The organism is Enterococcus mundtii (genome assembly GCF_002813755.1).
Taxonomy (GTDB): Bacteria; Bacillota; Bacilli; order Lactobacillales; family Enterococcaceae; genus Enterococcus_B; species Enterococcus_B mundtii.
The window spans coordinates 2,650,144-2,707,814 of the sequence record NZ_CP018061.1 but is presented as its reverse complement, the minus strand read 5'-3'; the positions used below and the strand labels follow the sequence as shown (position 1 = coordinate 2,707,814).

At 38.1% G+C, this 57,671-nt stretch carries 53 protein-coding genes, 1 other RNA gene, 1 pseudogene and 1 other annotated feature (2 of these 56 only partly in view); of the genes and pseudogenes, 41 read left to right on the top strand and 14 right to left on the bottom strand.

Annotated features, from left to right (window positions below; genetic code table 11):
* A protein-coding gene (locus EM4838_RS12690) for a 3'-5' exoribonuclease YhaM family protein (protein ID WP_071867704.1) crosses the window boundary here: on the top strand, positions 1–890 show its 3' portion. It extends 55 nt beyond the left edge of the window; the window shows 890 of its 945 coding nt (coding positions 56–945); the start codon falls outside the window, past its left edge; the stop codon is at positions 888–890.
* 388 nt (positions 891–1,278) lie between these two features.
* Here EM4838_RS12690 and EM4838_RS12685 read toward each other — a convergent pair whose 3' ends face one another.
* The 3 genes from EM4838_RS12685 to EM4838_RS12675 all read right to left on the bottom strand — a co-directional run bounded on the left by EM4838_RS12685 (position 1,279) and on the right by EM4838_RS12675 (position 3,263).
* Positions 1,279–2,307: a peptidylprolyl isomerase gene (locus EM4838_RS12685; protein ID WP_071867705.1), complete on the bottom strand. Its 1,029-nt coding sequence runs from the start codon at positions 2,305–2,307 to the stop codon at positions 1,279–1,281.
* 181 nt (positions 2,308–2,488) lie between these two features.
* The gene (locus EM4838_RS12680; protein ID WP_071867706.1) at positions 2,489–2,836 is read right to left on the bottom strand and encodes a YtxH domain-containing protein; all 348 of its coding nucleotides are present in this window, start codon (positions 2,834–2,836) and stop codon (positions 2,489–2,491) included.
* Complete coding sequence (locus EM4838_RS12675; RefSeq protein WP_071867707.1) at positions 2,829–3,263, bottom strand: HIT family protein; 435 nt, start codon at positions 3,261–3,263, stop codon at positions 2,829–2,831. Before EM4838_RS12675 ends, EM4838_RS12680 begins: the two co-directional genes overlap by 8 nt.
* 135 nt (positions 3,264–3,398) lie before the next feature.
* On the opposite strand from EM4838_RS12675, the gene EM4838_RS12670 reads away from it, so the two are divergent.
* The 4 genes from EM4838_RS12670 (at position 3,399) to trmB (ending at position 7,248) form a co-directional block, all read left to right on the top strand.
* Positions 3,399–4,136 carry an ABC transporter ATP-binding protein gene (locus EM4838_RS12670; protein ID WP_010734191.1) on the top strand — a complete coding sequence of 246 codons (738 nt, stop codon included), beginning with the start codon at positions 3,399–3,401 and terminating at the stop codon, positions 4,134–4,136.
* Positions 4,129–5,340: an ABC transporter permease gene (locus tag EM4838_RS12665; RefSeq protein WP_071867708.1), complete on the top strand. Its 1,212-nt coding sequence runs from the start codon at positions 4,129–4,131 to the stop codon at positions 5,338–5,340. The genes EM4838_RS12670 and EM4838_RS12665 overlap by 8 nt, the downstream gene beginning before the upstream one ends.
* A gap of 363 nt (positions 5,341–5,703) precedes the next feature.
* Entirely contained in the window at positions 5,704–6,483 is a 780-nt protein-coding gene (locus EM4838_RS12660; protein ID WP_071867709.1) for a phosphotransferase family protein, read from the top strand.
* A gap of 114 nt (positions 6,484–6,597) precedes the next feature.
* Positions 6,598–7,248 (top strand): tRNA (guanosine(46)-N7)-methyltransferase TrmB, encoded by a 651-nt coding sequence (gene trmB / locus EM4838_RS12655; RefSeq protein ID WP_071867710.1) that lies wholly within the window; start codon positions 6,598–6,600, stop codon positions 7,246–7,248.
* 51 nt (positions 7,249–7,299) lie between these two features.
* On the opposite strand, the gene ade is transcribed toward trmB, so the two are convergent.
* Positions 7,300–9,039: an adenine deaminase gene (gene ade / locus EM4838_RS12650; protein WP_071867711.1), complete on the bottom strand. Its 1,740-nt coding sequence runs from the start codon at positions 9,037–9,039 to the stop codon at positions 7,300–7,302.
* A 130-nt stretch (positions 9,040–9,169) separates the two neighbouring features.
* Between ade and comGA the strand changes: the two genes are divergently transcribed.
* The 9 genes from comGA (at position 9,170) to EM4838_RS12605 (ending at position 15,239) form a co-directional block, all read left to right on the top strand.
* Positions 9,170–10,096, top strand: coding sequence for a competence type IV pilus ATPase ComGA (gene comGA / locus EM4838_RS12645; protein ID WP_071867712.1), 927 nt, complete (start codon positions 9,170–9,172; stop codon positions 10,094–10,096).
* A complete protein-coding gene (gene comGB, locus EM4838_RS12640) occupies positions 10,053–11,102 on the top strand; it encodes a competence type IV pilus assembly protein ComGB (protein ID WP_071867713.1) in 1,050 nt (349 codons plus the stop codon). Before comGA ends, comGB begins: the two co-directional genes overlap by 44 nt.
* The gene (gene comGC / locus EM4838_RS12635; RefSeq protein ID WP_010734198.1) at positions 11,099–11,380 is read left to right on the top strand and encodes a competence type IV pilus major pilin ComGC; all 282 of its coding nucleotides are present in this window, start codon (positions 11,099–11,101) and stop codon (positions 11,378–11,380) included. The genes comGB and comGC overlap by 4 nt, the downstream gene beginning before the upstream one ends.
* The gene (gene comGD / locus EM4838_RS12630) at positions 11,361–11,828 is read left to right on the top strand and encodes a competence type IV pilus minor pilin ComGD (protein ID WP_081367463.1); all 468 of its coding nucleotides are present in this window, start codon (positions 11,361–11,363) and stop codon (positions 11,826–11,828) included. The genes comGC and comGD overlap by 20 nt, the downstream gene beginning before the upstream one ends.
* Before the next feature lie 58 nt (positions 11,829–11,886).
* Positions 11,887–12,120, top strand: coding sequence for a hypothetical protein (locus EM4838_RS12625; protein WP_071867715.1), 234 nt, complete (start codon positions 11,887–11,889; stop codon positions 12,118–12,120).
* Positions 12,104–12,529, top strand: a complete 426-nt coding sequence (comGF, locus tag EM4838_RS12620) for a competence type IV pilus minor pilin ComGF (protein ID WP_254905439.1) — start codon at positions 12,104–12,106, stop codon at positions 12,527–12,529. Before EM4838_RS12625 ends, comGF begins: the two co-directional genes overlap by 17 nt.
* The gene (comGG, locus tag EM4838_RS12615) at positions 12,501–12,854 is read left to right on the top strand and encodes a competence type IV pilus minor pilin ComGG (protein ID WP_019722632.1); all 354 of its coding nucleotides are present in this window, start codon (positions 12,501–12,503) and stop codon (positions 12,852–12,854) included. The genes comGF and comGG overlap by 29 nt, the downstream gene beginning before the upstream one ends.
* Positions 12,855–13,025: 171 nt before the next feature.
* The gene (locus tag EM4838_RS12610; RefSeq protein ID WP_071867716.1) at positions 13,026–14,033 is read left to right on the top strand and encodes a class I SAM-dependent methyltransferase; all 1,008 of its coding nucleotides are present in this window, start codon (positions 13,026–13,028) and stop codon (positions 14,031–14,033) included.
* Between the two features lie 24 nt (positions 14,034–14,057).
* Positions 14,058–15,239, top strand: coding sequence for an acetate/propionate family kinase (locus EM4838_RS12605; RefSeq protein WP_062806107.1), 1,182 nt, complete (start codon positions 14,058–14,060; stop codon positions 15,237–15,239).
* 235 nt (positions 15,240–15,474) lie between these two features.
* Here EM4838_RS12605 and EM4838_RS12600 read toward each other — a convergent pair whose 3' ends face one another.
* Together EM4838_RS12600 and EM4838_RS12595 are read right to left on the bottom strand one after the other, a co-directional pair.
* Positions 15,475–16,458, bottom strand: a complete 984-nt coding sequence (locus EM4838_RS12600) for a LacI family DNA-binding transcriptional regulator (RefSeq protein ID WP_071867717.1) — start codon at positions 16,456–16,458, stop codon at positions 15,475–15,477.
* 12 nt (positions 16,459–16,470) lie between these two features.
* Positions 16,471–17,949 carry a sucrose-6-phosphate hydrolase gene (locus tag EM4838_RS12595; RefSeq protein WP_071867718.1) on the bottom strand — a complete coding sequence of 493 codons (1,479 nt, stop codon included), beginning with the start codon at positions 17,947–17,949 and terminating at the stop codon, positions 16,471–16,473.
* 228 nt (positions 17,950–18,177) lie between these two features.
* Between EM4838_RS12595 and EM4838_RS12590 the strand changes: the two genes are divergently transcribed.
* A complete protein-coding gene (locus EM4838_RS12590) occupies positions 18,178–20,127 on the top strand; it encodes a sucrose-specific PTS transporter subunit IIBC (RefSeq protein WP_071867719.1) in 1,950 nt (649 codons plus the stop codon).
* Positions 20,128–20,175: 48 nt separating this feature from the next.
* Here the strand turns inward: EM4838_RS12590 and EM4838_RS12585 are convergent, their stop codons facing one another.
* From EM4838_RS12585 to EM4838_RS12570, 4 genes are all read right to left on the bottom strand, one after another.
* Positions 20,176–20,649 carry a universal stress protein gene (locus tag EM4838_RS12585; RefSeq protein WP_010734215.1) on the bottom strand — a complete coding sequence of 158 codons (474 nt, stop codon included), beginning with the start codon at positions 20,647–20,649 and terminating at the stop codon, positions 20,176–20,178.
* A gap of 71 nt (positions 20,650–20,720) precedes the next feature.
* Positions 20,721–21,008 carry a hypothetical protein gene (locus EM4838_RS12580; RefSeq protein WP_071867720.1) on the bottom strand — a complete coding sequence of 96 codons (288 nt, stop codon included), beginning with the start codon at positions 21,006–21,008 and terminating at the stop codon, positions 20,721–20,723.
* A 91-nt stretch (positions 21,009–21,099) separates the two neighbouring features.
* Positions 21,100–21,294: non-coding RNA, 6S RNA (ssrS, locus tag EM4838_RS12575), on the bottom strand.
* A 77-nt stretch (positions 21,295–21,371) separates the two neighbouring features.
* Positions 21,372–22,652 (bottom strand): replication-associated recombination protein A, encoded by a 1,281-nt coding sequence (locus EM4838_RS12570; protein ID WP_010734217.1) that lies wholly within the window; start codon positions 22,650–22,652, stop codon positions 21,372–21,374.
* Positions 22,653–22,858: 206 nt separating this feature from the next.
* Here EM4838_RS12570 and EM4838_RS12565 point away from each other — a divergent pair, with 206 nt between their 5' ends.
* The 9 genes from EM4838_RS12565 to EM4838_RS16900 all read left to right on the top strand — a co-directional run bounded on the left by EM4838_RS12565 (position 22,859) and on the right by EM4838_RS16900 (position 31,369).
* On the top strand, positions 22,859–23,527 hold the full coding sequence (locus EM4838_RS12565; RefSeq protein WP_071867721.1) for a DNA-3-methyladenine glycosylase: 669 nt from the start codon (positions 22,859–22,861) through the stop codon (positions 23,525–23,527).
* Positions 23,496–23,984 carry a DUF3013 family protein gene (locus EM4838_RS12560; RefSeq protein WP_019723447.1) on the top strand — a complete coding sequence of 163 codons (489 nt, stop codon included), beginning with the start codon at positions 23,496–23,498 and terminating at the stop codon, positions 23,982–23,984. Before EM4838_RS12565 ends, EM4838_RS12560 begins: the two co-directional genes overlap by 32 nt.
* Before the next feature lie 12 nt (positions 23,985–23,996).
* Positions 23,997–24,944 (top strand): 50S ribosomal protein L11 methyltransferase, encoded by a 948-nt coding sequence (prmA, locus tag EM4838_RS12555; protein ID WP_071867722.1) that lies wholly within the window; start codon positions 23,997–23,999, stop codon positions 24,942–24,944.
* The gene (locus tag EM4838_RS12550) at positions 24,945–25,706 is read left to right on the top strand and encodes a 16S rRNA (uracil(1498)-N(3))-methyltransferase (RefSeq protein WP_071867723.1); all 762 of its coding nucleotides are present in this window, start codon (positions 24,945–24,947) and stop codon (positions 25,704–25,706) included.
* Between the two features lie 232 nt (positions 25,707–25,938).
* Positions 25,939–28,152: a RelA/SpoT family protein gene (locus EM4838_RS12545; RefSeq protein ID WP_071867724.1), complete on the top strand. Its 2,214-nt coding sequence runs from the start codon at positions 25,939–25,941 to the stop codon at positions 28,150–28,152.
* Positions 28,153–28,163: 11 nt separating this feature from the next.
* The gene (gene dtd / locus EM4838_RS12540; RefSeq protein ID WP_071867725.1) at positions 28,164–28,610 is read left to right on the top strand and encodes a D-aminoacyl-tRNA deacylase; all 447 of its coding nucleotides are present in this window, start codon (positions 28,164–28,166) and stop codon (positions 28,608–28,610) included.
* 149 nt (positions 28,611–28,759) lie between these two features.
* On the top strand, positions 28,760–29,590 hold the full coding sequence (locus tag EM4838_RS12535) for a prenyltransferase/squalene oxidase repeat-containing protein (RefSeq protein WP_071867726.1): 831 nt from the start codon (positions 28,760–28,762) through the stop codon (positions 29,588–29,590).
* Between the two features lie 139 nt (positions 29,591–29,729).
* The gene (locus tag EM4838_RS12530) at positions 29,730–30,989 is read left to right on the top strand and encodes a cytochrome P450 (RefSeq protein WP_071867727.1); all 1,260 of its coding nucleotides are present in this window, start codon (positions 29,730–29,732) and stop codon (positions 30,987–30,989) included.
* A gap of 266 nt (positions 30,990–31,255) precedes the next feature.
* Positions 31,256–31,369: a hypothetical protein gene (locus EM4838_RS16900; RefSeq protein WP_307725290.1), complete on the top strand. Its 114-nt coding sequence runs from the start codon at positions 31,256–31,258 to the stop codon at positions 31,367–31,369.
* A gap of 73 nt (positions 31,370–31,442) precedes the next feature.
* Here EM4838_RS16900 and EM4838_RS12520 read toward each other — a convergent pair whose 3' ends face one another.
* Positions 31,443–32,393 carry an aldo/keto reductase gene (locus EM4838_RS12520; RefSeq protein ID WP_071867728.1) on the bottom strand — a complete coding sequence of 317 codons (951 nt, stop codon included), beginning with the start codon at positions 32,391–32,393 and terminating at the stop codon, positions 31,443–31,445.
* Positions 32,394–32,523: 130 nt separating this feature from the next.
* Positions 32,524–32,735, top strand: a binding site (T-box leader).
* Between the two features lie 65 nt (positions 32,736–32,800).
* On the opposite strand from EM4838_RS12520, the gene hisS reads away from it, so the two are divergent.
* The 9 genes and pseudogenes from hisS (at position 32,801) to tnpA (ending at position 42,833) form a co-directional block, all read left to right on the top strand.
* Positions 32,801–34,108: a histidine--tRNA ligase gene (gene hisS / locus EM4838_RS12510; RefSeq protein WP_071867729.1), complete on the top strand. Its 1,308-nt coding sequence runs from the start codon at positions 32,801–32,803 to the stop codon at positions 34,106–34,108.
* Positions 34,108–35,874 carry an aspartate--tRNA ligase gene (aspS, locus tag EM4838_RS12505; RefSeq protein WP_071867730.1) on the top strand — a complete coding sequence of 589 codons (1,767 nt, stop codon included), beginning with the start codon at positions 34,108–34,110 and terminating at the stop codon, positions 35,872–35,874. The genes hisS and aspS overlap by 1 nt, the downstream gene beginning before the upstream one ends.
* Before the next feature lie 206 nt (positions 35,875–36,080).
* The gene (locus EM4838_RS12500; protein ID WP_010734230.1) at positions 36,081–36,956 is read left to right on the top strand and encodes a YitT family protein; all 876 of its coding nucleotides are present in this window, start codon (positions 36,081–36,083) and stop codon (positions 36,954–36,956) included.
* 982 nt (positions 36,957–37,938) lie between these two features.
* On the top strand, positions 37,939–38,778 hold the full coding sequence (locus tag EM4838_RS12495) for a LysM peptidoglycan-binding domain-containing protein (protein ID WP_071867731.1): 840 nt from the start codon (positions 37,939–37,941) through the stop codon (positions 38,776–38,778).
* A 28-nt stretch (positions 38,779–38,806) separates the two neighbouring features.
* On the top strand, positions 38,807–39,178 hold the full coding sequence (locus EM4838_RS12490; protein WP_071867732.1) for a phage holin family protein: 372 nt from the start codon (positions 38,807–38,809) through the stop codon (positions 39,176–39,178).
* A 104-nt stretch (positions 39,179–39,282) separates the two neighbouring features.
* Positions 39,283–39,549 (top strand): hypothetical protein, encoded by a 267-nt coding sequence (locus EM4838_RS16895; protein ID WP_233433739.1) that lies wholly within the window; start codon positions 39,283–39,285, stop codon positions 39,547–39,549.
* A 156-nt stretch (positions 39,550–39,705) separates the two neighbouring features.
* Complete coding sequence (locus EM4838_RS16890) at positions 39,706–39,945, top strand: hypothetical protein (RefSeq protein ID WP_233433738.1); 240 nt, start codon at positions 39,706–39,708, stop codon at positions 39,943–39,945.
* Positions 39,946–39,985: 40 nt separating this feature from the next.
* A complete protein-coding gene (locus EM4838_RS12480; protein ID WP_071867733.1) occupies positions 39,986–42,169 on the top strand; it encodes a glycoside hydrolase domain-containing protein in 2,184 nt (727 codons plus the stop codon).
* Between the two features lie 212 nt (positions 42,170–42,381).
* Positions 42,382–42,833 (top strand): annotated as a pseudogene (gene tnpA / locus EM4838_RS12475) (IS200/IS605 family transposase).
* Between the two features lie 141 nt (positions 42,834–42,974).
* On the opposite strand, the gene EM4838_RS12470 reads toward tnpA, so the two are convergent.
* Positions 42,975–43,442, bottom strand: a complete 468-nt coding sequence (locus tag EM4838_RS12470; protein ID WP_233433737.1) for a hypothetical protein — start codon at positions 43,440–43,442, stop codon at positions 42,975–42,977.
* Between the two features lie 557 nt (positions 43,443–43,999).
* On the opposite strand from EM4838_RS12470, the gene EM4838_RS12465 reads away from it, so the two are divergent.
* The 4 genes from EM4838_RS12465 to EM4838_RS12450 all read left to right on the top strand — a co-directional run bounded on the left by EM4838_RS12465 (position 44,000) and on the right by EM4838_RS12450 (position 48,218).
* The gene (locus EM4838_RS12465; RefSeq protein WP_071866490.1) at positions 44,000–44,482 is read left to right on the top strand and encodes a hypothetical protein; all 483 of its coding nucleotides are present in this window, start codon (positions 44,000–44,002) and stop codon (positions 44,480–44,482) included.
* Between the two features lie 73 nt (positions 44,483–44,555).
* A complete protein-coding gene (locus tag EM4838_RS12460) occupies positions 44,556–44,735 on the top strand; it encodes a hypothetical protein (RefSeq protein WP_071866489.1) in 180 nt (59 codons plus the stop codon).
* A gap of 740 nt (positions 44,736–45,475) precedes the next feature.
* A complete protein-coding gene (locus EM4838_RS17170) occupies positions 45,476–45,646 on the top strand; it encodes a helix-turn-helix domain-containing protein (RefSeq protein WP_081355946.1) in 171 nt (56 codons plus the stop codon).
* A gap of 640 nt (positions 45,647–46,286) precedes the next feature.
* Complete coding sequence (locus EM4838_RS12450; RefSeq protein WP_071866488.1) at positions 46,287–48,218, top strand: acyltransferase family protein; 1,932 nt, start codon at positions 46,287–46,289, stop codon at positions 48,216–48,218.
* A 122-nt stretch (positions 48,219–48,340) separates the two neighbouring features.
* Here the strand turns inward: EM4838_RS12450 and EM4838_RS12445 are convergent, their stop codons facing one another.
* A complete protein-coding gene (locus EM4838_RS12445) occupies positions 48,341–48,628 on the bottom strand; it encodes a GIY-YIG nuclease family protein (protein WP_065096641.1) in 288 nt (95 codons plus the stop codon).
* Positions 48,618–49,352, bottom strand: coding sequence for a tRNA1(Val) (adenine(37)-N6)-methyltransferase (locus tag EM4838_RS12440; RefSeq protein WP_071866487.1), 735 nt, complete (start codon positions 49,350–49,352; stop codon positions 48,618–48,620). Before EM4838_RS12440 ends, EM4838_RS12445 begins: the two co-directional genes overlap by 11 nt.
* A gap of 131 nt (positions 49,353–49,483) precedes the next feature.
* Here EM4838_RS12440 and EM4838_RS12435 point away from each other — a divergent pair, with 131 nt between their 5' ends.
* The 4 genes from EM4838_RS12435 to EM4838_RS12420 form a co-directional block, all read left to right on the top strand.
* Positions 49,484–50,119, top strand: a complete 636-nt coding sequence (locus EM4838_RS12435; RefSeq protein WP_071866486.1) for a lysophospholipid acyltransferase family protein — start codon at positions 49,484–49,486, stop codon at positions 50,117–50,119.
* 163 nt (positions 50,120–50,282) lie between these two features.
* Complete coding sequence (locus tag EM4838_RS12430; RefSeq protein WP_071866485.1) at positions 50,283–51,401, top strand: exonuclease SbcCD subunit D; 1,119 nt, start codon at positions 50,283–50,285, stop codon at positions 51,399–51,401.
* Between the two features lie 6 nt (positions 51,402–51,407).
* On the top strand, positions 51,408–54,539 hold the full coding sequence (locus EM4838_RS12425) for an AAA family ATPase (protein WP_071866484.1): 3,132 nt from the start codon (positions 51,408–51,410) through the stop codon (positions 54,537–54,539).
* Between the two features lie 18 nt (positions 54,540–54,557).
* Positions 54,558–57,671, top strand: partial view of a DEAD/DEAH box helicase gene (locus EM4838_RS12420; protein ID WP_071866483.1) — the 5' portion only. Its footprint extends 81 nt past the window's final position; the window shows 3,114 of its 3,195 coding nt (coding positions 1–3,114); it begins with the start codon at positions 54,558–54,560; its stop codon lies off the right edge, out of view.

Sequence of the window (57,671 nt, the reverse complement as noted above, 5' to 3'; positions counted from 1 at the left end):
TCAAAAATGCAGATGTAAGAATCGCTAAGAACGGTAAGAAATTTATCGCTTTTACATTTCAAGATACATCAGGAACAATTGATGGCAAATATTGGGATGCATCAGAGGACGAGATCAAAAAATTTACGCCTGGAACAGTTGTTTTTTTAAATGGTAAACGCGAGGTCTATCAAGGGAATCCTCAAGTTAAAATCTTGCATATGCGTTTAACAAAAGTTGATGAACCGAGTGATCCAAGTTTGTACATGGAAAGAGCACCATTAAGAAAAGAAGAAATGGAAGAAGAAATCAACCAATTGCTATTTGAGATTACAAATGCACATTGGAATCGAATCGTGCGTTATTTACTCAATAAATACCAAAAACAATTTTTTGAATATCCAGCAGCAAAACGAAATCATCACGCATTTGCTAGTGGATTGGCTTATCATACAGTATCGATGTTACACTTAGGTAAAGCGATTGCTGATGAATACCCTGAATTGAATCGCCCACTACTTTATGCGGGGATTATCTTACATGATTTAGGAAAAGTGATCGAGTTGTCCGGCTCAATGGCAACAGAATACACATTAGCGGGTAATTTAGTAGGGCATTTAGTTTTAATTGACGAAGAAATCACAAAAGCTTGTTTAGCGTTGAAAATCAGTGAGGAAGAAGAAGATGTGCTGATCTTACGTCATATGGTTCTATCACATCATGGATTGTTAGAATATGGTTCGCCTGTTCGACCTCGAATCATGGAAGCTGAAGTCTTACACCAGATCGACACGATCGATGCTTCGATGCAAATGATGTCTACTGCAATTCGTCAAACAGAGCCAGGGAAATATACAGATCGAATATTTGGTCTTGATAATCGTAGTTTTTATGTACCAAAACAGAAATGATGGTAATTGTTCGATAGATAATGAAAGATACGTAACAATTTATTGATATCATCTCATTAGTTTTAAAGAGGTCGAGACAGAAGTATTTAGCCTCGATAAATAAGACGACATCCATGAAAGTTGTTTTTCACCTTTTGTGGATGTCGCTTTATTTCCGAAGAGAGGATTTTTGTTCCCGTCGTTTATTCGCTTTTAGGTGGTTCTAAAGGACTATTTCCCCAAACATTTTTTTATGAACCCAAAGAATTTTTTACTTTCCGTTAGCAGAGATGGATAATGAGAACTGATCGTATTCAAAAAAGTGGTTTAGGAAGACTTCTCTCTTCCTAAACCACTTTTTTTATATTTTCTCTAGCGTGTATTTTTAATGTCTAGAAGCGTATAGTGCTTATTCGTTTGTTGATTCAGTCGTGCTTTGCTCTGTTTCAGATGCTTCAGTAGAATCAGTTGATTTTGTTTCAGAACTCTTTGTTGCTGAGCTTTCTGTTGCTGAGTCTTCAGTTGAAGATGTACTTGTCGTAGCTGAAGTAAATGGTGTCAAGATGTTTTGGAATGCGTCATCTTTGATTTTTACATTCGCTTCTTTTAGTTCTTCACCGATTACTTTTGTTGTAAATTCGCTGTCATTTACTTTTGCTTGAGTCGCAATTTCTTCTAATTGATCTTTGAATTTATCCATGTCGTTTCCTTTATCTTGGTTTTTCACCATTTTAACGACATAGTATTCTGTTGCGTAAGTAGAAGGATTTGTTGCAGTGATCACATCTGAGATCTCACCGTCTTTAAGTTTGAAGGCAGCTTCTTTTACTTCAGATGGAACAGTTTGTGTTTCTGAGTCAAACTTGATATTACCACCATCGTCTTTAGTTGTATCTGTTGATTTTTCTTTCGCTAGTTCTTCGAAATCTTTGCCGTCATCAGCTGATTTCTTAACTTCTTTTGCTTCGTCTTCACTAGCAACTTTGATGATTTGTGCTTCTACTTCTGGATGGAATGTTTCCCACGTTTTCTTCAAGTCTTCATCTGTCAATTTCACATGAGATTCGATCCCAGCTTTAAAGACAAGCTTATTACGAAGGAATTCTTTATAGCTTTCTTCTGTAAATCCTGCAGATTCTAATTGTGTCTCGAAGCTGTCACCATAAGTTTCTTTTGTTTTATTATATTCAGCATCTACTTCTTTATCTGAAACTTTGTCATTGTATTTGCTATTGAATACATCATAGATCACCATTTGTTGAAGTAATTGTTGGTTAGCGGATTCAGATTTTGCTTTTTCATAAAAATCAGCGACGGTGATTGTGCCGCCTTTCATGGTTACGATATCCTTGTTTGTATCCCCGCCACCAGAACAAGCTGCTAGTGTTAGAATAGCTAACGCACTTGTCGCAGCTAAAATTATTTTTTTCTTTTTCATTTAAGTTTTGCACTCCTGTAATTTATTATTGGTTTTCACAAATATTACTATACCATATCTATTAGCGAATAAAAACGTTCTGACTGATAGTTTCAAACAAAATTCAAATTTTTGTCACATTCCATACATCTAGGTACATGAAAAAGACATATAGTTATCAAAAGTGCTTGATTTTTGATCATTATTGCACGTCTGTCAAGCTTTCAGGTAAATGTGCCGAAAGTTTTTCTACTTGTTCTTGGATTTGTGTAACTCGTGGTTCTGCTTGGAATTTGAAATTTTCAAGGTCTTTTTCGATTGATTCTTGAAAAGGTGGAATAATAGTTTCAGCTGTTTTTTTTGTTTCAGATAACGCGTGTTTAAAATTATTTAAACTGTTATTTAATTCGTTGGTTAATTCAGTTGCTTCATCTAATTCTGCAATCAATTTCTCTCTGGTCTCATTTCCACTACGTGGTGCAAATAATAATCCTGCTGCTGCACCGGTAACAGCACCGAATACTAATCCTTTTAGAAAATTTTTAACCATGAAACGTCACCTGCTCTTTGATTTTTTCTTGGATAGCAGTCATTTCTTCCGTTGTATAATCTGCTTGATGGTTTCCAAAGTGAATGGAGAAGTCATCTTGTTTACTATAACGCGGAATTAAATGGATATGGGAATGAAAAACGGTTTGATAGGCTAGTTCTCGATTATTATTGATAATATTTAAACCTTCCATTTCCGGGAATGCTTTTTCGATGGAACGAGCAATTTTTGGGATACGGGCAAAGACATCACTGGCTAATTCCTCGTTGTAATCAAAGATATCAGTTACGTGTTCTTTAGGAATGATCAATGTGTGTCCTTTAGTTGATTGAGAGATATCTAAGAACGCATAGATTTTCTCGTCTTCATAGATTTTATAGCTAGGGATTTCTTGATTGATGATTTTACAAAAAATACAATTGTCCATATAAAAACACCTTTCTTTTATTCAAGTTTCGTTACCTCAACTTTAACATAAGTTCATGAGAATGCACGTAAAAAATAATTGGACGTGATTTGCTTCGTGGTATAATGAAGACAATATATTAACGGAGGAAGAAATATGAGTTTAAAAATCGAACATGTTACAGGTGGCTATGGTCATTTACCTGTTTTGAAAGATATCAGTTTTAACGTACAACCTGGAGAAATGGTTGGGTTGATTGGTTTGAATGGAGCAGGAAAAAGTACAACGATCAAGCATATTATCGGTTTGCTTGAACCAACGAAAGGTAAAATTGAAATCAATCAGTTATCTCTTAAAAAGGATGTAGAAAATTATCGTAAACAAATTGGTTATATTCCAGAAACTCCTTCATTATATGAAGAACTTACTTTAAAAGAACACATTGAGGTAACGGCGATGGCTTATAACATTCCAATGGATATCGCGATGAAACGGGCAGAAAAATTGTTACACACGTTTCGTTTGTCTAATCGTTTAGAGTGGTTTCCAGCGAATTTTTCAAAAGGGATGAAACAAAAAGTCATGATTTTGTGTGCTTTTTTGATTGAGCCATCTTTGTATATCATCGACGAGCCTTTTTTGGGTCTTGATCCATTAGCCATCAATGCTTTGTTGGAATTAATGGTTGAGATGAAAAATGAGGGGTCTGGTATTTTGATGTCTACGCATATTTTAGCCACTGCTGAAAAATATTGTGACCGTTTTGTTGTTCTTCATGAAGGAGAAATCAGAGCAGATGGCACGTTAGCAGAGTTGCAAACTGCTTTTAGAATGCCGGAAGCATCCCTAGATGAAATCTACATCGCATTGACGAAGGAGCAAGGTTATGAATGATTTTTTTCAAAAAAGACTAGCAAAACATCATAAAAAAATGATGAAATATTTACGCTATGTATTCAACGACCATTTTGTACTAGTCTGTTTATTTTTGATTGGGGGTCTAGGCCTTTATTATTCTAACTGGCTAAAAACACTCGAGGCTCCTTTTTCGATTGGAGGTATCATCGTCTCATTGATTTGGATGATTTGCTTGATCGTTGGAAAAATCGCGACTTTTGCGGAGCCAGCAGATTTAGTTTTTCTTTTACCGAAAGAAAAAGAAATGAAAGGCTATTTGCAACGAGCTTTTCGTTATTCTTGTATTTTTCCTATGGTTTTTCTAGGATTAGTGTGTGGATTTGCGATGCCGTTAGTTGTGGTTTCAACGCAACAACCATTTTCGCTGTTTTTTGTTTATCTACTTATACTATGGAGTTTGAAGTCTAGTCATTTACAAGTGAAGCGAGCAGATTTTTATCGTATGGAAGAAACGCGTAAAAACTTGTTTAAGTATGGTTGGTGGGTCTCGTCATTTGGTATCTTACTCCTCTCTTTTTATGGGAATATTTGGTTGGGCTTGATTCTTTCATCTATTCAAGCTGGGATCTATTATGTGTTCTTATGGAAAAAAATGTCCGCTCATTTAGACTGGGAAAAAATGATCCAATTAGAAAAACAACGTTTGCACCAAATCTATCAGTTCATTAATTTGTTTACAGATGTGCCAGAGATCACCGCAAAAGTCAAAAGGCGCCGTTATCTTGATCCGGTGTTACAAGGAATCAAGAAAGAAACGAAAAACACGTATCTTTATTTATTTGCTCGTCGCTTTGCTAGAGGATCAGACTTTATTGGCTTGTACGTACGTTTAACAGTGATTGGCTCGATCATTATCGCCGGAATCAACGATCTATACTTTACTTTAGGCATTGGATCATTATTTCTATATTTGATTGGCTTTCAATTATTACCTTTATATAGTCAGTTTCGCTATATGATCTTGGTCCAATTGTATCCTATCCAAGAGAGTCAAAAAAGTGGAGCACTCCAACGTCTTTTGACTTGGTTATTGACTTTTGTTGCTGTTTTATTTGGAGTGATCGCTGCTGTTGTTCTGGATGGGAATGAAAGATGGCTACCTATCTTGGTCTATCTTGTTGTCAACGGACTCTTAATCAAATGGTACGTGCCATCTCGGATCAAGAAGATTGCGGAGTAGCATTTGAAAAGTAAGTGGCTTGACTAGAAAAAGGAATCTTCTTGGCTCGGAATTCAGAAGTAACGTTTGAAGTGAGCTGAGAACCCTCACTTTTTTATGAGAAATAAATAGGAATTCTTGTAGGAAAGTTCGAAATCACTTTATGTTTTTTCGAACTTTCCTCTTTTTTTCCATGGACAAAAAAGAGTGTGCTAAACCTTATGAATAAGAAGAAATCACTAGGGACTTTTTTTATTTTGATAAAAGTTGGTTTTTTAGAGGGTAAAACATAGAAAAAGAACGTATATGTGCTTGACGTTCAAGACTTGGGCGACTAGAATAATAGATACTGCAAACATATAGTAGAGGACGGGAGAATGCGCGATGGAGTTTCAGTTAGACCAAGAGTGGCGGTTACGCCCCATCAAAGGTGACACAGGAAAAACATACATAGGCATGCGTGATAAAGACAAAGTTTTTATCAAGAGGAACACAACGCCAATGCTCGCTGCACTCTCTCGTGAAGGCATTACGCCGAAATTAGTGTGGACTAAGCGAACAGGAGATGGCGATACCTTGACCGCACAAGAATGGCTGGAAGGTCGCTTGTTGACGCCTAGTGAGATTGGCCAAAGAAATGATGTCATTGATGTACTGTACCATCTACATCATTCGACGTCTTTAAAAACAATGCTTTCTCGAATTGGTGGGAGGGTATTGACACCCCAGAAAATGCTGCAATATTATGAACAAGATTTGCCTGATAGCCTAAAAAACAATCAATTTTTACAACTCGTTTATCGCTATTTGTGCCAACAAATTCCTTCGGTGGACAAGGAAAAACTAGCGGTCGTGCATGGAGATGTCAATCATCGGAATTGGTTAGTCTGTAAAAATTATTTATATTTAGTTGATTGGGATTCAATCATGTTCGCTGATCCAGCGGTAGATATTGCGACTATTTTAGGGAATTACGTGCCATTGTCTAGTTGGAATAAGTGGTTGATCAGCTACGGTATCCGACCAACAGATGAAATTTTAGAAAAATTACATTGGTATGCGGTGATGAACCTATTACAAGAAATCACACGCTACTGCAAACGTGAAGATTATCGACGAATGAATGAAGAGATTTTACAACTTAAACGAATTTTTAGTGGTTAAGCTCGGCTATTCAGTTGATTTTTTTATTTTTAGGGGTAATACCAATAGCAATTTATAATAAATTCAGTGAAATACAAGGAACAATCTTTTGTAGGAATAGAGAGGAAGAAAAAGATGCGTGTTCGCAACCGACCAAATGCAGCAGAGATGTTAGCTGCTCATCCAGAAATCGTCATCAACGAGCCAACAAAATGGCGCGGAAAATGGAAAGAATTATTTGGTAATGATCAACCAATCCATATTGAGATCGGCATGGGAAAAGGACAGTTTATTACTGGGATGGCCAAAGCTCATCCAGAAATCAATTATATCGGGATTGAAATGCAAGTAAGTGTCGTGTCCATTGCTTTAGACAAAGTATTGGAGGAACCATTACCTAATTTAAGATTATTGCACGTGGACGGTTCCGCTTTGACTGAGTACTTTTCAGAGAATGAGATCGATCAGATTTATTTGAATTTTTCAGATCCATGGCCTAAAAAGAGACATGAGAAACGACGATTGACGTATCGTACATTTTTAGCTGTCGATGAAGAGATCTTAAAACCAAATGGTGAAATTCATTTCAAAACAGATAATCAAGGATTATTTGAATATTCGTTGGCTAGTTTTTCACAATACGGAATGCGGTTAAAAAAAGTCTGGCTTGATCTACATCAAAGTGACTTTGAGGACAATATCATGACAGAATATGAAGAGAAGTTTTCTTCTCGAGGACAACGGATCTATCGTGTAGAAGCGCAGTTTGTGGACAAAACCGAATAGAAAAAAGAAGAGAGTAGGAACTGTAAGTTCTTGTCTCTTCTTTTTTGTTTTTTAGTCTTTTTGGTCACAGACGGGAATCAAGGCAAATTTTGAAAAAGAGAAGAGTCCCATATCGGTGATTTTCAATTCAGGAATAACTGATAATGTTAAAAATGAAAGTGTCAAGAAAGGATCGAATGCTTCACTTGCGCCTAACTGATGCGCTTGGTCAGTCAAGTTCAGTAATTGCTGATTAACTGTTTCATAAGATTCGAGTGACATCAAACCGCCAATAGGTAATGGTAAACAAGCTAATTCAGTTTGTTGATCTACAACAATCATCCCACCGCCTTTTTTGATTAATTGTTCAGCAGCGTAGCACATATCTTCATCATTTGTTCCTACAACGACGATATTATGTGAATCGTGAGCCACAGTAGTAGCTAAGGCACCCCTTTTTAGTTGGAACCCTTTGACAATTCCTAGACCAATATTTCCTGTAGCATGATGTCGTTCGATGACAGCAATCTTTAGTTGATCATCTGCCACTGAAGGAGTGAAAGAACCATTATCGACTTGAACTTGCTCCAATAAATCGTTTGTCAACAAACTATTTGGAATGATCTCGATGACATGAGCGGTTGTTGAATCTAAAGCCAATGTCAATGAGTTTGGATCAAATGGTGCAACTGCCATTTTGGGTAACGCGTCAATCGCTGGCTGATTTTTTATTTCTGTAAGATCAGGAGCCAACTGTCCATCTGCCACAACCGTTTCTCCTTGATGGAACACGGTATTGATCGGCAACTTGTTCAAGTCATCTGTTAAGAAAAAGTCTGCCTGATAGCCTGGCGCAACTGCCCCTAAATGTTGTAAACCAAAACATTCTGCCGCATTCAATGAAGCCATCTGGATGGCTTGTAGTGGATCCATTCCCGCCAAGATTGCTTGACGAACGATATGATCAATTGAACCCTCTGCTACAAGATCATCGATCAATTTATCATCGGTCACGAATAAACAGCGACGTGAATTGTCAGGTGTGATAGCAGGTAAGAGTGCCTGTAGATCTTTTGCGACGGTTCCTTCTCGAACCATCAAATACATTCCTAGCGCTAAACGCTCCTCCGCTTCTTGGGCGGTCGTTGCTTCGTGGTCTGTACGAATGCCAGCAGTTAAATAAACGTTTAAGTCGTCCCCGTTGATTCCTGCGGCGTGGCCATCGATTTTTTTGTTCTTTTGATGCATCAGCTGTAATTTATCGATAATCGTTTGCTCATTTGAAGCGACTGCCTGATAGTTCATTACTTCAGCTAGACCAAGTACTTCAGGATACTCAAGAAAAGGAGCAAGTGCTTTTGCATCTAAGACAGCGCCACTTGTTTCAAATGGTGTGACAGGCACACAAGAAGGTAGCATGATGAATATATTCATCGGCGTCTCTTTTGCATCTGCCAGCATAAATTCAAGGCCCAAATTTCCGGCGACATTTCCGATTTCGTGAGGATCAGTTACTACTGTCGTCACACCATGTAATAGAGAGATTTTCGCAAACTCTTTAGGTGCTAACAGAGAACTTTCGATATGCACATGACCATCGATCAGACCAGGAACTAAATACTGTCCTTTTGCATCATAGATCGTCGTACCTTCGTATTCCGCAATACCTACGATTCTTCCGTCGCAGACAGCGACATCACCCTCCATGATTGTTTTCGTAAAGACGTTGACAATTTTTGCATGTTTGATAACTAAATCAGCGGGTTGTTTTTTTCCTGCAACTGCAATGTGTTTGTTTAAGTGCGAATCCACTCTGAAACCTCCCCAAATAAATTTTTACTAGTATAACATAAATTCGGATTTAACCCATGATTTTCATTAAATTTTGTAAAAATAAACGATTCATCTTAAAAAGACGTATATTTTCTTGGAGGGCAGAGAAATGAAGATAAAAGATTTAGCTAATGAGATCATTTGTGGAGGAGCTAAAAATAAAGTGCAAGATATCTATATTTTGCCATATGTAGAAGATTTTAAGGTTTATTTTCGTAAAGGTAAAAAACGAACATTCCAAAAATCGCTCTCCCTTGAGATTGGCCAACAATTGATCGCTAGTTTTAAGTACCTAGGACAAATGGATATCGGTGAAAGAAGAAAAGCACAACTAGGCTCACTGACTTATTTAGTGGATCAACGAAAGATAAGGCTAAGACTCTCATCAGTAGGTGATTATTTACAAAGAGAGAGCTTGGTTATCCGGATACTCTATGCGTTGAGGGAGAAAAGTTTTCGCTGTTTTGTCCCCAAAGACTTGCAAGTTATTGAGCGGAGTACGAACAACCGTGGATTATTTTTGTTTAGTGGGCCGGTCGGCTCTGGTAAAACGTCATTGATGTATCACCTTGCTCGTAGGAATGAAGAACAAGTAATTACGATCGAAGACCCAGTAGAAATTGAGGAGCCATTGTTTTTACAGTTACAAGTCAATGAAAAAATTGACCAGACTTATGATCAGCTATTAAAACTAGCCTTACGTCATCGTCCTGATTTATTGATTGTCGGTGAAATCAGAGATAAAAAGACAGCAGATGCAGCAATTCGAGCAGCATTGACGGGCCATCGTGTATTTGCTACGGTCCATGCACGAGATCTCAAGGGAACCTTGGCAAGGATGAAGGAACTAACGAACAACGATGGATTTGACGAATGTTTGTCCGGCATTGTCTATCAAGAGTTGCTGCCTGATTTCAATGAACAACCAACGGCATTGTGGTCTTATTGTTTTTCTGACAATGAAATCGAAAGAAAAGAATGGAGAGCTAGCTATGAAGAGGCACAAAAAAATGTTTGGCAATCCTATCCATTTTAAACCTATGGATCATACGCAACAAGCTCGTTTTATCCAAACGATCGGTGAATTACTCTTGAATGGCTTTAGTTTACAGCAAGCGATTGATTTATTGGAATTGCTTCGACTGATACCACAAGTTTATGTCCATTTCGCCAAAAGAAATCTTCAAGCTGGCGAATCTTTTCATTTTGTTCTTCAGCAATTGGGGTTTAAGCAAGAGCAACTCGTACAGGTGGAACTGGCAGAAGTCCATGGAAATTTAGTCGAAACTTTAAAGGGCATCGCTGAACAATTTCGATTGATTGAACAATTTCGGAAAGAATTAAAAAAGGTCATCAGCTATCCACTGGTATTGCTGGTCTTTTTAGTCGGCATTTTAGTTAGTCTACGTGAGTTCGTCTTGCCTCAATTGATTCAGTCCGATATGGTCACCACGACACATTGGGGGATTCGACTGCTTCAATCAAGTCATTGGCTATTCTTAGGTGCCTTTGGTAGTAGTATTTTTTGTGGTTCAGTGATTTTTTTCCGCTTGAAAAAGTGGGAAGTTGTCAAAAGAAGTGAGTGGATCAGTAAGCAATGGATGATTGGAAAGATCTATCGTTCCTATCAATCAGCTTATCTAGCGTTAGAAATAGGCAAACTATTTTATGAAGGCCTCGACTTGAAACAAATTATTCGCTGTTTGAAAGAAACTAAAGAAGGAAGTTTGGTCCAGTCTTTAGCGTATCAATTAATGGAAGGGCTCGAACTAGGTATTCCTTTAGCGCAACAATTTGAGCAATACCGTTTTTTGACGACCGAGTTTAGTCAAATCGTACTACAAGGAGAAGCTAAAGGGAATTTAGGCAAAGAATTGTTGTTTTACAGTGATCTGACACGTAAAGAATTTTTTCAAAAGATCCATCGTTGGTTGCACTGGGTCCAACCAGTCCTTTTCTTAGGGATTGCTGTATTGATTTTACTGATTTATGCGGCTATCTTGTTGCCAGTATATGGAAATATTGAGGAGGTCCTAATATGAAGAATAGAAAAAGAATGGCTCGTCTAAAAGGTTTTACACTGATTGAAATGTTGATTGTCTTACTCGTCATTAGTGCGTTGGTTTTACTATTTATCCCAAATATTTCTCGTTATCGTGATCATGTCAATAAGGAAGGTCGTGAAGCAGTCATGCAACTGATTGATGCTCAAAGTGAACTTTACGCATTACAAAACGACGGGAAAATTCCAAGTATTGATGAGCTGTTACGAGAAGGATACATCAAACAGGAACATGCCGATGCGTATCGCAAGAACTAACAAATACCTCACCGAAGCTTACACTTTAGCAGAAACAATCATGGTCTTGATTGTCTCCCTTGCTTTTTTTATCTTTCCTGTTCTCTCATTCCATTCTTTAGAAAAAGAACAATCGATCCATCGTTTTTTTGATCAGTTGGAAAAAAGGATCGATCTCGTACAACAAAGTGCGATTATCCATCAACAAGCTACTCGTTTTTATTATGAACCAAAGCGCCATAGTCTTTTATTTGAGGTGCCTCCTTACTCATCAATGGAGTGGCAAGAGTTGCCGATCCCTGAAGCTTTGACCATCCAACGTCATGCACCGATTACTTATGCAGCGAAGACAGGGAACGAAAGCTCGTTGAAGGCATATGAATTTTATTGGCCAGAAAAGAAACAAAGAATCATTTACCAATTCCAACTAGGAGGTGGTCGTTATATCAAAAGAATCCAATCAAGCTAGCTTTGTATTGCTTGAATCGCTAACCGCGCTAATGATCACAGCCATGAGTATTTATATTATGAGTTCTGGTAATTTATTCTTGGTCCAACAAGAACAAACCAAAGACCGAGAAATTCTTCTGTTGAGGACATTGTACGAAGACGTGAGAAACTATCGTAGGTATGGAGAGTTGCCGACAAGACCAGCGGAGTGGGAGCAGGGAACTACAGTAATCGATACGCAAAGTCAGCAAATAAAGAAAGTTTCAATCAGTGATGGAAATGAAGTGATCGTCATTGAACGGAAAAAATAAAGTATCTGCTTTTACAATGATTGAATGTTTGATTGCGTTACTTATTCTAAATACGATTCTTTTATCATTTGGTCTCTTCATTCGACAAAGCGAAAAGATGAATACATTTTTTCAAAAAGACGAACAAACAGAATGGTTGATTTTCTTAGCTCAATTCGAAAACGAACTTGCTTCAAGTCAACGTATTTCGATCATTGAGAATCGCTTATATTATCAAAACGAGAAAACGTTCGTCATAGAAGGCTATCAGCAAATGATCAGAAAACGTGGAACTACTGGTGGTCATCAGCCTATGCTGACAGGTGTTACGCGTGTCCAATTCAAAGAAGAAGATCAAGTGATTTTACTGCATGTCGAATTTATGAATGGAGATAACAAGTATGGTATTTGGACAAAGCAAAAAACATAAGCGTTTAAAAGGGAATGTGTTGTTTTCGACCTTGGCACTTTTTCTATTGTGTATATTCTTCATGCAAGGCTTACTTGAAAGTTATCGTCTGAAAATAGACAGTTATTTACGCATCAAAAAATATTACCAAGCAAAGATCATCAAGCAAATGTTTATGATGGAATCCAATCAGTTGGAAGAGCAAGGCAAAGGGGAGTATGATTACAATGTAGGCACGGTCCAGTATACAGTCAAACAGGACCTAGTGGAGTTAGTAATAACTGTTTCACCTTTCCGATTTGAATTTACAGAGCGAGTCATTGATACAGATAATACTACAGATTAAGAGGTTCCAAAGCAATAACCGTTCTTTTCTGTAATACAGCTGTTTTGAAGGTGTTGAATGTTCGCTATTTCACAAAGAAAAAGGATGAAAACGATTGAAATTTTAGCGATTGTTCGTTAGAATTAAACAGGTAAAATAATTGTTATAATATATCTAGAAATGAGGCGCACGATGTTACCAGAAAAAATGGAACAAGGGTTTGAGCAAAACCTGGAAGCTATTCAGCTTTTACAAAACGCATTGGGAACTTCTTTTTTAGAAGCTTATGTTGAAAATGCCGAAAATTTAAGAGACAACTATCAAGTACGTGTAGTAGATGGTGTACCAAATGAAAAGACAACCCAACAGATCTCAGAGCTTTATCAAAAACTGAGTGAATTATCATTTGAACCGGAAGAGTGGCGTCGTTTATCGCAGTTGCTTTTGTTAAAGGGAAGTCAAACCGAGCACTTACAAGCAAACCATCAATTGACACCAGATAGTATTGGTTTCTTGTTTGTTTTCTTGATTGAACAACTATTTCCTGATCATAAAGAAAAAATCGGTGTCTTGGATATTTCAGCAGGAATGGGCAATTTGTTATTAACAGTTCTTTTAAACCTAAACATTGCTGGATACCATACAGAAGGTTTTGGTGTGGATATCGATGATACACTACTGTCTGTTGCGGCTTCTACAAGTGAGTTGACGCAAGCGAGTGTTCAATACTTTCACCAAGATGGATTACAAGACTTATTGATCGAACCAGTTGATGTCGCGATCAGTGACTTGCCAATCGGATTTTATCCGAATGATCAAAAAGCGCAAGACTTTTTGACAAGCGCGACAGAAGGTCACAGTTATGCTCATCATCTTTTATTGGAACAGGCAATGAAATACGTCAAGCCAGATGGTTTCGGTTTGTTCTTGATGCCAAGCAATTTCTTGGAGACAGAGCAAAGCGAGTACATTAAAAAATGGTTTAAAGAAGAAGGCTATCTTCAAGGTATGATCCAATTGCCGGATGAGTTGTTCCGAAATAAGCAATCACAAAAAAGTATTTTGATTATACAGAAAAAAGGCGAACAAGCAAAACAAACCAAAGAAGTACTGCTTGTTAAACTTGATTCACTAAAAGAACCAGAGAAGGTGACGAAGTTTTTTAACGAATTTAAAAACTGGAAATCAGCTTCCTTATAACTATTTACCAAAAAGGAGAGTAACATGTCAAAAACAATTGCAATCAATGCTGGAAGTTCAAGTTTAAAATGGCAGTTATACCAAATGCCAGAAGAAACTGTAGTTGCTAAAGGAATCGTTGAAAGAATTGGATTAAATGATTCAATTTTTACAATCAAGTATGGTGAAGGCCAAAAATTTGAACAAATCTTAGATATTGATGATCATGAAGTTGCTGTAAAAATGTTATTGGATCAATTGATCGAATTAAATATTTTAGGCGCATATGATGAAATCACAGGTGTCGGACATCGTGTCGTTCACGGTGGAGAAACTTATGGTGACTCTGTAGTCATCGATGAAGAAGTAATGGCACGCATCCAAGAATTAGCAGAATTTGCACCATTGCATAATCCTGCCAACTTAATGGGAATCAAAGCATTTAAGAAAATTTTGCCAGATATCCAAAGTGTAGCTGTCTTTGATACGTCTTTCCATGCGACTATGCCGAAACACAATTACTTGTACAGCTTACCAATCGCTTACTACGAAGATTTTAAAGTGAGAAAATATGGGTTCCACGGAACAAGTCACCGTTATGTTTCTGAACGTGCGGCAGACATGTTAGGTAAGCCGATCGAAGACTTAAAAATCATTACTTGTCATTTAGGAAATGGTGCTTCGATTACTGCTGTTGACGGTGGTAAATCTGTTGATACATCAATGGGCTTCACGCCATTAGCTGGTGTAACGATGGGTACTCGTTCTGGTGATATCGATCCAGCGATCTTACCTTATCTAATGGAAAAATTATCGATCGATATCAATGAAATGGTTGATATCTTAAACAAAAAATCTGGTCTTTTAGGGTTAACAAATCTATCTAGTGATATGCGTGACCTTGAAAACAATTACGATAAAGAAGAGATCCGTTTGGCTTATGATGTATTTGTTGACCGTATCCGTAAATATATCGGTGGCTATGTAACAACAATGAACGGCGTTGACGCAATCGTATTTACTGCGGGTATCGGAGAAAACGATGGTCATGTGCGTAACGAAGTGATCAAAGGTATGACATGGTTTGGTTGTGAGATCGATCCAGAATTGAACAAATTACGTGGTGAAGAGTTAGACATCTCAACAAAAGACTCAAAAGTCAAAGTATTAGTCATCCCAACAGATGAAGAATTAATGATTGCACGTGATGTAGAACGCTTGCGTTAAGTTGCTTCAAATAAAGAAGTAATGGATGTTTGTCCGCGTGATTTGGATGACGCTAAGAAATTAGCCGGATTAATATAAAGTTTCTATAAAAAGAGAGTTGGACATTGTCCAGCTCTTTTTGGTTTTTTGCCTGACTTAAATCAGCTGAACGAAGCTAGAAGCAACGCCTAAGAAAAGTATATCTTCTAGTAATAGGAAAATAGAAGATATACTTTCATTCAAATCGCTGATTGTTTCATGTCGTGCTTCCTTGAATCAATTTCACTGGTAACACATAGTTGGATTCAAGTGGTTTCTCTGGATCCTGGATCCGTTGGAGCATTAGGTCGACTAAGATGTCAGCAATATCTGTAATTGGTTGTGCGATGGTCGAGAGCTGTGGGAAATAATTTTGAATCATTTTTGTTCCATCATACCCGATGATTTTTATTTCTTCAGGAATTTTAATATGCAACTCTTGACAGAGATTATAGGCTAAAATAGCAGTTAAATCGTCTGTACAAAATAAAGCATCAATTGTTTCCATTTCTAAAATCCGTTTGATCTCTAAATTTTTTAAAGCAGTTGAGCGGGCAGTAGAATGAAAATGAAACACGTGCGGCTCTAACTGGAATTCTTCCATAAATGCCAAATATCCATTCAATCGTTGATTGGTCGGTGAATTTGATTCTTGGGAGCCAGTTAAGATGGCAATGTTTCTGGCACCTTTTAAATAAAGGTTTTCGGTAGCTAAGTATCCACCACGTAAATTGTCACTACTGATAATTGGAATGCCTTCGGCTAAATAGCGGTCGAAGGAGACAATGGGTAGTTCAATATTTTCGTATTCTTGGATACCCAGATTATGTGCTCCAGCAAGGATACCATCTACTTTGTTTGCAGCTAGCATGTTGAGGTAGTTTCGTTCTTTTTCTTTATTGTTTGCACTATCGCATAATATTGAACGGTATCCTAAATCAAATAGTTTACTTTCTAATTGTTCGACTAATTCACCAAAGAAAGGGTTGGCAACTGTAGGAAAAATCAAGCCAATCAATTGGGTGTTTTTTCCTTGAAGAGAACGAGCCAATGAATTGGGTTGATAATTTAATTCTTTCATTGCTTGATTTACTTTATCGATTGTTTTTTGGCTCAATGAGCCGTAGTTATTGATGACACGTGATACAGTGGTTGGTGAGACTCCAGCCTTTTTGGCTACATCGGTTAATTTAACAACCATTTAACTTACCCTCTATTCATTCATTTTACGTAACTTCCAAAGCGTTCCTGAGAAGGCATGGTCACATTCGATCAAGAGTGTGGTCTGTTCGCTTGAAGGGAAAATTCGGGCAGTAGCCGTTTGTTTACCGTCATTGATAAAGATTTCGACTACAGAAATATCAACAAAGATTTGTAAAGACAAAGGTTCTTGTGAAATTGTAAATTCTCTTGTGACACCATAATCTTCTGCAAATACTTCTCCTGATAAGCTACGATCTATTTTCATTTTACCATGCCTGCGATCGAAAGAGAGGATCAATCCGTTATTTCCCATGGGATCACTACATAAATGAATTTTTCCACTTTGATTTTCTTTAAACTCTAAGTTGATTTCGTAGCGATTTTGCTCGGTATTTATCTGTGAGACTGATTGATTCAAAGAACATGGCGGATCAATCCGTAATTGACTCATTTCTTTTACAGGACGTTGATGGAGTGTCCCATTTTCGATCGTCAACTCTTTGACGATACTTAGACAATGAGCCCAGCCAAATGGATCAGTCGGATAACTGATTTCAGGCAACCCGATCCAACTAACTGCTAAGGCACGACCATCAGGAGCGTTGAATGCTTGAGTAGCATAAAGATCAAAGCCTTCGTCAAGATTTCTAAGGGTTGAAGGTTGGGTAAGTTGATTCGTTTCGATGTTATAGGCTTCTCCGATGATGTAAGCATTCGGGTATATATTTTGATACTCCAGATTAGACTGTTCTAAGCCTTGTGGACAAAAAAGCAATAGCGCTTTTCCGTCGATGAATACTAAGTTAGGACACTCGATCATAAATCCCATCGATTGTTGCGTAAATTGTAAAGGACCTGCGTAAGACCAAGTGTCTAGATCAGGACTGCGGTAAACTAAAATTTCTCCTTGTTTATTTTGATTTTGTGCACCCAACAATAAAAAATATTCGTCTTTATAAAAAATCACTTGAGGATCTCGAAATTCTTGTGTATAGCCGTAAGGTGGCTTAGAAATCAGTGGGGTGGTTAATTTTGATAGTTCGCCATTAGGTTGCATCCATGCACCCAACTGATACGAAGTGCGTGTCCAATTTTCATCACGGACATTGCCTGTATAGGCCAAAAATAATTTGTCATTAACCGGAAGTGCTGAACCGGAATAGACGCCATGACTATCATATGATGTGCTGGGCAGAAGTTTCAATCCTTCCTCTTGCCAATCGACTAAATTCTTAGAAGTCAAGTGGTACCAAGATTTTAACCCATGAACAGTGCCCATCGGATAAGCTTGGTAAAATAAGTGCCATTTGCCGTTGAAAAAAGAAAAACCATTTGGGTCGTTCAACAAACCAGAAGGTGGTTGAATGTGGTAATCCAAACGCCAAGGAGAATGAGCTACTTGTTCCTTTAACAGTGTTTGATACTCTTGAGGCCACGCCTGATAAGCTTGATAACGTAGTTGACGTGTCCATTTAAAATTATTATTCATAAGTACGACTCCTTGTAAACGTATTCTATTATAGAATAGCTCGAACCAACATTAATGTCAAACGTATATCATTATTGTTATTTGTATTATTTTATTACTGGTTATTTAATTTAAAAGATAAGCTTTATTTTTGATAAACGTTTGACAATTGTGAAGTGTCGTGGCATACTCAAGCTAGGATAACGGTTACAAAAAATTGATGTTTAGATTATATAGGGGGGACAAAAAGTGGATTATAAAAAAGTGGCAAAAGAAATCAATGACGCACTAGGGGAAAATAATATCCAAGCTGCCGCACATTGTGCAACTCGTTTGCGTTTAGTATTAAAAGATCAAGCGAAAGTGAATCAAAAGGCACTAGATGCCATTGATGAAGTAAAAGGAACCTTTGAAGCAAACCATCAATTCCAAATCATTATAGGCGCAGGTGATGTGAATAACGTTTACGACGAACTTATACAGCTGACCGGTACAAAAGAAGCATCGACTGACGATTTGAAAGCGGTAGCACAATCAGGGAAGAAACAGAATCCTTTTATGTCCTTGATCAAAGTACTGTCTGATATATTCGTACCAATTGTTCCTGCTTTAGTCGCAGGTGGGTTATTGATGGCAATCAATAATGTTTTGACCGCACAAGATCTATTCGGACCACAATCAGTGATTGAGATGTATCCTAATTTAAAAGATGTGACTAGCATTATTAATTTACTGGCTTCTGCTCCATTTGCATTTCTCCCGATCCTAGTAGGTTTTTCAGCAACGCGAAGATTTGGTGGCAATCCTTATCTAGGAGCAGCAATGGCAATGGCGATGGTGATGCCGGAGCTGGTCAATGGGTACAGCGTAGCAAATGCTGTGGCAGAAGGAACAATGCCTTATTGGAATATTTTTGGGTTAAACATTGCTCAAGCAGGTTACCAAGGATCGGTCTTACCAGTTTTAGCTGTTTCATGGATTTTGGCGAATTTAGAGAAATTCTTCCATAAACGTTTACTTAATGCATTTGATTATACATTTACACCGATGTTAGCCATTATCATTACAGGTTTTTTGACATTCGTTGTGGTTGGTCCAGTGATGCAAGCAGTCGGAGACAGCTTAACAGCAGGGTTGAGTTGGTTGTATCAAACAACTGGAGCAATCGGATTAGGGATTTTTGGTTTGTTCTATTCACCAATCGTGATCACTGGTCTTCATCAAAGTTTTCCAGCAATTGAAACATCTTTATTGGCTGATGTGGCTCGAACGGGAGGAACATTTATTTTCCCAGTTGCTTCAATGGCAAACGTTGGACAGGGTGCAGCAACACTTGCCATCATGTTATTGACTAAAAATACAAAGCAAAAAAGTTTAGCAACTTCTGCTAGCATCTCTGCTTTACTAGGAATTACAGAGCCAGCAATTTTTGGTGTCAATCTAAAATTAAAGTTTCCATTTATTTGTGGAATGATTGCTGCCGGGATCTCCTCCATGTTCATCGGTTTTTTCCATGTACTTGCTATTGCTTTAGGTCCCGCCAGCGTCATCGGCTTTATTTCAATTACGCCTAATCAGATTCCTTTTTTCATGATAGGTATCCTGATCAGTTTACTCGTTGGTTTCACTACAACATATCTTTATGGAAAAAAACACGCATACCTACTTGCTAGTGAAGAACCGGAAACAGCAGATGTACCGAGTGTTGCAAAAGAGGAGGAACGTGTGATAGAAGAAGTGATCGTCGCTCCTGTTTCTGGTAAACTGATATCACTTCAGACAGTGGAAGATCCTGTATTTTCTAAAGAGATGATGGGGAAAGGAATAGCAATCAGACCAACGGAAGGACTTTTATTTGCTCCAGCCGATGGTGAACTGACTGTTGTTTATGAATCGAAACATGCCTATGGGTTGAAAACAGATGCTGGTGGAGAAATTTTGATCCATATAGGTATTGATACAGTTGAATTAAATGGTCAAGGGTTTTCGACAGAATTTCAGGTAGGAGATAAGGTAAAGAAAGGCCAGCTGTTGGGAAGATTTGATCAGCAAAAGCTCAAGCAGGCCGGTTATGATGATACGGTAATGGTGATTATTACCAATTCTTTGTCGTATGAATCAATTACTCCTGTTACAGAAGGCACAGTAGATAGCAAAGAAAGATTGCTCATGCTACGTTCAAAGACAGAATCTAACTAATAAAAAGCATTGAGAAATAAAAATTTCTCAATGCTTTTTATGAAATAATCACTTATCTTCTTTTTTTGGTAATTGATTTTCTAAGTTTGTACGTACGACTAGAACATCACATGCTGCATTGCGAATAACGTATTCTGAAACAGAACCGATAAATAGACGTTCGACTGCGTTGAGTCCAGTTGCACCTAAAAGGATCAAGTCCACTTCATGGTCTTCAGGGATTTCTTTAGCAATGATATGCTTTGGAGAACCGTATTCTACCACAGTTGTCACTTGATGTAATCCAGCTTTTTTAGCTTTCATCTCATAATCGGCTAGTGTTTGCTTGGCCATTTCTGTTGCTTGTTCTGCCAACATGCCATCAAAGGATGAAACAGTTTGGAAAGATCGTGTGTCAATGACATGAGCTAATAAAAGCTCGCTGTTATTTCTTAAAGCAACGTTTACTGCTTTTTTAAACGCTAATTCGGCTTCTTCAGAACCGTCGACCGCAACCATGATTTTTCTATATTGTTGTAACATCAGCATTCACTCCTTCAAAAAAGATACTTGGTTTACAATTCTATTGTAAAGCAAATTCAAAGAAATGAGAATTATTTACTGTCAGGTTTCGTCATTTTTTTGGCAAAACCGATGCTGAAGACAGAGGCAACAACGATTACGATGACTAAATAAAGTAATGCAAAAAACCGATGATTGATGGCTACGACAACGAGTCCTAGAAGTCCTAAAAACGCGTAGATCGAACCGAAAATACTTAGAAAATCTTGATTCTTTTTATTCTGTTCGATAAGAACGAAAAAAATCGTTTGTTTTTTAAATAAGTAATAACTGACAAATAATAGTAATAAGGCGGCAATCGCCATCAATAAACGAATCATTGTATCCACTCCTACTTTTTCTAAAACCAATCATACCATAAAAGAGGCAGTACCGATAAATCGGTACTGCCTCTTAATAGGTAAAAAAATGGTAATCTCCGTTAATGCCGTTGTTTGTCCTGTAGTATTGATCCCGCGAATTCAAGCAGGTGGGTCCCATGGTCGTCGCATCGAACTACCAAATGATAAGGCATGTTACCAGCTGTGACACAAGACAGGTCCCAAGATATCAATAAAAATGTTCGGTCAACACACAAAGAGGACAATTCGAACATCACAGATTTCCCACTTCTATAGTAGCACATGGATTTAAAAAGAGCAATGTGGGCGCTCAATAATTTTGAACGCTTTCAATGACGGTGGTTATTGTGTTTTTTTCTGCCATTCTTTAATGCGCTGATATTGCTGTCCTAAGGCTTGTTCGTACTTCCCAGTATTTTTAGGTTGATAATACTGTGTATGTTTCAGTTTATCAGGTAGATATTGTTGATCGACCCAAGCATTTTCGTAGCTATGAGGATATTGATAGTCTACACCTCGATTCAATGACTTGGCACCTTGATAATGGCTATCTTTTAAGTGATCAGGAACTTCGCCCGCTTTTCCTGCTCTTATGTCTGCAATGGCTGTATCTAATGCGGTATAGGCAGAATTGGATTTGGGTGAAAGGCAAAGATCGACGACTGCATCAGCTAAAGGGATACGTCCTTCTGGTAAACCTAAACGTTCGGCAGCTAGCACAGCGTTGACTGTTCGAGCCGCAGCAGCAGGGTTGCCTAACCCAATATCTTCGTAACCGATCACCATCAGGCGACGACAAATACTTGCTAAATCCCCAGCTTCGACTAAACGTGCCAAGTAGTGTAATGCAGCATCCACGTCGCTCCCACGAATGGATTTTTGAAAGGCGGAGATCACATCATAGTGAGCATCCCCATTTTTATCATGCGTCAATGCTTTTCGCTGGATACACTCTTCGATAATAGCGAGGGTGAGATGAATTGTGCCGTCTTCTTGCTTTTTAGTGGAACGTACAGCAAGTTCCAAGCCATTAAGTGCGCTTCTCAAATCGCCGTTAGTGGCGCGAGATAAATGAAGCAAGGCATTTTCATCTATTTTGATGGATGATTCTCCTAAGCCATTTTCTTTATCGGACAATGCACGATGAATGGCTAATTGGATATCTTCTTCGTCTAACGGTTTTACCTCAAAGATCTGTGTCCGACTACGGATTGCTGGATTAATAGTGATATAAGGATTTTCAGTGGTTGCCCCAATCAAGATGATACGTCCGTTTTCTAAATGCGGAAGTAAAAAATCTTGCTTTGTTTTATCTAATCGATGGACTTCATCAAGTAAAAGAATCACAGTACCGCTCATTCTAGCTTCTTCGGCGACAACTTGTAGATCTTTTTTAGAATCAGTCGCGGCATTCAACATCCGAAAGGCAAAATTAGTTGAGCCAGCAATGGCACTAGCGATACTTGTCTTTCCTGTGCCGGGTGGTCCATATAAAATCATGGAAGATAACATTTCTGCATCAACCATACGGCGAATGATCTTACCTTCACCAACTAAATGGCGTTGGCCAACGACTTCATCGATATTTTTCGGACGCATCCGATAGGCTAATGGTTGTTGCATCAGTCTGCCTCCTTTGGATTATTCGTTCGTTTATTATAACATATCTCATAGGATAAAGGGGCGCAAAAGGCGGAGGAATCGTCAGAATAGGGCGAGAAGCTAGAAATAGGTTTCTCTAGCTCAGCAATGGCAATCGCCAACTTTCTGACCCGCTTTTTTCATAGCTTCTTTGCCTAATATTGTGTATGATAAAGGTGGTGAAGCAAATGACAAATCAAAAACAATTAGATGAACTTTTATTAAATAAAACAACGGCAGAAGTGGCAAAAGATTTACTAGGAATGTATCTGGAATATGAAACACCAAATGGACGCTTAGGTGGCTATATCGTAGATGCAGAAGCTTATTTAGGTCCGGAAGATCTGGCTGCTCACAGTTATGGTATGCGGCGTACGCCTCGAGTGCGTGCGATGTATGAAGAACCAGGAACAATCTATCTCTACACAATGCACACCCACTTGATCTTAAATATCATCACACAACCCGAAGGAGTACCACAAGGGGTGATGATCCGGGCCATTGAGCCGGTTGAAGGGATTGAGAAAATGAGCCTGAATCGCAAAGGGAAGGCGGGTCCTGATATTAGTAATGGTCCGGGAAAATTAGTGGCAGCCTTAGGTCTATCACCAGATTTATATGGACAGTCGATTCGTGATAGCTCGTTGCGTTTGGTTTTTGAGAAAAAACGGCTACCAAAAAAAATATTGGCGTTGCCTAGAATCGGTATACCGAATAAAGGAGAATGGACGGAAAAACCATTGCGTTTTGTCGTTGCTGGAAATCCGTATCTTTCATTACAAAAAAAGAACCAAGTCGATGAAGACTGGGGTTGGAGGAAACAAAATGAAGAAAACAACAATATTGGATTACCTTGATACAGCCATTGAAAAGAAGATCACAGACTATGATGTGGCGTTAGATTGGGACACAAAAAACCATACGATTGAGATCGTGGTACGTTTATTTGCAGAAAATCAAGCGCATTTTGAATTAGATGATGCCCAAGGTGTTGTCTCGGAAGAAGAAATCATTGAATTTGAAGATGGTGTTTTACTATTCAACCCAGAAAAATCTACATTTGATGAGCAAGATTACCTGGCAGTGATCCCTTATGAAGGAAAGAAAGGGTTAGCGAGTTCTGTAGCCGATGCACTGATTGACTACTTGAATGATGTATTAGCACAAGGTCAAAGTGATCTTTTAGATTTTTTAGATGCAGAAGACGAAACAGCTGTCTTTGAATTGAAATGGGACAACCATGTGTTCACACGTTTAGTCGAAGAAAAACAACAAAATGAAAAAGATGTATATCTACCCTATCCCAGCTATTAAGGAGCAACGTATATGAAATGGAATGAAGTCAAAATCGAAACGGCGAGTGAAGCGGTTGAAGCAGTCGCAAATATTTTAATGGAAGCAGGAGCGAGTGGTGTCGCGATCGAAGATTCATTGGACGTCGAAAATTTTAAATCTGATCCTTATGGAGAAATCCTGACAAAAGAAGATTTTACAACGATTGAAGAGGGTGCCATCGTGATGGCTTATTTCCCTGAAACGATCTTTTTACCGGAAATTTTACCTTTTATCAAAGAACGTGTGACAAAATTACCCGAATTTGGATTAGCGATCGGTAAGAACATTGTGACGGTGAGTGAAGTCGAAGAAAGCAATTGGGCAACGGCTTGGAAAAAATATTATCATCCGGTTCGAATCACACGTTTACTAACTGTCGTACCAAGTTGGGAAAGTTACCAAACGTCTGATCCATTAGAAAAAATCATTACATTAGATCCAGGGATGGCGTTTGGAACAGGTACGCATCCAACGACTTCTTTGACATTACAAGCACTGGAGTCGACCTTGCGAGGTGGAGAAACGGTTTTAGATGTCGGTACTGGTTCTGGAGTGTTGAGTATTGCGGCGAAGCATTTAGGGGCAAAAGAAGTCTATGCGTATGATCTCGATGAAGTGGCAGTACGTTCAGCAAAAGAAAATATGGATCTAAATGAAGTAGCCAAAGATGTGCATGTGTCGGCCAATGACCTATTAAAAGGTATTGAGATCGAGAGTGATGTGATCGTAGCTAATATTTTGGCTGATATCATTTTGTTGATGATCCCTGATGCGTGGCGTTTACTAAAACAAACTGGGACGTTGATCGTTTCTGGAATCATTGAAGAGAAGAAAGAAATGGTTCTCGCAGCGATGGAAGAACAAGGTTTTGTTGTCGATCAAGTGTTCCAACAAAAAGATTGGTATGCCATTATGCTAAAAAAACCTGAGGTGGATTAAATGCAACGATATTTTCTAGATGAACCTTATCGACCACAAGAACGTTTTGTAATAGAAGGTGAAGCCTATCACCATATGGTAAGAGTCATGCGAATGGCAGTGAAAGATCAGGTCTATTTAGCATTTAACGACCAAATCGCGATCATTGCAGAAATCAATGAAATGAACGAGAATGAAGTTTTCTTAGTCGAAGTGGCGAAAGAAAGTGTTCAAAAAGAATTACCCTGCAAGATCACGATTGCTAGCGGATATCCTAAAGGGGATAAGTTGGATTGGATCGTACAAAAAGGGACAGAGCTAGGCGCTCACGGGTTTGTGGGATTTCCTGCTGCGGCTTCTGTCGTCAAATGGGATGCCAAAAAACGTAAAAAGCGACAAGAACGATTGGTCAAGATTGCACAGGAAGCGGCGGAACAGTCGCATCGCCAAGTCGTCCCGCAAGTATCTTTAATGGAGACAGAAAAGGAATTTTATGAGACGCTCAGTTCGTATGATGTCCTTCTGATTGCATATGAAGAATCAGCAAAACAAGGGGAAGCCGCTAATTTAGCCAAAATACTTCAATCTGTTTTACCAGGTACTCGGATCCTTGCAGTGTTTGGCCCAGAAGGCGGATTATCACCACAAGAAGTCGCTCATTTTGAATCACAAGGTGGCATTCTTTGTGGTCTTGGTCCAAGAATCCTACGAACAGAAACTGCACCATTGTATTTGCTAAGTGCCGCCAGTTTTCAGCTTGAATTACAAGCACCTAGCAAGTAATAGGTGAGTGAATCGTTAGGGATAACGATTCTCTACAAAACAAATGAATGACTTTTTCTGTTTTCTTGATCCCTCAAAGTGAAGGGGGCATTTTTCCTTTTGTACGGAATTGAAAATCATTGACACAATCGGTATAATAAGAACAATTATTTAATCCTAAGCTATAAAAAAAATGCTTTCTCACGATAAAAAATATCTGTTTTGATTATGAATAGAAAGGGGGATGTTTCCCATGCCAAAAGAAGAAATATTAACAGGGCCTGACGTCATTAAGATGGTTAGCCAATACATGGGACCTGAACATGTCGCTTTTGTGCAAAAAGCATGTGACTACGCGACCACTGCCCACGAAGGACAGTTTCGTAAATCAGGAGAACCTTATATCATCCATCCGATCCAAGTTGCAGGGATTCTTGCAGATCTCCGAATGGACCCCCACACGGTTGCCACTGGTTTTTTACATGATGTGGTAGAAGATACAGAAGTAACCTTAGAAGATTTAAGAGAAGCCTTCGGGAACGACGTGGCAATGTTGGTGGACGGAGTGACGAAGTTAGGAAAAATCAAATATAAATCCCACGAAGAACAACTAGCGGAAAATCACCGCAAAATGTTATTAGCTATGGCTCAAGATTTACGTGTAATCATGGTGAAGTTAGCCGATCGTTTACATAACATGCGTACGTTAAAGCATTTGCGGGAAGATAAACAACGACGCATTGCGCAAGAAACATTGGAAATATACGCACCGCTTGCTCATCGTTTAGGGATCAGTCGAATCAAATGGGAATTAGAGGATACGGCGCTGCGTTATCTCAATCCAAAGCAATATTATCGAATCGTCCACTTGATGCAAACAAAACGAGAAGAACGTGAAAATTATGTCAGTGGTACAGTGGAGGATATCCGTTTAGCAACGGAAGAATTGGGGATTTTTGCAGAGATCTATGGCCGTCCGAAGCACATCTATTCGATTTACCGTAAGATGAAAGATCAAAAGAAGCAGTTCAATGAAATCTATGATCTACTAGCGATTCGAGTGATCGTAGATTCGATCAAGGATTGTTATGCAGTACTAGGCGCGATCCATACGAAATGGAAACCCATGCCAGGTAGATTCAAAGATTATATCGCGATGCCTAAAGCGAATATGTATCAATCGTTGCATACAACTGTTATCGGACCAGCAGGCAACCCTGTCGAGATCCAGATCCGAACCCAAGAAATGCACGAAATCGCTGAGTTTGGGGTAGCTGCTCACTGGGCGTATAAAGAAGGAAAAGGCGACAAAGTTGAACCTGATGGGATGACAAAACAGTTAAGTTGGTTCCATGAGATCATCGAATTGCAAGATGAAAGTTACGATGCTTCTGAATTCATGGAGGGAGTGAAGGGCGATATCTTTAGTGATAAAGTCTATGTGTTCACTCCAAAAGGCGATGTGACTGAGCTTCCTAAAGGATCAGGACCGTTAGACTTTGCTTATAGCATCCATACAGATATCGGGAACAAAACGACTGGTGCTAAAATCAATGGGAAAATGGTCCAATTAGATTACAAATTGAAGAATGGTGATATTATCGAGATTCTGACTTCGCCAAATTCATTTGGACCAAGTCGTGATTGGCTGAAATTAGTAGCTACTAGTAAAGCGAGAAATAAAATCAAGCGTTTCTTCAAAGGACAAGATCGAGACGAGAATGTGACGAAGGGTCATGAAGCTTTAGTGAAGTGTATTACAGATCTTGGCTTTGTACCAAAGGAGATCCTTTCAAAAAATAAATTACATGACGCATTAGAACGTTTGAATTTCCAAACAGAAGAAGACATGTATGCCGCGATTGGTTATGGCGAAGTAAGTCCATTGACGATGGCTAATCGCTTGACTGAAAAAGAGCGGAAAGAACAAAAAATCGAGCAACAAAAACAAGAAGCAGAAGAGTTGATGAATCAACCTAAAAAAGAGCCTGAAAAAATGAAGGTTCGTCATGAAGGTGGCGTCGTCATCCAAGGTGTTGAAAACTTGTTGATCCGGATCAGCCGTTGTTGTAATCCTGTACCAGGGGATGACATCGTGGGCTATATCACCAAAGGACGTGGTATCTCGATCCATCGCAAAGACTGTCCGAATGTCCAACCGGATAAACCAAATGTGGAAGAACGGTTGATCGACGTTGAATGGGAAGACACTTCAAATACGAACAAAGAGTATGATGCTGATTTAGAGATCTATGGCTATAATCGTTCTGGCATGTTAAATGACGTCTTGCAGACAGTGAATGCGATGACTAAAAATCTGAACAGTGTCGAAGCACGAACGAATAAAGACAAAATGGCGACGATCCATTTGACAGTAGGGATACGCAACTTGTCACACTTGAAAAGTATTGTCGATAAAATCAAGACCGTACCGGATGTATATAGCGTACGCCGGATGAATGGCTAGGAGGTAGTACCTTGCGCGCAGTGATCCAACGAGTGAGTCAAGCAGCTGTGTCGATCAACGAACGAGAAGTGGGTCGTATCGATCATGGCTTGTTGATTTTGCTAGGTGTTCATGAGACAGATACGCAAACAGACGTCGATTATTTGATCAAAAAAATTGCCCAGATGCGTATCTTTGAAGATGAACAAGGAAAAATGAATTTAAGTATTGAAGATGTCAAAGGAGCGCTGTTGAGTATTTCTCAGTTCACTCTTTTTGCAGACACAAAAAAAGGCAATCGACCAAGTTTTATCGCAGCAGCACGTCCGGAAACAGCGATTCCTTTATACGAAGCCTTTAACGAAGGGCTAAGACAACGAGGAATAACCGTTGAAACAGGAGAATTTGGTGCAGATATGGCGGTTTCTCTTGTGAATGATGGCCCAGTGACGATCATTATTGATTCTCAAAACAAATGAAAAATAAAAAGATTAGTCTGATTTTGATGGAGTTTCTCAAAATCAGCCTTTTTTTGTTTACTTTATTCCTAATTTTAGAATGCGCTTTCGGTTTTCGTTCGTCATAAGTACTGAGATGCGATAAAATTGAACATAGGAGGTGCTTGCCAATGGCTAATGGAAATCAAGCAACTATAGATGAAATACTGTCACATCGTTATGATAATGGCTTTGATTATTGGGCAACGCCAGATAAACAATTGATCAAAGGAGCCCCATTCAGTACTTTAGAATGCCCATTGTATCTTTTAGATGCAGGTGTGTTACCTAAAGAAGCTTACCTACAAGAAACGGCCAATTTGATACTTGAAGCATGGCGGGAAGACGGACGATTCAAAGTTTCGCCAAAAGGTGCGATCTACCCATGCCATACGGCTGCTGCACTTCGAACATTGTGTTATTTAGATCATGCAACAGACAAGAGACTAAAAAAAACATTTGAGTATTTTCTCGCTACCCAAGAAGAAGATGGCGGATGGAAGTGCAATAAGTATAGTTTTGGCAAAGGCCCTGAAACCGAATTTTCTACACCGATGACGACCTTAACAGTTTTGGATGCCTTTCGTTTCTCCGAATGGATCAACAACGATGAGCGGTTGGATCGAGCGGTGGAATTTTTATTGTCCCATTGGACGATCAAACAACCGATTGGACCTTGCCATCACGGGATCGGAACATTATTCATGCAAGTAGAATATCCCTTTAGAAGCTATAATTTATTTTATTATGTCTATGTTTTGTCTTTTTACAAATACGCTAGAAAAGACGTGCGCTTCAAAGAGGCATTTCATGCGCTGACTTCAAAGCTAGACGAAGGAATGATTCGAGTGGAAAGAGTGGTACCTAAGTTAAGAAAATTATCTTTTTGTGAAAAAGGACGAGTGAGTGAAAGAGCCACAGAACGTTATAATGAAATCTTATTTAATTTAAATGATTTATAAAGAAGTTGTTTATTCGGATATAAGCAGCACAAGAAAAATAATTGATATAGCTTGGTCTCAAACACTTCTTTTGTCAGTTTTATTGTACAAGGAGTATCCTAATAATATCTAAAGTTATTTATTAGGAGGAGCAAAAAATATGCAAGAAATTCCAGTGGTCGATATCAAAATGACCGAAATCAAAAAATACTATAATGAGGGCTACAAAATGCTTGGAAAGCTAAGAGAAGAAGCCCAATCACCTGTTGTGAAAGCAAAGATATTCAATAAGGAAGCTGTGATTATCTATGGAGAAGAGGCAGCGAAACGTTTTTATGATCCAAGAAATTTCAAACGAGAAGGCGCGATGCCTAAAATGGTCCAAAAAACATTATTTGGAAAGGACGGTGTGCAGTCTTTAGATGGCGCGGAACATCATCACCGTAAAGCGATTTTTATGGATTTGATGACACCAGAGCGAATGGAAGACTATCATCAAATATTGGATCGAGTATTGGCACATGAATTGGAACAACAGCATGGTACCTTTGAGTTATTTGACCTGAGTAAAAAAGTACTTTTTACTGCTATTTGTGAATGGTCTGGAATCAACTTAGCGGATTATTCAGAAGAAGAGATCAACCAACTGGCAGATTATCAAATCTCCATGATCAGTGGAACAGTGACTTCACCGATCGATCATTTTAAAGGTGTAGACAATCGGAAAAAATCAGAGAAATGGGCACAAGAGTTGTTGGAAGAAGCACGAGAAAATCCAGTAGCCGGAAAAGAAAATGTAGCGCTCTATGCTTTTGCGAATGCGACTGACCTTAAAGGTAATCTTTTGCCTTTGGATATTGCGGCGGTAGAATTATTGAATATCATTCGGCCGACCGTGGCATTGACCGTATGGGCGGCATTGATGGGGCATGCTCTTTTCAGCCGACCAGATATCTATCAACAATTAAAAAACGATTTTAAGGAACTACAAGATCCTTTTATTCAGGAGATGCGTCGGCATTACCCATTTTTCCCAATGTTACCGGCATTTGCTTTACAAGATGTTGAAGTAGATGGCTATCGCATCCCTAAAGACAGTTGGGTGATTTTAGATTTGTATGGAACTAACCATGATGAACGGACAGTGGTTTCACCAGAGGCATTTTTGATCAAACGGTATATTGATAAAGCGAAAAAAATCTCTTATGAAGAAGAATATGAGATGATTGCACAAGGTGGCGGTGATTTCCGAAGAATGCACCGATGCGCAGGTGAATGGATCACGTTGCATAGTTTACGAGTTTTTTCCGATCAATTAGTGAATCGTTTTGCCTTTGCTGTGCCAGAACAAGATTGGACGATTCCATTCAATCAATTTCCGACCTACCCGAATAGCCGAGGATTGTTATACAAAGAGTAACGTGGCTTTTGAGCTTGGGTTGCTCAGTGAGGGAGAGACAAAAGTAACATTCGCTTTTATCTCTTACGTTAGAATTGATTAGGTAGTGGGCAGAGAAGTAGTCTCTTAGGTAATTAGAGTCCTTCTCTCCCGACATCCTTCTATAAAAATATACAGGAGGTATGAAGGAATGAGCGAAATTATAATTCGTGTATCAGAGGAAGAAAAATCATTTATTTTGGCAATGGCTGATTTAAGGACTGACAATATCGGAATTAGCTAGAACGATGATATTAGGTACGTTGGAAATGCAAATTGACTTGGCTATCTATAATGAAGCGATGAAGGATCATCAGAAACTTGATGAAAGTCTCTCGCATGACGAAATGAAAAAAAGCTAAGGTTATGCTGAAACATCTTGTACATAATAAAAAAACAACCACCGCATTTTCTCGCGATGGTTGTTTTTGAGTACTATTTAAACTCTCGGAATAACTGATCGATTGTTTGGGCATCTTCTAAAGACAAATGAATATCCAAAGCTTTGGCATTGTCTGCGACTTGTTCTGGTTTCTTTGCGCCAGGAATGACAAATGAAATCCGCGGGTGTGCGATATACCAAGCTAAGACTAATTGAGCAGTGGTTGCTTGGTACTTTTCAGCAAGCGGTTTGAGTTGATCGACCGCTGTGATGATTCGTTCATAACGTTCACCTTGAAAGTTTGGTTTGTTCTTTCTAGGATCGTCTTCAGAAAAATGTTTCGGACTTTCTAGATCATACTTGCCAGTCAATAAACCTGAAGCAAGTGGGAAATAAGGCACAAAACCAATCTCGTTAGCTTCGAGGTAAGGGAATAATTCTTTTTCCGCTGTGCGATGGATCAAACTAAATTGATCCTGTACGATATCGACATAGCCGTCTTGGTTGGCTTCTTTCAATTGCTCTAAAGTGAAATTAGACACACCAATGGCACGGATTTTCCCTGCTTCTTTTAGTTCGTGTAAAGCGGCAACTGCTTCATTTTTAGGTGTTGCTTCATCTGGAAAATGGATATAAAAAATATCGATATAATCTGTTTGCAGACGTTCTAACGCTTCATCGACTGATTTCTTCAAAAATTCAGGAGAGTTATCAAATTTTTTCGGTTGATCTGGAAGATGTGCTGCTTTGGTGGCAATAATAATACGGGAACGATCATAAGCCGGTTCTTGCAAGACTTCTCCAATCAATTGTTCCGAACGACCTTCTCCATAAATATAAGCAGTATCAATAAGGTTCAAGCCATTATCTAAGGCTGCTCTGACGACTTCTTTTCCAGTTTCATCAGCTAATCCTGAAAAAAGATTGTGCCCGCCGACGGCATTTGCACCTAAGCCGATTGCTTCGGCATATACTTGAGAATGACCAATTTTTACTTCTGACATTTTTTTACCTCCTTTTTTATTTAGTCTAAATCAAAAAGAAAAAAAGCTAAATCAAAATGACTTTGAAAAAGAAATCAATAAGAATCTACTTGACTTTGCGCTGTGTTTTTAGTAGGTTATAATTAATATCTAAATATCGATGAAAGAGCGAGTAAGTAACTAAATGCTTTATAAGAGAGGATCGTCGTGGCTGAGAGCGATCTAAAACAAGTAGTTTCTGAAAGACACTCTGGAGATGGACGCGTGCAAAGCCGTCCCGTAAACGAGCGTTAATCGTGAGAGGAAAGAGCAATCTTTCAAATATAGGTGGTACCGTGTATGAATTAATCATTCACCCTTGTTCATGGCGAACAAGGGTGTTTTTTGTTTGCATTGATTACATAGCGTGAAGAAAAGGAGAGAAAAATATGAGCTTCCAAAGACCAAAAGGAACAAATGATATTTTACCTGGAGAATCTGAAAAATGGCAATTTGTTGAAGAAACTGCCCGTTTATTATTTAAAGATTACCAATATAATGAGATCCGCACACCGATTTTTGAGCATTATGAAGTGATTGCTCGTAGTGTAGGGGATACGACTGATATCGTTTCAAAAGAAATGTATGATTTTTATGATAAAGGCGAGCGTCATGTTACGCTTCGTCCAGAAGGAACTGCACCAATCGTTCGTTCATTTGTTGAGAATAAATTATTTGGACCAGAATATACAAAACCTTACAAAACATTTTATATGGGACCAATGTTTCGTTATGAACGTCCTCAAAAAGGTCGTTTACGTCAATTCCATCAAATCGGTGTCGAAGCATTTGGCTCAGACAATCCCGCGACGGATGTTGAAAGTATGGTGATGGCATTAGACTTCTTCAAGCAATTAGGAATCAGTCAAATCCGTTTAGTGATCAACTCTTTAGGCGATCAAGAAACGCGACAAGCGTATCGTCAAGCGTTGATCGATTACCTTGTACCGTTTGAAGCAGAATTAAGCGAAGATTCACAACGTCGTTTACATGAAAATCCATTACGTGTATTGGATAGTAAAGACAAACGTGATCAAAAATTCGTAGCAGAAGCACCTTCGATCTTAGATTATTTAAGTGAAACAGCAAAAGCACATTTTGAAACAGTGATTGCCATGTTGGATGCGTTAGATGTGCCTTATGAAATCGATAGTAATATGGTTCGTGGGTTAGATTATTATACGCATACGATTTTTGAAGTGATGAGTGACGCGCCTAAAATGGGCGCACAAGCAACGATTTGTGCAGGTGGTCGTTATGACAACTTGGTCGAAGAACTAGGTGGGCCAGCAACACCAGGATTTGGTTTTGCGATGGGGATCGAACGTATTTTATTAACGATGGAGGCAGAAGAAGTAGCTGTCCCTGTAATGAATACATTAGATGCCTATGTGGTAGCACTAGGCGCAGAAACAAATATCGAAGCGTTAAAAATCGTTCAAGCGATTCGTGATTTTGGTTTTTCCGCCGATCGTGATTTTATGGGACGTAAAGCGAAAGCACAATTTAAGACAGCAGACAAAGCCGATGCGAAGTTGGTCTTAGTGATTGGTGCGGATGAATTAGCCAATCAAACGATCAACGTCAAATCAATGGCTAATCGTACAGAGAAAAGCTTTGCATTAGAAGATATTTATGACCACTTTGATAAAGTCTATGATGAAATGACATTATCTACTGAACAGGAGGAAAAATGATGGCACAACGAACAGTATACTGTGGACTGGTTTCAGAAAAGCAGTTAGGACAAACAGTTACATTAAAAGGTTGGGTACAAAAAAGACGTGACTTAGGTGGCGTGATCTTTATTGATTTACGTGATCGTGAAGGAATCGTTCAACTTGTTTTTAATCCAGAAATCAATAAAGAAGCGTGGGAAATCGCTGATAAATGCCGTAGTGAATATGTCATTGAAGTGACAGGTACAGTAAAAAATCGGGATGAATTGGCAATCAATCCTAAAATGGCAACGGGTGAATTTGAGATCATCGCGGATGAAATCATTATCTTGAATCAAGCCAAAACACCACCTTTCTTGATTGAGGATGAACAAACGATCAGTGATGAGATTCGTTTGAAGTATCGTTATCTTGATTTACGTCGTCCAAAAATGACAAAAAATATCAAATTGCGCAACGATACAACGAAAGCGATCCGTCATTACTTGGATGACCATGATTTCTTGGATATAGAAACACCTTATTTAGGAAAATCAACACCAGAAGGCGCGCGAGATTACTTAGTACCTTCTCGTATCCATGCAGGGCATTTCTATGCTTTACCACAATCACCACAGTTGTTCAAACAATTGTTGATGAATGCTGGCTTTGATCGTTACTATCAAATCGTTCGTTGCTTCCGCGATGAGGATCTACGTGGTGACCGTCAACCAGAATTTACACAGGTCGATATCGAAACGACGTTCTTGACCGCTGAAGAAATCCAAACCTATACAGAAGGTTTGATTGCTAAAGTGATGAAAGAGGTACGTGGTATCGAAGTCACTTTGCCATTCCCACGTATGACGTATGATGAAGCAATGAGCCGTTATGGAAGTGACAAGCCAGATACACGTTTTGACATGGAATTGATTGATTTGAGCACAGTTGTGAAAGACGTTGAATTTAAAGTCTTCCAAATGGCGCTTGAAAATGGTGGGGTAGTCAAAGCGCTGAATGCGAAAAATGCAGCAAGCAAGTATTCACGTAAAGATTTAGATAATCTTGGACAATATGCCACTCAGTTTGGCGCAAAAGGACTAGCTTGGTTAAAAGTAGAAGAAGATGGCTTGAAAGGTCCTATTGCGAAATTTATGGGCGAGGCATCTGAAGCATTGATCCAAGCAACAAACGCTGAAGTTGGGGATATTTTATTATTTGGTGCAGATAAAGAAGAAATCGTTGCAGCCACTCTTGGAGCGATTCGTTCTCGCTTAGGAAAAGAATTAGATTTGATCGACGAATCAAAATTCAATTTCTTATGGGTGACAGAATGGCCACAATTTGAATATTCAGCAGAAGAAGGCCGCTATGTTTCTGCTCACCATCCGTTTACGATGCCTAAAGCATCCGACGTCGAGTTATTGGCAACTGATCCGGCAAAAGTCTATGCAGAAGCGTATGACATCGTCTTGAACGGCTATGAATTAGGTGGGGGATCATTACGTATCCATACAAGAGAATTACAAGAAAAAGTATTAAAAACACTAGGCTTTTCTGAAGAAGAAATGGAAGAACAATTCGGTTTCTTGTTAAGTGCATTAGATTATGGCTTCCCACCACATGGAGGGATTGCTTTAGGGCTTGACCGCTTTGTGATGTTGCTTGCAGGTGAAGAAAACATTCGTGAAGTCATTGCTTTCCCTAAAAATGGTAAAGCAGCTGATGTTATGAGTGATGCGCCAAGCACTGTTTCTGATCTTCAATTATTTGAGTTGAACATCGATGTAACAGATGTTGAATAACAACGACTAGAGATAAATTATTTTCATAGAAACACCAAGGTTGTGAAAGGGTCACAGATAAGTCGCGATTGATTCGGACTTGTGACGCTGACACAACCTTTTTTGTATGATATTGGAATTTCCAATCTTTTTTTCAAAGAAGTCTCTTGATTAAATCCTAAAAGATCATATAATAAGGGCATACCAGATAAAGCGAGGCTTTTTTCATGAAAAAAACTTTCGAAAATTGGGCGTATCATGATTATACGACCAAACTTTCGGTGTCGATCGTCTATGCACTGATTGCTTCAGTTGCATTGAACTTTTTTTATCAACCAGGAAACATCTATTCAAGTGGGATAACCGGTCTTGCGCAAATCTTAACGACGCTTTCAAAATCAGTGATTGGTTTTGAGATTCCAGTCTCAACCACGTTGTATTTGCTGAATATCCCATTATTCTTTTTAGCATGGTTTAAACTTGGAAAGAAATTTACGATTTTTACATTTATCACTGTGACATTAACCTCGCTTAGTATCCATCTCTTGCCACAAACGATTCTTTCGACCGATCCGATCATTTGTGCGATATTCGGTGGTGCCGTCAATGGGGTTGGTATTGGTTTAGCATTAAAAAATGGCTTATCTTCTGGCGGATTAGATATCGTGAGTATTACGATCCGTAAAAAAACAGGACGATCCATTGGTTCGATTTCCATTTATTTCAATGCACTGATTGTTTTCGTAGCGGGCTTGCTCTTCGGTTGGCAGTATATGTTTTATAGTGCCTTGTCGATTTTTGTGAGTGGCAAAGTGACGGATGTCGTCTATACGAAACAAAAAAAGATGCAAGTCATGATCGTGACTAAGCATCCTGAAGCAGTGATTGAAGCGATCCAAAAATGTATGCGTCGTGGGATCACGATCATCAATGAAGCAGAAGGTGCGTACAAGCACGATAAACAAACAGTCTTAATGACGATCGTTACTCGCTACGAGCTTCCTTTGTTACGTGAAGCAATGAAATCTTCTGACCCGCAAGCATTTGTCAGTATTGCGGAAAATGTCCAAATTCTCGGACGTTTTTATGAAGATGGAATATAGAGTTTAGTAAAATAGTTAGATAAAACACAGTGGATAACTGATCGGTTATCGCTGTGTTTTTTTGTTATTTTGTTAAATCTAAAGAACTTAAAAGTTATTAGTTTTTACATAATCCTATAGTCCAGATTCTAAATTTTTAGCGGTTTTGCGTTTAAAACGACACTTTATTATAGAGTTGTGATTATTTAAAAATAACGTGATATATTGAAATGAGAAGTAAGAAAGATAAATTTATGGATCTTGTATAAAAGAAAGGTGACAGTATCTTGAAATTAAAACGATTCGTTCTATCAGAATAGTCAAAGTAATATAGTTCTTCCTTAGTTGCTCAGCTGTCTACTTACTAATAAGAGGACCTAAGTATGCAGTTTTGATACCATTATTATTTGGTTTTCTCTTTGAACTAACCCTTCCAAAAGAATATGGTGGAGGACTAGTTAAAAATAAAAAGAATGTATTTATTAATTCAGAAAAAATTTGGATTGAACCACTTATTGGGATTTTACTTTTGTTTTTATTTATTATTTTTTCAACTATTATTTAATTGATCTAGGAAGAATAAGATGGGAAACGGGATGTAGAAAACTTGTGTTTATTTTTTTCAACATTTAAAGAATTTCAAGCATGGCAGAGTATTTGTATATCAAAATTTTCGTTATCAATATAGCTATATAAACAACATTGTTGGGCCAACAGGGTATACTCTGTTGGATATTTGTGTATTTGTAATAAGCTTGAATTTATGGAATCACAACTAAGTTGAGCAATAGAAAACACATCAATAGTTAGTATTAAAATGTCGTTCATTATACTAGTAGTGTGGCAGAAAGGATCAACTTAAACTAAAAATATAGCTATTTAAACGAATGATGGGGCTAATTTCCTCAGGTCATTCATTTTTTTGTCACAAAATTTGCTTTTTCACGACATATCTTAACGTATACGAAAAGTCGCGACAATACAACAGAAGGAAGGAAAAGAGATGAACTACAGCGTAAAGACAGGCGATACGTTAAGTGGAATCGCTCAACAGTTTGGGATCACAGTACCTCAACTCCAACAGTGGAATCAGTTAGCTGATCCTGATTATATTCAAGTTGGACAAGTACTATTGATCCAAGAAACCCAAGAAAAGGGGGAGAATTACGTGGTACAAGTAGGAGACACATTGAGTGAGATTGCATTGCGCTTTGGTGTAACGGTCCAGCAACTTCAAACATGGAATAACCTTCCGAATCCTGATTTAATTCAAGTCGGTCAATGGTTGTTTATAGAAAAAAGGAACGGAAATTCCCAAAGTCGAGCCGTATCATTAGGACAATTACAAGCAATCGGCTGGTATTCGATCTCGGCAGAAGATGTCACAGAATTGAATCGTTGCCTGCAGACTTATAAAATTGTCTCTTTGAACAGTTTGCGTCACTTCATTAGTCAATGCAGCCACGAATCAGGTTGTGGAGTTTGGCGGGAAGAGTTGGCTTCTGGAGAGTCATATGAAGGGCGGAGTGATTTAGGTAATTATTATCCGGAAGACGGGAAAAAATACAAAGGAGCGGGTTATATCCAGCTAACTGGACGCAGTAATTATACCCGATTTGCCGCTTCAGTATTGGATCCAGAAATTTTAAATCAAGGAGCAAAGTATGTAGCTGCTACTTATCCATGGACCAGTGCAGGTTTCTGGTGGTTTTCAAACGGGATGAATGAATACTGTGGAGGAAATCCAACCGTTGAACAAGTGACCTTACGTGTAAATGGTGGATACAATGGCTTGACATCTAGAAAACAATACTATCAGAAATGTTGTGAGATTTTCTGCTAAATACTCAGTTTACAAAGGAGGTGTTATGATGACTGCTTTGACAAAGATCTTTGCTACCGATCAGGCATTGATTCATATCTTTTTCCTTGTGGTTCTTTTAGATCTAATGACGGGGTGGCTCAAAGCAAAAGTCAATCACACCTGGTATTCTACATTAAGTTGGCAAGGCCTTTGGAAAAAACTTAGCCATTTTGTGTTACTTATTTTGACAGGAATCGTTGACTTTGTTTTGCTACAAAATGAGGTTCATTTAGAGTTCACATTGGTCAAAGTTTTTACGACCTGTCTGATTTTTAATGAAATTGGAAGTATTATTGAAAATACGGCAAAAACAGAAGTGACGACTTACTTTCGGGAAATCTTAAAATCCATTGAAAAGAAAATGAGAAAAACACTGTAGTGGATTAAATGACAAAAAGAAATAAAAAAAATTGTTATTATCCTGTCACAAGTTACACTTATTTTACGACATACCCATCCAAAAGGACGATTGGAGTGGGAAACATGGATTTTTGGACAGAACGAATCATAGAAGTAGAGGATTATGTAAAAGAACAAGATGAAAGACGTTTAGAAATAATTTTGTTGAATTTTGTTCCGTATTTAAAAAAAAGTGCAAAATATTCACATTTTTCAGCAAGTAATGTAGGCGTATACATTTCGTTTGAAGATTTTTATAGTGCCTACCTCTTCGCAACTTGGGAAGCAATCGAAGTTTTTCGAGAAGAACAAAAAAATGATTTTAACTTTAAAAATGTATTTCTCCATTGATTATTTATTGCAGAAAAAAATGTTTGGCGTTTATATAAGAAAAAATCAGGGAAATCCACCGATAAACATGGCATTACTTATGCAAGTGGGCACTGGCAAATGATTGATGAGTCCAGTGCCTGCTTTCCACCCTGTTTTTTAGACGAGAGTACATTGATGATCAAAGAGATTTTAATGAAGTATCAAGTAATTGCTCCTGATGATGCCCAGTTCTTTTCTTTGTTAGTGGAAGGCTATTCGTGTGCTGAAGCGGTGAGATATATGTTTTTTGAAGAATATAACGCACGTATGCGGAAAAAGATTGAGCGAATGAAGCGGAGATTCAAGAAATACTTGGAAAAAGAAAATTTTTTTCTATTTCCAGTCACAAATGACGAAAATCTTCGACATATCTAAGTGATTCGAATCAAAAAATAAATTTTTAGGAGTGAAAAAAATGAACGTAAATGATAAACAATTAAGAGAAGATCCATGGGTATTAGAAGTACAACAATGGTTGAATAAAACTTATGGAGATGTACCTAGTTTTGGTTCAGTTCCGGAAGATGGCCGTACTGGATGGGATACGGTATATGGTTTGATTCGTGCAGTGCAACATGAGTTAGGTATTACAGAATTGGTCAATAATTTTGGTGAGACCACTTCAGCACTATGGGATCAGCAAGTGACGCCCAACTTAATTAATAAGTATGAAAGCCCAATTGTAAAATTGGTCGATGGTGCTTTTCGCTGCAAAGGGATGGGAAATGGGAAATTTGACACAGTTTATACGCTCAATAATGATGATGCAATCAAAGGATTGAAAATGGCTGCTGGATTTGAGAATCCAACTAGTACGTTAGATTCAATATGGGCCAAAGCTTTGTTTGATATGAGTGCATTTGTATTAGTTCAAGGAGGCGATGCACGAACACGTGAAATGCAACAAACTTTAAATAGAAAGTATTCGGAATGGACAGGAATCTTACCTTGTGACGGGATCTATCAACGTGCCACAAATACTGCCTTGATTTATGGGGTCCAAGTAGAAGAAGGTCTAGGCGATATTGCAAATGGTGTATTCGGTCCAACTACACAAGAAGTTTATAGACAGTTAGCAGATAGTGGCCAAGTAGCAAGTAATAGCGGATTAGTGTTACTTCTCCAATATGCACTTTATCAAAATCTGATCAATGTACGTCCAAGTGGTGTCCCATTCAGCGGAGCATTAGATACCGAGACAACAGACTCATTATCATTATTCCAATTATTCTTGAATTTATCCGAAGTAACAGACGGTTATCCTGACTTAACTACTGCGATGTCCTTGATGCTTTCTTCTGGCGATCCTAACCGTAGTTTCAATGCGGTAGATACTTCAGAACAGCTAACTCCTGCGCAAATCACAACCTTGCAAGAAGCTGGAATACAATACGTAGGTCGTTACTTAACGGGAACCGTCGGCAATAACTTTATTCCAAAATATTTAACGGTAACTGAAGCAAATAATATTATTAATGCTGGAATGGCTATCATTCCGATTTATCAGGACAATAATCCAGTGGTAAGCTACTATACGTACAACCAAGGTGTATCAGATGCAAATACAGCATTTGCGGCTGCGGACTCTCTAGGATTTGACAAAGGAACAATCATTTATTTTGCAGTGGATGTGGATGCGCTAGACTCAGATATTACGACAAACATCCTGCCTTATTTCAGTGGACTACATGATGTTGCGACGAGAAATGGGATTCGTTTTAATGTAGGGATTTATGGTACTCGCAATGTGTGTATGCGTGTTTCTGAAGCAGGCTATACCGTGGCCAGTTATGTATCGAATATGTCTACTGGTTGGTCTGGTAATCTTGGTTTTTCTCAACCAACAGATTGGGCTTTTGACCAATTTAGTGAACCAAGCGATGGAATTGGCTCAGGAGATGGTTTAGTGATGATTGATAAACTGAATGTCTCTGGAATCGATCCAGGTGTAACGACTGTTAGTGCGGTTGATCCAGCTATTGGCGTCCTAAAAAATCTGGGACTTAAATTGATTGATGAAGCAATTGATAATGCACAATTTGAATTAGGAGTAGAAATGCCCATTTTCTCTATTGGACCTGTCACACTCACACAAACATTAGCCGGAACAGTTCAATCCGCAGATGCCAATGATAATCTTATTACATTTAGTATCATAAATGGAAAAATTGATCCAGCATTTGTTAGTGAAGTCTCTGATATGTTAGGTAGTGGTATTGCTGGGAAATTGGAAGCTAACATGGAAGGTTTAACTGCAGCTATCGAAAATGGTGATGTAGAATTAAGTGGTGGCTATGAAGATGGGAAAATTAGTGTATCGCTTGCCATTAATATGCAAAAATTTACAGTAGAAGGATCAGAAATTACTGCTTCTGTTAAATATGAAATTGAAATTGATTTAAATAAAATCGGAGGATTTTTTAAAGAGGTTTTTGAAAGAACGCTCTATACAATTGCAACAGGTGTAGGTATTTTCTTATTAATCTTAGTAATACCACCTATTGTTGCGTGGCTTGGTGCAGGGGCGACAACAGTAACAGCAGCGGGAGTAATTGCTTTAGTTATTAGCTCCATTTTAGATTTCATCAAAGAAAGCTAACTAAAAGATTTGAACCGCAAAAACATGGGAACTGTTTTTGCGGTTCTTATTATTGTCTTTAGACCAAGTTGAGCTCGCAAAGTGAGCGAAACAGAAAAACACCCGCAATTCGGGTGGGGTGAAGTGGGAACAAATGATTCTATCAAAAAGCCCTACACATCGTTAAAATATGATGTTCAGGTTATATTGATAACGCAAGGAAGGGAAAAGAAATGGGTAATAAAACAAATAGTTTATCTCATACAAAGTGGCTGTGCAAATACCACATTGTATTCACACTAAAGTATAGAAGAAAAATCAGCTATAATCAATATCGAGCAAGTACACAAGAGATTATCAAACGATTATGTAAGTATAAAGGAGTGGTGATTTTAGAGGGCATATGATGCCAGATCACGTCCACCTATTATTGAGTATCCCACCAAAAATGAGCGTGTCTAGTTTTATGGGTTATCTAAAAGGAAATAGTGCATTAATTATTTTTGATAAGCATGCAACTTTAAAATATAGGTTTGGCAATCGACACTTTTTGGCAGAAGGGTATGTAAGCACTGTGGGATTGAATGAAGCGACCATAAGGAAATACATTCAAGAACAAGAGAAACATGATATAGCGCTAGATAAATTAAGTGTTCGAGAATATGAGGACCCTTTTAAGGATTAGAGAGTAGAACAAACACCTTTTTAAAGGTAGGCAAAAGTGGCAAGGCCAGCTTCTTTAGGCGCTGGCCGGTGTTAAGGGCTTATAGCCTTGGAGCAAACCACCCTTTTGAAGGGGAGTTATGATTTTAATGTATAACCCCATCTAAGAAAAAAGAGGATACAATATCATTAATATACCTAGTGTAAGATGGACTATAAATCTTTTATTTGTATTTTGCATAAAACTTGCCTGAAGTTTTTCTGAAACCCAAACAAATTGTAATTCATTTTTAGGATGATCTATTAAATACTGTTTAAATATTTCGCGTTCATTTTTTTGGGATTTAATTAAGTAAAAGCCTGTAACAGCACTGATGGTAAGGGCTACTCCCAAATAGGGAATTATATGATTCAAATTTTTAGGGACGTCTTCAATAGGGAAAAAGTAGCGAATGACACGTGCCAAAATAAAAAAGACAATAACGTAAACGATAAATGAAAATTTTCTTTTTAGAGCAAAAGAAGGGTCCTTTTTTTCATAATATTGTGAGATTGCTTTTTTTCGTCTCTTTTGTTCTTGTTCAGTCAGGTTTGGAAAAGCACGCTCTCCTTCTTGTTTATATACAGCCATGATATCTGAATACTCCTGTTGGATCTGCCTGACTTTGTAGACTGTATAAATAAAACTAGCGTAATATATTAAAGTACACATAAATTTAATTAAAAGCATTATTTAGTTCTCCTTAAAGACTTTTTTTAATTATAGCAGACAAAACTTGAAGTAGCTTTAAAAATTTAATAAAAAAATGTTATTTATTGTGAACAGAAATAGTAGTTTTTTCTATTATTTATTGAAATGTGGATAGAAGTTAATCAAAGAAAACAGATTAACTTCTTTTTACTCTGTTCTAGTTTAAATTAGTTATTTGTTGCTGTCTTCATCTATATAAAGTTATTCAACGTAAATATACCATTAAATAACATTTAATATTAAATGACGCACGATATTAACATTAGTTGTCTATTTGTTTTTAGTATTATATAATTAAGAAGGGAATTGTCATCCTTTCTAAAGAAAGCGTTTTTATAACAAAGGGGTGATTTAAATTATAAAATGGAAAGGAGAATATTTGAGAATAAGAGGAGAAACAAATTTTTATTATGATGAAATACTTAGGGGTATAAAAAATGAAAAAGTATATTTTGTTAGGCATAAGTTTTTTTGTTTTTTCAATATTTGGAATCATGAATACTGAGGTGCAAGCTGAACAGGTGACCTTAACTTCCTCAGAAGAAACTGTTATTTATAATAAGTTTGGACAAGAAGTCAAACCTGAAATACTGTTTGTACAACCAAAAGGCACAACACCCCCGACTACTTTAAAGTGGCTGAGTTTTGGATCTAACTATCACTCTAACCCATTTTCAGGAGCAGGCACACGATATAGTGGCTATATTTTCGGACTTAATAGTACAAATAGAGCTAGGTTGACTTTTTCATTAGGAGGATTTGCTTGCTTTGTGACTGATCGCCCTGATCCAGCTTCTGTAGTAAATGTTTACAATATGCCTTTAAGCGGCTCTCCTTATACCTTAGAAACAGCTGGCTATTTTTATTTTGCTGTAGATAATCCTGTTAATGGACAAACTTATAGCATAATTCCATTATAGAAAAGAAAAAAACATTATTTATATCTTTTTTGAACATGATATGTGATATAACGTTCAAAAATTAGGAGTTTATATGAAAAGAAAACCTCTATTTGTAATTTTATTGATTCTTCTAATATCAATGATTTTTATTTGGATATTTACTTCAAAAATAAAACATGATAAGAATGAAGTAAATCGTACAATAATTATGGATAAAAATGGAAATAAAATAGATCCTATCCAAAAAGTGACTGGAAATTTAGGAAAATGAGATAACATACTATGCTTGTTTTTAAACAAATAATTAACTAAGTTCTTCTCTAAAAGTATGAATGAACCAATGAGGTATTTATAGAATAAGTATAAAATATGACTCATTGTCAAATAGTTTTATTTCAATTAAATCACCTTTAGTAAAATTTTCGGCGTGTCCTCTTTAAATATTATTAAACAATCTTAAAGAGAGTGGCTTTACTGGAACATCCGTACAGAAAATAGTGGTAGTAGACCGAACGATAATTTGATTATCAGATTACCACTCGGTCTACTACCACTATTTTTTACATAAATGTTTCAGCGAGACCTAATCTACCAAGGAAAGTATGTCAAATAAAACTGGAAAAATTTATCATTTAAAAAGGAGAATAACAATAAACTGCCAGTGTCTATTTAGGGTACACTCTAATTTTCCTTTCTGGTAATAAAAGGTAAAAAACTTGATAAATTAGCCTCTTCCAGTATATAGTAATTACGATTTAAGAATAAGGATAAATAAGAGGGGGTTATGCGGAACATTCAAATGAGATTTATTAATAATCAGATTATTAAAAGATGTTCTGGATTTAAAGGATTATTTTGGATCCTCTTTAAACTTTTTGGTAAAACGTACAGGTTATAGATTTGAAGAAGTAGATCGAATTATTTATCGAAAAAAGAAAGCGAAATTACTTGGAAATGAGGTTCTTTTTAAAGTAATCAATGATATATTTTATGGTAATTTGAGAAAAGTAGATGAAGCAGCTTTTTTATAATTATTCTAAAAGTACATTTCGTATAATATTATCGAAGATTGAACCTGTACTTATTGAATATAATTTAACTTTAGAATTAAATCCTATCAATATTAGTGGAGATGAGGGGGCAATAAGGAAATTTTTTATGGATTTCTACTATATTAGGTGAGCAGACTAGTTATCATTTAAAACTTCCAAAAGATTTATATGAAATTGTATTAAATGAGATTTCAACTCCATTAAAAAACTCCGAACTGGGATCTGGCACCACTAGCTCTTCAGCATACTATATGATTTATATTACATATGACACAAAAGAGAACGATCATCTGTCTGCTAAAGGACAGGTGATGTTTTTCATAATAAGTATGAATGAGTTATTAAAGTGATCATAGAAAAGGAGTGTTAGAGTGATTAGAACTAGGGAGCATAGATGTTTCGATTATTTACAATGTTCCGATAAGAATCAAGTAAAGCAGAATAGCTTTTATTGATTCCTTTTTTTTGGGGAGTCCAAATTTTTAAATGGCTATTCCAGATGTCTATCCATGATAAGAGTAGAAATCATTCAAGTATTTCTCGTTCATCAACGAAAATAAATAAAAAAATAATGAAACCCTATTCAAGTAACGATTAGTCAACTTGTTATATTTGAAATTTTGTTAAAGTTACTTAAAAATGTGTCCTTTTTTGATGAACTATGGGATTATAGTATAAAGTGGCAACTTTTATGAAGTTTTTGCTTGCTATTTTTTGGTAATGCACGTATATTACGAATGAAAAAAGTTTATGAAAAGTTGGAATATTGAATGGAAAAACAAAAAAGATTAAAAAATAGCCGGTATATCACGGGCTTCGATGGGATTCGTTCATTAGCGGTCATCGGAGTTATTTTATACCACTTGTTGCCAACAAGTATGAAGGGTGGTTACCTCGGAGTTCCGATATTTTTTGTCGTTTCAGGTTATCTTATCACCGATCTATTACGACAAGAGTGGGACCAAAATGGTAAAATCAATATTTGGCAATTTTATGTTCGACGAATGAAACGATTGTATCCTGGGCTCGTTTTCTTGCTTATTACTGCTTCAGCATATATTACGCTATTCCAGCGAGGATTGTTGAATAATCTTCGGGGCGTTGTACTCAGCAGTTTATTCTATGTTAATAACTGGTGGCAGATCAATAATGGATTATCCTATTTTGATCGTTTTGCAAATGAGTCGCCATTTACCCATATTTGGTCCTTAGCAGTAGAGGCGCAAAACTATCTGATCTGGCCGATCATCTTTGTATTACTGATGGTATTTGTCCGTAAGAAAAAAAATATTTTTTATGTCATTATGGGTACAGCTATTGCATCAGCGATTTTGATGATGGTGCTATACTCGCCAAATGGCGATCCTACCCGTGTGTATTATGGGACAGATACTCGCTTGTTCTCGATTTGGATGGGTAGTGCATTGGCTTTTGTTTGGCCAAGTACGCGATTAAAGAAAAATATCCCTAAACAAGCAAAGAAAGTATTGAATTTAGCGGGTTTTACTTCATTGATCACGTTGATACTCTTTTTCTTTTTCTTAGATGACCATTTGAGCTTTATCTATTATGGCGGGTTCTTTTTAGTCAGTCTTTTATGTATGGTTCTTGTGGCAGTCACAGCGCATCCAGGTGCGAGCTTGAATCGCTGGTTGACGAATCCGGTCTTTAGTTGGATCGGTAAACGAAGTTATGGGATCTATTTGTACCAATTTCCGGTAATGATTTTTTACGAAGCGAAAGTATCAGGTATCGCTGATCATGTGTTATTACACACGGTCATTGAGATCACGTTGATTTTATTGATCAGTGAACTGTCATATCGCTTTATCGAACGTCCGTTGGCACGCTTTGATTATAGCCAAACGGTTCGCGTCGTCAAAGGCTGGTTCACCAAACCTATTTTCAGTTGGAAAAAGCCATGGGTGGTCCCTGGAACCTTAGTCGTAGCGATTGCCTTAGTCGGGTTCGTCACTGCACCTAAAAATGCTGTGACCGCGGACCAAGAGCAATTACAAAAGAATATTGCTGAAAGTAAAAAACTAGCTGAAAAAAGTCAGAATAATCAAGGCAATAATGTAGCACCTATCGACCAAGCGATTTTGGATAAATATGATTTGACCAAAGCGCAAGGGGAAAAAGCCCAACAACTAGAGCTGACTGCATTTGGTGATTCGGTCATGTTAGATGCTGCGGCAGATTTAAAAGAACTATATCCGCAAGTAGTTGTAGATGGTGATGTCGGTCGTCAACTCTACACAAGCCTTCCTTATATCGAAGAATTGAAAAATAGGGATCTATTGAAAGATACGGTATTAATTGGGTTAGGAACAAATGGCTCTTTTTCTGAGGCGCAATTTGATAGCTTGATGAACGCGATCGGGGATCGTAAAGTTTACTGGGTCAATGTTCGCGTACCAACGAAGCGCTGGCAAAATGAAGTCAATGCCATGCTCACAGAAATGGAAAAGAAATATGACAACATGACAGTGATCGATTGGTACGGTTATAGTAATGGTCACAGTGAATGGTTCTATGACGATCAAGTCCATCCAAATCCAGATGGTATGCTGAATTATATCCATCTAGTCAGTGAAGCACTATTAGGTGGAACAAAAGAATCAGAGACAAGCAAAACGAGTGAGACTTCTTCGACTAGTACGAGCGACACTCTATCTGATAGTACTCAAGTGAGTGAATAAAAACTGAGGTTGTGACAGCAATGTTTTGACCTGAGCAGTAGGATAACTCTTACAAAAAAATGCCTCAACGAAAATCGTTCTCCGATCTTTCGTTGAGGCATTCTTTTTCTCTAAAATTCTTTTTACTCCGTTTGATCAGGTAAAGAAAGAGAAGGATGTGTCTTCAAATAGGTTTCTTTTTGCCGGCGTGTTTGTTTTTTGAACGCGGCTTCGGCTTTTGTGGCTTCACTTCTTGTAGCGTATCCTTCTGCATGGATCATTTTTACAGGACGTCTCTTTTGCAAACGTGTGTATTTAGCGCCTGTACCATTATTATGTTCTTGTAAACGACGAGCCAAATCGGTGGTATATCCTCCATAGAACGTATTATCTCGGCAGTGCAACACATAAAAGTAATGGTTATTCTCCATAAAGCATCTCACGAAGTTCGGGGGTATACTCACCTTGCGTATCATAGGTGAATAAAGGTGGAGAAACTTTGAAACCATCGGCTTTTCCCTGCTTGATTCCTTCAATCAATAAAATATTTGCTTCCTTGCCTACTTTAGGATAAACAAACTGAACACGTTTCGGTGCAATCTGATAGGTTTGCATAAGAGTCAAAATCTCTAAGAAGCGTTCTGGACGATGTACCAGAGCCAAGCGACCATTTGTTTTTAATAACTTGCCGGAGATTTGGATCACTTCTTCCAACGTTGTATGGATTTCATGTCGGGCAATTGCTAGATGCTCATTTGGATTTTTTTTATTTGTAGGTAAGCCTTTGAAGTAAGGGGGGTTACAGACGACTAAGTCACAAGAGTTGTGTCTGACAACCGTTAAACTTTCTTTTAAGTCAATCGTATGCACGGTCATTTGTTGTTCTAAATGATTCAATGAAATGCTCCGACGGGCCATGTCGGCTAGGCGTGGCTGTAGTTCGATCGCATCGATCTTTGCCTGTGTTTGTTTGCTTAAAAATAGTCCGACAGCACCATTCCCCGAACAAAGGTCAACGATTTGTCCTGTTTTTGGCGCACGAGCAAAATGAGCAAGCAATACGGCATCTAAAGAAAAGGAAAAAACTTGGGAACTTTGGATAATCTTAATATCTTTTGCATATAATTGGTCAATACGTTCATGTTCGTGAAGCATCTAATTCCCTCCAAATGAAAAAACTAATCGTATGTAGTATACTATTTTTGTTCAAAAGAACCAAGAGAACTTGTCAAATCGGTCTTTTTTAGGCATACTATAGGAACGAGAAGCAAAGAAAGGAAGAGGATATGTTCTATCGATTTATGCGCGGGCTCGTTAAAGTGATTTTAGCTGTTATCAATGGCAATGCCCGTTATGAAAATAAAGAAGTCTTACCAAAAGACGAGAATTACATACTTGTTGCACCACACCGCACTTGGTGGGACCCGTTGTATCTCGCTGTTGCTGCATCACCTAAATCGTTTAGTTTTATGGCGAAAGAAGAATTGTTCAAAAAACCTGTTTTACGATTCATCTTAACACGTTCGAATGCTTTCCCAGTCAAAAGAGACAATCCGGGACCAAGTGTGATCAAGACACCTGTCAAGATTCTAAAATCAACCGATCTAGGATTGATCATGTTTCCAAGTGGGACAAGACATGCGACCGAGTTGAAAGGTGGAATGGCGTTAATAGCCAAAATGGCCAAAGTAAAAATCGTTCCAGCTGTGTATCAAGGTCCTCTCACGCTAGGTGATCTATTCAAACGCAAACGAGTGATTGTTCGCTTTGGTGAACCGATCGACTTGTCAGATATCAAAAAAACTGACAAGGAAGGAATGGCAGAAATCGAGCGACGCACACAAGCTGCATTTGATAAACTAGACAAGGAAGTAAATCCTGATTTTAAATATGAGATCATAAAAAAGAATGAAACAGAATAATTGTTCTTTATTCGATGAGCGATAAAAGAAACGGATTGTCTAAGACACCGCTTCTTTATCGCTTTTTTTGTTATAAAACCGCCTTTTTGCAAGTGATTCTAGCTGTCATGTCCTTGATGGAAGTGTTATAATAGTAAGAAGGATATTTTTTTGAGGTGATGAGATGCGTTTTTTACATACAGCAGATTGGCATATAGGAAAAAAATTGCAGGGCTATGATTTACTTAAAGAGCAAGAACATGTACTATCTGAGATTCTAACGATTGCGAAAAAGGAAAAAGTGGATGCAATCGTTATTGCAGGTGATCTCTATGATCGAAGTATCCCAGCCGTAGAAGCCGTAGAGATGTTCAATCGGTTGATGATCGACTGGAACCTGAACGAAAAATTCCCGATTTTCGCTATCTCAGGAAACCATGATAGTAGTGTTCGATTATCTGCTGGCACGGAATGGTTCAGCCAAACAAAATTCTTTTTACACACACGATTTGCTGAATCTTTCCAACCTATCGACTATCAAAATACTCAATTTTTCTTATTGCCTTATTTTGAACCAATCTCCGCTAGAAGTTATTTTGAAGATGATACGATCCGTACGGTCCAACAAGCAATGGAAAAAGTGGTTGACCAGATGCAACTCGCTTTTGATCCTGCAAAAAAACAGGTGCTAGTCAGTCACTTTTTTGTGACAGGTAGTAAGAAATCAGATTCAGAAACAAAAATCGAAGTGGGTGGACTAGATGCGATTCCAGGCGGTCTATTGGAGCCATTTGATTATGTCGCTTTAGGACATCTTCATAATCAAGCAGCCTTGCAGCAAGAAAATGCTAGATACAGTGGTTCGCCACTTAAATTCTCACTTTCAGAGATCAATCAGAAAAAAGGTGTCTGGATCGTTGATCTAACTGACACCTTGGTGTTGGATTTTCAAGAAATCACACCTTTGTATGATATTGCTGAAGTAACTGCTAGTTTTAAAGAATTATTAGACCCAAGTTTTTACCATACGATCAACCGAGAAAATTATTTGCAGATTTATTTAAAAGATCGCGCAGTTATTCCTAACATGATGAACCAATTACGAGCAATCTATCCTCGAATACTTGGTGTCGAACGTGTCAATGGACGGCATCGTTCCACAAGCAAACGACAGACACTTGAAATCAAGCAACCAAAAAAACTCGCGGAAACGTTCTTTACTGAAATGGTGGGTGAGCCAATGACAGAACAACAAATGAGCTGGTTAGAAGAAACGTTGCAAGAACTCACAGAAACGGAATGATCAAGTATGAAACCACAGACATTACGATTGAAAAATTTTGGCCCATTTATCGATGAAACGATTGATTTCTCAAAATTGACCCAAGCGGCCTTGTTTTTGATTACAGGAAAAACAGGGGCTGGCAAAACAACGATTTTTGATGGGATGACCTATGCGCTTTTTGGAGAAACATCTGGAAGGTTGCGGTCTGGCAAAGAGATGCGGTCATTATTTGCGACACCTGAAGACGAAACGAGTGTCCTTTTTTCGTTTGAACATCAACAGTTGCGGTATGAAGTCGAACGTAAGCCTGAACAATTGTTAGCTAAACGCAAGGGTGAGGGCATGAGAAAACAGACGGCAAAAGTAAGTTTAACGATCTTTGATGAAAAAGGAAAAGAAATTCGACAATTAACAAAACGGAGTGAAGTCGATCAAGAAATCAAAGAACTATTGAATTTAGATGCGAAGCAATTTTCACAGATCGTCTTACTGCCGCAAGGAGAATTTCGGAATTTCTTGATTTCCTCTAGTAGTGAAAAAGAAACAGTTTTACGTAACTTATTCGGTACACAATTCTTTCAACGATTCACCGAACAATTGAAAGAAAAAGCCAAGAACAAGCAAAAAGAACTGGATCATTTGGAGCAAGAATTAGTCTTATTGCAAAGACAATTTAGTTCCTATGAGGAGAAGCAATCGGCTGGTCTACAATCTTTTGAGACAGTGATCAATGAGTGGCAAGAGTATCAAAATCAAATTTCAACAAGGCTCGTATCAGAGCAAGAAGTATTAGAGCAACTGAAAGAAGAACAAAAAATCAGCGAGACAGATTACTATCAAGGGAAAAATCAAAAATCTGCTTATGAAGAAAAGCAACAATTATTGGCAGAACAACAAGCGCTCAATGAGCAACAGCAAGTGATCGAAGAGCACCAAAGATGGGTTTCTCATTATGAAGTTGCTCAGCAATTGCGCACCCCGCTTGAACGTAGCCAAGAATACCAAGAATCACTTACCACACAGAAAAGTGAAAAACAGCAACTAATTATTACGTTCAATAAGGTGGCAAGTGATTTGCAGAAATGGCAAGAACAGGCGGACGTACGAGAAAATCTCGAACAAAAAATAGCAAAAATGAGTCAAACGCTCCAAGAAAAGCAACGATTGATCCCAGTGGCTGATACCTTTAGAGAAAAACAATTGGAACTTTCCGTAATGGAAAAAAAAGTCAGTGAATTACAGCAAGAAATCCAACAACTGGCAGATCAGCAATTGATCCTTCAAGAAAGACAACAAACGAGTCAAACCGTTTTAGCAACACAAGGGGAACTACAAGAAAAACAGTTGGTTTATGAACGGTTACGTTTAGAAGGGGAACGTTACTGTGAACAACAGCAACACCTTGATCACCTTGACAAAGAACTAGTGAAAAATCATCAGTACTTTGAACAAACAACAGAGCAATTGGTAGAAAAACAACAATTACTTGAACAACAAACACACGAGTTCAATCAATGGAAAAGCGACTGGGCAAAGCAACAAATTACTTATTTACAAACCCTATTGATATCTGGTGAACCTTGTCCAGTGTGTGGTGCAACGGAGCATCCATTGACACCGGATAATCGTGAATCAGTGCAGGAAAACTTAGCTGTACTTGAAGAAAAAATGGTCCAAGCAGAACAATCGATCGAAAAAACGCATCAAGAAATTGGTCGAAAAGAAGCAGAAATCGAAGAAATCAAACAACAGCTTGATCGTTTAAGCCAGCAACAAATGGAAACGTGTCAACAGTTGGAGAAACAAGCAATTTATTTGAACACAGAGTTAAAAGCCATTTTCCAAATAGATGTGCAAGAAGATATTGTTCAAGGGTTGGCGGAAATAGAAAAGACCCTCAATGCTCGTTTAAAGGAAATCAAAAAAGCAGAAGAAGCACATGGCAGGGTCATGGAAGAACTAGCCAGCAACAAAGAACAAAGTGAACAGATCAAAGCTCAACAAATGCTCCATAATGAAAAAATCCAACGACTCCAAGGTGAGATGGCAGGATTGAGTCAACAATTAGGAACAGAAGACATTGATGCTTTAGCAAAAGAAGCTGATCAATTAGCCGAACAGTCGAGCAAGAGCAAGCAAGAATTAGAAGAGCAAGTGGCCCAAGGTGAGAAACTCCAGCAAGAATCAGCTGTTTTGACGACTAAAATCGAAACGTTGACTGAACAAATCGAAAAGACAACTGCTCAATTTAAAAAAGAACAACGTAAAATCTCTAGTTTCTTGGAGCAACACACTGACTTTTCTTCGCAAGAAGCAATAGCAGCGTTGTTAAAAGAAACAGTCACATACGAAAATAGAAAAACAACGATCAAGGAGTATCAAACGAAACAGTTGGTTCTTTCCACTCGCTTAGAACAATTGGAACATGTCACCTATGATGAAAAATCCCAAGATTTGACAGTGTTGAGTGAACGAATCGAAAAAATCAAACAACACATTGAAGAGCAACAACAATTGATCTACCACTTGCAACAAGAGTATAAAACCAATCAGAAAGTGATCATGGCATTTACTACAAGTTATCAAAATAGTCAGGAACAACTAGATGAATTGATCCAGTTGCAACAATTATCACAGACGATGAATGGCGAGAATCCTAAAAAAACAAGCATTGAACGTTATGTCTTGCAAGTTTATTTACAAGAAGTCTTGCAAGTCGCTAATGAACATCTGATACGATTGACAAAAAGCCGCTATCAGTTTGAATTAGATGAAGAAGTCGGTAGCTACCGCGGAAAGACTGGTCTGGAGATCAACGTGTACGATGATGAAGCAGGAACGACCAGAGGATCGCATACTTTATCCGGAGGCGAAAGCTTTATTGCTGCATTATCATTAGCTTTAGCCTTGGCAGAAGTGATTCAAGCGCAAGCTGGTGGGGTCACGATCGAAGCATTGTTTATTGACGAAGGGTTTGGTTCACTGGATGAAGAAGCCTTGGAAATGGCGATGGAAGCATTAGAAACAGTTGAAAGCGAAGGCAGGATGATCGGGATCATCAGCCATGTACGTGAGTTGAAAGAACGTGTCTTGCAACAAATACGAATTGATACAAAAGGTAGTGGACAGAGTGAAATACGCTACCATTTTGGTTAAGAAGGGAGATTGATAACAATGAAATGGAGTATTCCGGAAAAAGTCATTGCAAGAGGGCGTCAATATTTGCAAGAAGACCGTGTGTTATCGGTTGTCCCAGATCAAGAAGAAAATGTGTGGCATGCAGAGGTTTTAGGTAGTGAGCTGTATTTAGTTGATTTAGATGGTACAGCAAAAGAAATCGACTACTGTCAATGCCCATACTGGGAAGAACATCATTATTGCAAGCACACTGTTGCAGTAGAACTTTATTTACGATCGAAACAACTTTCTCGTATCATGCAGAAAGATCAAAAAATGATCGAACCGACGAAAAAGACCAGTGAAGGAGAACTATTGACAAAAGGATTTGCCCGATTAAAAGGGAAGACTTCTACTAAATCCTTGCAACCCTTAGTGATCGATTATCATGTCGAACAGATCGAAACCAATCAATACCATCCAGAACTTTCTATTTTGGCAGTGTATCTACGTGTGGGCTTTTTAGAAACACCTAAGAAAACATACATCGTAAAAAATATTTATGAGTTTCTACAGGCGTACACGGACGAGGAAAACTATACGGTCAATAAGCAGTATCAATTCCGTTTAGAGCATCGAGTTTTCCAACAAGAAGATCAACAACTACTGGATCTATTCGCAGGTATTGCACAGACGCAAACATTGTTAGGCGCAAACGGTGTCTTGGTAAAAGGGAAATTAGACAAGCGTTACTTACTTTTGCCAATCGATCAGTCGAAATCTTTGTTAGAGCGTATGAATCAATCGACACGTTTGAAACTACAGATCAATGATCAAACTTATCATGGCATCCAATTTTCAGACGATGCGAAACCGCTAAGTTTTCAAGTCAAGAAGAAAGAAACACAGTATCAACTGACTGCCGTAAGTGACTTTGATTTGTTTTTGTCTCACTACCAGTGGGGGATCAGACAAGGTACTATCTATCATTTGACTAAGCAGCAACAGACGATCTATTTGACTTGGAAACAACTGATGAAACGTTTTGAAGAGCCAGAAGTTGCCTTTCACAAAAAAGAATTGTCTTCTTTATTTAAAGAAATTTTACCACTTTTAGATCAGATAGGAACCGTTGCTATTGACGATGAAGTGACGGCAGAAGTCGCAGATATTCCAGTAGAGTTTGTCTTTGTTTTTAAAAAAATGAAAGGGCAAATCCAAGCAAGAATCGATTTTGTATATGGAGATGTTGTGTTCTCCACAGATGAACGACATGAAACGCTTGCTGAGCAAACTACCGAAATATTGAGAGATACGGCGCAAGAACAGCGGGTCCTTGATTTGTTTCGTATGTACCGTTACCGGAAAAATAAAACGGGCTACGAACGTCCATTACCAGAAGGTGAAGCATTGTATCAGTTTTTCCGGACAGAATTAGCTGTTTTTCGTCAATTTGGAGAAGTCCGTATAGGAAAAAAATTACGGGAATTATATCTAGACGCACAAAAACACCAACCACAGATCGAAGTAGAAGAAACAGGATCATGGCTAGATATCCGCTTTGATGTCACAGGAATCAACGAGCATGAAATCGACAATGTTTTGCAGAGTCTGTTAAGAAATGATTCATTTTATACCTTAGAAAGTGGACAGGTATTATCGTTTGATTCAGAAGAATTCCAACAAACAAGCAAAATCCTACAACAGTTCAGAGATACGATCCGTTCAGACGATGGCGTTATCCAAGTGCCAAAAAATCAAGGATTGATGATCAAAGAACAATTTACGGGAAGTAATGCTAGTTTTGGCGATTCTTTCCAACAAATGACTCAAGACTTGATCAATCCTACGAATTACGAAGCTACTTTACCAAAGAATTTGCAAGCTGAGCTTAGAGACTATCAGAAGCAAGGCTTCCAATGGTTGAAAATGTTAGGTCATTATCAGTTTGGTGGCATTTTAGCTGATGAAATGGGTCTAGGGAAAACGTTGCAGACCATTGCTTTTCTGCTTTCGGAGAAAGAAGAAAAAGGTTCATTGGACGCCTTGATCGTAGCACCGGCGAGTTTGATCTATAACTGGCAAGCCGAAGTGAAAAAATTTGCTCCCTCATTGAGTGTCCAAGTGATCAATGGCAATAAGAAAGAGCGAGAAACTTTGTTAGCTGAAAAAGTAGATATTCGTGTTACTTCTTATGCGAGCTTACGTCAGGATCTTTCAGAATATCAATCATCGACGATTAATTATTTAGTCTTAGATGAAGCGCAAATGGTGAAAAATAGCAGCACAAAGACTGCTCAAGCTTTACGAGAGTTGCATATTCCACAGCGGTTTGCTTTGAGTGGGACACCAATCGAAAATAGCCTTGAAGAACTATGGTCACTATTTGCTACGATCATGCCAGGGTTCTTTCCGAATCGGACACGTTTTAGAGAATTGACGACAGATGAAATCGCGCAAATGATCCGACCTTTTGTCTTAAGACGAGATAAGCAAACAGTTCTCAAAGATTTACCAGAAAAAACTGAAATGAATCTTTATTCTGCGTTGACGGAAGAACAAAAAACAGTGTACCTTGCTTATTTGAGACAAATGCGTGAAGAAGTATCAGCTATGGATTCAGAGTCATTCAAAAAGAATCGGATCGGCATCTTGGCAGGACTGACACGTTTACGTCAAATTTGTTGTGATCCTCGTTTGTTTGTAGAAGACTACCAAGGTGGATCAGGTAAGTTAGAACAAGTAAAAGATTTATTACTAGCTGCAAAAGAAAATAACCGTCGTGTCCTGTTGTTCTCCCAATTTACGGGTATGTTGACGATCCTTCAAGAGGAATTAGCTGAATTAGGGCTAAGTACCTTTTATTTACGAGGAAGTACAAAGGCACAAGATCGTTTAACCATGGTCGATGCTTTCAACGCGGGTGAAAAAGATGTCTTTCTTATTTCACTTAAAGCAGGAGGGACTGGATTAAATCTAACTGGCGCAGATACAGTCATCCTTTATGATTTATGGTGGAATCCAGCGATCGAAGAACAAGCTGCTGGAAGAGCCCATCGTATTGGACAAAAAAATGTTGTTGAAGTATGGCGAATGATTGCTGAAGGAACAATCGAAGAACGAATGGATTCTTTACAGCAAGAAAAACGGGAATTATTCCAAAAAGTGATT

What these genes read in the sequence shown, in the direction of transcription:
- EM4838_RS12500 (WP_010734230.1), top strand. Translation starts at nt 36,081, where the DNA reads ATGAAAAAAACTTTCGAAAATTGGGCGTATCATGATTATACGACCAAA.
- EM4838_RS17170 (WP_081355946.1), top strand. Translation starts at nt 45,476, where the DNA reads ATGAAGCAGCTTTTTTATAATTATTCTAAAAGTACATTTCGTATAATA.
- hisS (WP_071867729.1), top strand. Translation starts at nt 32,801, where the DNA reads ATGAGCTTCCAAAGACCAAAAGGAACAAATGATATTTTACCTGGAGAA.
- EM4838_RS12550 (WP_071867723.1), top strand. Translation starts at nt 24,945, where the DNA reads ATGCAACGATATTTTCTAGATGAACCTTATCGACCACAAGAACGTTTT.
- EM4838_RS12490 (WP_071867732.1), top strand. Translation starts at nt 38,807, where the DNA reads ATGACTGCTTTGACAAAGATCTTTGCTACCGATCAGGCATTGATTCAT.
- EM4838_RS12535 (WP_071867726.1), top strand. Translation starts at nt 28,760, where the DNA reads ATGGCTAATGGAAATCAAGCAACTATAGATGAAATACTGTCACATCGT.
- EM4838_RS12470 (WP_233433737.1), bottom strand. Translation starts at nt 43,442, where the DNA reads ATGGCTGTATATAAACAAGAAGGAGAGCGTGCTTTTCCAAACCTGACT.
- EM4838_RS12565 (WP_071867721.1), top strand. Translation starts at nt 22,859, where the DNA reads ATGACAAATCAAAAACAATTAGATGAACTTTTATTAAATAAAACAACG.
- EM4838_RS12435 (WP_071866486.1), top strand. Translation starts at nt 49,484, where the DNA reads ATGTTCTATCGATTTATGCGCGGGCTCGTTAAAGTGATTTTAGCTGTT.
- EM4838_RS12465 (WP_071866490.1), top strand. Translation starts at nt 44,000, where the DNA reads ATGAAAAAGTATATTTTGTTAGGCATAAGTTTTTTTGTTTTTTCAATA.
- EM4838_RS12600 (WP_071867717.1), bottom strand. Translation starts at nt 16,458, where the DNA reads ATGGTTGTTAAATTAACCGATGTAGCCAAAAAGGCTGGAGTCTCACCA.
- comGD (WP_081367463.1), top strand. Translation starts at nt 11,361, where the DNA reads ATGCGTATCGCAAGAACTAACAAATACCTCACCGAAGCTTACACTTTA.
- EM4838_RS12445 (WP_065096641.1), bottom strand. Translation starts at nt 48,628, where the DNA reads ATGGAGAATAACCATTACTTTTATGTGTTGCACTGCCGAGATAATACG.
- EM4838_RS12545 (WP_071867724.1), top strand. Translation starts at nt 25,939, where the DNA reads ATGCCAAAAGAAGAAATATTAACAGGGCCTGACGTCATTAAGATGGTT.
- EM4838_RS12670 (WP_010734191.1), top strand. Translation starts at nt 3,399, where the DNA reads ATGAGTTTAAAAATCGAACATGTTACAGGTGGCTATGGTCATTTACCT.
- aspS (WP_071867730.1), top strand. Translation starts at nt 34,108, where the DNA reads ATGGCACAACGAACAGTATACTGTGGACTGGTTTCAGAAAAGCAGTTA.
- comGB (WP_071867713.1), top strand. Translation starts at nt 10,053, where the DNA reads ATGAAGAGGCACAAAAAAATGTTTGGCAATCCTATCCATTTTAAACCT.
- EM4838_RS12480 (WP_071867733.1), top strand. Translation starts at nt 39,986, where the DNA reads ATGAACGTAAATGATAAACAATTAAGAGAAGATCCATGGGTATTAGAA.
- EM4838_RS12665 (WP_071867708.1), top strand. Translation starts at nt 4,129, where the DNA reads ATGAATGATTTTTTTCAAAAAAGACTAGCAAAACATCATAAAAAAATG.
- EM4838_RS16895 (WP_233433739.1), top strand. Translation starts at nt 39,283, where the DNA reads ATGGATTTTTGGACAGAACGAATCATAGAAGTAGAGGATTATGTAAAA.
- EM4838_RS12495 (WP_071867731.1), top strand. Translation starts at nt 37,939, where the DNA reads ATGAACTACAGCGTAAAGACAGGCGATACGTTAAGTGGAATCGCTCAA.
- prmA (WP_071867722.1), top strand. Translation starts at nt 23,997, where the DNA reads ATGAAATGGAATGAAGTCAAAATCGAAACGGCGAGTGAAGCGGTTGAA.
- EM4838_RS16900 (WP_307725290.1), top strand. Translation starts at nt 31,256, where the DNA reads ATGATATTAGGTACGTTGGAAATGCAAATTGACTTGGCTATCTATAAT.
- EM4838_RS12450 (WP_071866488.1), top strand. Translation starts at nt 46,287, where the DNA reads ATGGAAAAACAAAAAAGATTAAAAAATAGCCGGTATATCACGGGCTTC.
- EM4838_RS12530 (WP_071867727.1), top strand. Translation starts at nt 29,730, where the DNA reads ATGCAAGAAATTCCAGTGGTCGATATCAAAATGACCGAAATCAAAAAA.
- comGC (WP_010734198.1), top strand. Translation starts at nt 11,099, where the DNA reads ATGAAGAATAGAAAAAGAATGGCTCGTCTAAAAGGTTTTACACTGATT.
- EM4838_RS12425 (WP_071866484.1), top strand. Translation starts at nt 51,408, where the DNA reads ATGAAACCACAGACATTACGATTGAAAAATTTTGGCCCATTTATCGAT.
- EM4838_RS12675 (WP_071867707.1), bottom strand. Translation starts at nt 3,263, where the DNA reads ATGGACAATTGTATTTTTTGTAAAATCATCAATCAAGAAATCCCTAGC.
- EM4838_RS12460 (WP_071866489.1), top strand. Translation starts at nt 44,556, where the DNA reads ATGAAAAGAAAACCTCTATTTGTAATTTTATTGATTCTTCTAATATCA.
- EM4838_RS16890 (WP_233433738.1), top strand. Translation starts at nt 39,706, where the DNA reads ATGATCAAAGAGATTTTAATGAAGTATCAAGTAATTGCTCCTGATGAT.
- EM4838_RS12610 (WP_071867716.1), top strand. Translation starts at nt 13,026, where the DNA reads ATGTTACCAGAAAAAATGGAACAAGGGTTTGAGCAAAACCTGGAAGCT.
- EM4838_RS12660 (WP_071867709.1), top strand. Translation starts at nt 5,704, where the DNA reads ATGGAGTTTCAGTTAGACCAAGAGTGGCGGTTACGCCCCATCAAAGGT.
- EM4838_RS12570 (WP_010734217.1), bottom strand. Translation starts at nt 22,652, where the DNA reads ATGCAACAACCATTAGCCTATCGGATGCGTCCGAAAAATATCGATGAA.
- EM4838_RS12685 (WP_071867705.1), bottom strand. Translation starts at nt 2,307, where the DNA reads ATGAAAAAGAAAAAAATAATTTTAGCTGCGACAAGTGCGTTAGCTATT.
- EM4838_RS12585 (WP_010734215.1), bottom strand. Translation starts at nt 20,649, where the DNA reads ATGTTACAACAATATAGAAAAATCATGGTTGCGGTCGACGGTTCTGAA.
- EM4838_RS12580 (WP_071867720.1), bottom strand. Translation starts at nt 21,008, where the DNA reads ATGATTCGTTTATTGATGGCGATTGCCGCCTTATTACTATTATTTGTC.
- comGG (WP_019722632.1), top strand. Translation starts at nt 12,501, where the DNA reads ATGGTATTTGGACAAAGCAAAAAACATAAGCGTTTAAAAGGGAATGTG.
- comGA (WP_071867712.1), top strand. Translation starts at nt 9,170, where the DNA reads ATGAAGATAAAAGATTTAGCTAATGAGATCATTTGTGGAGGAGCTAAA.
- EM4838_RS12680 (WP_071867706.1), bottom strand. Translation starts at nt 2,836, where the DNA reads ATGGTTAAAAATTTTCTAAAAGGATTAGTATTCGGTGCTGTTACCGGT.
- EM4838_RS12625 (WP_071867715.1), top strand. Translation starts at nt 11,887, where the DNA reads ATGAGTTCTGGTAATTTATTCTTGGTCCAACAAGAACAAACCAAAGAC.
- EM4838_RS12605 (WP_062806107.1), top strand. Translation starts at nt 14,058, where the DNA reads ATGTCAAAAACAATTGCAATCAATGCTGGAAGTTCAAGTTTAAAATGG.
- EM4838_RS12560 (WP_019723447.1), top strand. Translation starts at nt 23,496, where the DNA reads ATGAAGAAAACAACAATATTGGATTACCTTGATACAGCCATTGAAAAG.
- trmB (WP_071867710.1), top strand. Translation starts at nt 6,598, where the DNA reads ATGCGTGTTCGCAACCGACCAAATGCAGCAGAGATGTTAGCTGCTCAT.
- EM4838_RS12595 (WP_071867718.1), bottom strand. Translation starts at nt 17,949, where the DNA reads ATGAATAATAATTTTAAATGGACACGTCAACTACGTTATCAAGCTTAT.
- EM4838_RS12440 (WP_071866487.1), bottom strand. Translation starts at nt 49,352, where the DNA reads ATGCTTCACGAACATGAACGTATTGACCAATTATATGCAAAAGATATT.
- EM4838_RS12430 (WP_071866485.1), top strand. Translation starts at nt 50,283, where the DNA reads ATGCGTTTTTTACATACAGCAGATTGGCATATAGGAAAAAAATTGCAG.
- EM4838_RS12520 (WP_071867728.1), bottom strand. Translation starts at nt 32,393, where the DNA reads ATGTCAGAAGTAAAAATTGGTCATTCTCAAGTATATGCCGAAGCAATC.